This window comes from Oribacterium sp. Sow4_G1_1 (genome assembly GCF_052116105.1).
In the GTDB taxonomy this organism is placed as follows: domain Bacteria; phylum Bacillota; class Clostridia; order Lachnospirales; family Lachnospiraceae; genus Oribacterium.
On sequence record NZ_JBQKLS010000017.1, the window covers coordinates 1 to 50255 of the forward strand.

At 53.8% G+C, this 50255-nt stretch carries 45 protein-coding genes; 37 read left to right on the forward strand and 8 right to left on the reverse strand.

Features of this window, described 5'->3' with window-relative positions; genetic code table 11:
* The first annotated feature begins 153 nt into the window (after nucleotides 1-153).
* The 4 genes from ACTQ52_RS10070 to ACTQ52_RS10085 all read left to right on the forward strand — a co-directional run bounded on the left by ACTQ52_RS10070 (nucleotide 154) and on the right by ACTQ52_RS10085 (nucleotide 4151).
* Nucleotides 154-1104, forward strand: coding sequence for a hypothetical protein (locus tag ACTQ52_RS10070; RefSeq protein WP_441982538.1), 951 nt, complete (start codon nucleotides 154-156; stop codon nucleotides 1102-1104).
* Nucleotides 1105-1361: 257 nt separating this feature from the next.
* Nucleotides 1362-2855, forward strand: coding sequence for a transglutaminase-like domain-containing protein (locus ACTQ52_RS10075; protein WP_441982539.1), 1494 nt, complete (start codon nucleotides 1362-1364; stop codon nucleotides 2853-2855).
* Nucleotides 2856-2893: 38 nt separating this feature from the next.
* Nucleotides 2894-3643, forward strand: coding sequence for a TraX family protein (locus ACTQ52_RS10080; protein WP_441982540.1), 750 nt, complete (start codon nucleotides 2894-2896; stop codon nucleotides 3641-3643).
* A gap of 130 nt (nucleotides 3644-3773) precedes the next feature.
* Nucleotides 3774-4151, forward strand: a complete 378-nt coding sequence (locus ACTQ52_RS10085) for a type IV pilin protein (RefSeq protein ID WP_441982541.1) — start codon at nucleotides 3774-3776, stop codon at nucleotides 4149-4151.
* Nucleotides 4152-4792: 641 nt separating this feature from the next.
* On the opposite strand, the gene ACTQ52_RS10090 is transcribed toward ACTQ52_RS10085, so the two are convergent.
* Nucleotides 4793-5245, reverse strand: coding sequence for a DUF2798 domain-containing protein (locus ACTQ52_RS10090; RefSeq protein ID WP_441982542.1), 453 nt, complete (start codon nucleotides 5243-5245; stop codon nucleotides 4793-4795).
* Nucleotides 5246-5404: 159 nt separating this feature from the next.
* On the opposite strand from ACTQ52_RS10090, the gene ACTQ52_RS10095 reads away from it, so the two are divergent.
* From ACTQ52_RS10095 to ACTQ52_RS10105, 3 genes are all read left to right on the forward strand, one after another.
* Nucleotides 5405-6112 carry a GIY-YIG nuclease family protein gene (locus ACTQ52_RS10095; protein ID WP_441982543.1) on the forward strand — a complete coding sequence of 236 codons (708 nt, stop codon included), beginning with the start codon at nucleotides 5405-5407 and terminating at the stop codon, nucleotides 6110-6112.
* A gap of 495 nt (nucleotides 6113-6607) precedes the next feature.
* Entirely contained in the window at nucleotides 6608-7408 is an 801-nt protein-coding gene (locus ACTQ52_RS10100) for a hypothetical protein (RefSeq protein WP_441982544.1), read from the forward strand.
* A 1071-nt stretch (nucleotides 7409-8479) separates the two neighbouring features.
* On the forward strand, nucleotides 8480-9643 hold the full coding sequence (locus ACTQ52_RS10105) for an iron-containing alcohol dehydrogenase (protein ID WP_410043780.1): 1164 nt from the start codon (nucleotides 8480-8482) through the stop codon (nucleotides 9641-9643).
* Between the two features lie 233 nt (nucleotides 9644-9876).
* Here the strand turns inward: ACTQ52_RS10105 and ACTQ52_RS10110 are convergent, their stop codons facing one another.
* From ACTQ52_RS10110 to coaBC, 3 genes are all read right to left on the reverse strand, one after another.
* Nucleotides 9877-10644 (reverse strand): type III pantothenate kinase, encoded by a 768-nt coding sequence (locus ACTQ52_RS10110; protein ID WP_441982545.1) that lies wholly within the window; start codon nucleotides 10642-10644, stop codon nucleotides 9877-9879.
* Between the two features lie 287 nt (nucleotides 10645-10931).
* Entirely contained in the window at nucleotides 10932-11564 is a 633-nt protein-coding gene (locus tag ACTQ52_RS10115; protein ID WP_441982546.1) for an ECF transporter S component, read from the reverse strand.
* Between the two features lie 218 nt (nucleotides 11565-11782).
* Nucleotides 11783-12976 (reverse strand): bifunctional phosphopantothenoylcysteine decarboxylase/phosphopantothenate--cysteine ligase CoaBC, encoded by a 1194-nt coding sequence (gene coaBC / locus ACTQ52_RS10120; RefSeq protein ID WP_441982547.1) that lies wholly within the window; start codon nucleotides 12974-12976, stop codon nucleotides 11783-11785.
* A 457-nt stretch (nucleotides 12977-13433) separates the two neighbouring features.
* On the opposite strand from coaBC, the gene ACTQ52_RS10125 reads away from it, so the two are divergent.
* From ACTQ52_RS10125 to ACTQ52_RS10155, 7 genes are all read left to right on the forward strand, one after another.
* Nucleotides 13434-13682, forward strand: coding sequence for a DUF3793 family protein (locus tag ACTQ52_RS10125; protein ID WP_441982569.1), 249 nt, complete (start codon nucleotides 13434-13436; stop codon nucleotides 13680-13682).
* A 286-nt stretch (nucleotides 13683-13968) separates the two neighbouring features.
* A complete protein-coding gene (locus tag ACTQ52_RS10130; RefSeq protein ID WP_441982548.1) occupies nucleotides 13969-14388 on the forward strand; it encodes a flavodoxin in 420 nt (139 codons plus the stop codon).
* 672 nt (nucleotides 14389-15060) lie between these two features.
* Entirely contained in the window at nucleotides 15061-15768 is a 708-nt protein-coding gene (locus tag ACTQ52_RS10135; RefSeq protein ID WP_441227257.1) for a gamma-glutamyl-gamma-aminobutyrate hydrolase family protein, read from the forward strand.
* 84 nt (nucleotides 15769-15852) lie between these two features.
* A complete protein-coding gene (locus tag ACTQ52_RS10140) occupies nucleotides 15853-16707 on the forward strand; it encodes a transporter substrate-binding domain-containing protein (RefSeq protein WP_410043786.1) in 855 nt (284 codons plus the stop codon).
* 248 nt (nucleotides 16708-16955) lie between these two features.
* On the forward strand, nucleotides 16956-17636 hold the full coding sequence (locus ACTQ52_RS10145; RefSeq protein ID WP_410043787.1) for an amino acid ABC transporter permease: 681 nt from the start codon (nucleotides 16956-16958) through the stop codon (nucleotides 17634-17636).
* 132 nt (nucleotides 17637-17768) lie between these two features.
* The gene (locus tag ACTQ52_RS10150; RefSeq protein WP_410043820.1) at nucleotides 17769-18512 is read left to right on the forward strand and encodes an amino acid ABC transporter ATP-binding protein; all 744 of its coding nucleotides are present in this window, start codon (nucleotides 17769-17771) and stop codon (nucleotides 18510-18512) included.
* A gap of 148 nt (nucleotides 18513-18660) precedes the next feature.
* Nucleotides 18661-19260, forward strand: a complete 600-nt coding sequence (locus ACTQ52_RS10155; RefSeq protein ID WP_441227256.1) for an AAA family ATPase — start codon at nucleotides 18661-18663, stop codon at nucleotides 19258-19260.
* A 75-nt stretch (nucleotides 19261-19335) separates the two neighbouring features.
* On the opposite strand, the gene ACTQ52_RS10160 is transcribed toward ACTQ52_RS10155, so the two are convergent.
* On the reverse strand, nucleotides 19336-19464 hold the full coding sequence (locus ACTQ52_RS10160; protein WP_410043789.1) for a hypothetical protein: 129 nt from the start codon (nucleotides 19462-19464) through the stop codon (nucleotides 19336-19338).
* Nucleotides 19465-19564: 100 nt separating this feature from the next.
* Nucleotides 19565-20695 (reverse strand): sodium ion-translocating decarboxylase subunit beta, encoded by a 1131-nt coding sequence (locus tag ACTQ52_RS10165; RefSeq protein ID WP_410043790.1) that lies wholly within the window; start codon nucleotides 20693-20695, stop codon nucleotides 19565-19567.
* 421 nt (nucleotides 20696-21116) lie between these two features.
* Here ACTQ52_RS10165 and ACTQ52_RS10170 point away from each other — a divergent pair, with 421 nt between their 5' ends.
* The gene (locus tag ACTQ52_RS10170) at nucleotides 21117-22760 is read left to right on the forward strand and encodes an acetolactate synthase large subunit (protein WP_441227255.1); all 1644 of its coding nucleotides are present in this window, start codon (nucleotides 21117-21119) and stop codon (nucleotides 22758-22760) included.
* Between the two features lie 85 nt (nucleotides 22761-22845).
* On the opposite strand, the gene ACTQ52_RS10175 is transcribed toward ACTQ52_RS10170, so the two are convergent.
* Complete coding sequence (locus ACTQ52_RS10175; protein WP_441982549.1) at nucleotides 22846-23709, reverse strand: hypothetical protein; 864 nt, start codon at nucleotides 23707-23709, stop codon at nucleotides 22846-22848.
* Between the two features lie 266 nt (nucleotides 23710-23975).
* On the opposite strand from ACTQ52_RS10175, the gene ACTQ52_RS10180 reads away from it, so the two are divergent.
* From ACTQ52_RS10180 to ACTQ52_RS10230, 11 genes are all read left to right on the forward strand, one after another.
* Nucleotides 23976-25208, forward strand: a complete 1233-nt coding sequence (locus ACTQ52_RS10180; protein WP_441982550.1) for a ComEC/Rec2 family competence protein — start codon at nucleotides 23976-23978, stop codon at nucleotides 25206-25208.
* A gap of 103 nt (nucleotides 25209-25311) precedes the next feature.
* A complete protein-coding gene (locus tag ACTQ52_RS10185) occupies nucleotides 25312-26256 on the forward strand; it encodes a D-alanine--D-alanine ligase (protein ID WP_441982551.1) in 945 nt (314 codons plus the stop codon).
* Between the two features lie 201 nt (nucleotides 26257-26457).
* Nucleotides 26458-27489: an ABC transporter substrate-binding protein gene (locus ACTQ52_RS10190; RefSeq protein WP_441982570.1), complete on the forward strand. Its 1032-nt coding sequence runs from the start codon at nucleotides 26458-26460 to the stop codon at nucleotides 27487-27489.
* Between the two features lie 102 nt (nucleotides 27490-27591).
* Entirely contained in the window at nucleotides 27592-28008 is a 417-nt protein-coding gene (locus tag ACTQ52_RS10195; RefSeq protein WP_441982552.1) for a hypothetical protein, read from the forward strand.
* A gap of 1 nt (nucleotide 28009) precedes the next feature.
* On the forward strand, nucleotides 28010-29140 hold the full coding sequence (locus ACTQ52_RS10200) for a glycosyl hydrolase family 28 protein (RefSeq protein WP_441982553.1): 1131 nt from the start codon (nucleotides 28010-28012) through the stop codon (nucleotides 29138-29140).
* Between the two features lie 195 nt (nucleotides 29141-29335).
* Entirely contained in the window at nucleotides 29336-29860 is a 525-nt protein-coding gene (locus ACTQ52_RS10205; RefSeq protein WP_441982554.1) for a nitroreductase family protein, read from the forward strand.
* Between the two features lie 31 nt (nucleotides 29861-29891).
* Complete coding sequence (locus ACTQ52_RS10210) at nucleotides 29892-30296, forward strand: C-GCAxxG-C-C family protein (RefSeq protein ID WP_441982555.1); 405 nt, start codon at nucleotides 29892-29894, stop codon at nucleotides 30294-30296.
* Between the two features lie 92 nt (nucleotides 30297-30388).
* The gene (locus ACTQ52_RS10215; protein WP_441982556.1) at nucleotides 30389-31738 is read left to right on the forward strand and encodes an MATE family efflux transporter; all 1350 of its coding nucleotides are present in this window, start codon (nucleotides 30389-30391) and stop codon (nucleotides 31736-31738) included.
* A 108-nt stretch (nucleotides 31739-31846) separates the two neighbouring features.
* Nucleotides 31847-32461 (forward strand): HD domain-containing protein, encoded by a 615-nt coding sequence (locus ACTQ52_RS10220; protein WP_410043799.1) that lies wholly within the window; start codon nucleotides 31847-31849, stop codon nucleotides 32459-32461.
* A gap of 105 nt (nucleotides 32462-32566) precedes the next feature.
* Nucleotides 32567-33451, forward strand: a complete 885-nt coding sequence (locus ACTQ52_RS10225) for a GNAT family N-acetyltransferase (RefSeq protein WP_441982557.1) — start codon at nucleotides 32567-32569, stop codon at nucleotides 33449-33451.
* A 194-nt stretch (nucleotides 33452-33645) separates the two neighbouring features.
* The gene (locus ACTQ52_RS10230) at nucleotides 33646-34347 is read left to right on the forward strand and encodes a hypothetical protein (RefSeq protein ID WP_410043801.1); all 702 of its coding nucleotides are present in this window, start codon (nucleotides 33646-33648) and stop codon (nucleotides 34345-34347) included.
* Nucleotides 34348-34609: 262 nt separating this feature from the next.
* Here the strand turns inward: ACTQ52_RS10230 and ACTQ52_RS10235 are convergent, their stop codons facing one another.
* Nucleotides 34610-35926, reverse strand: a complete 1317-nt coding sequence (locus tag ACTQ52_RS10235) for an MATE family efflux transporter (protein WP_441982558.1) — start codon at nucleotides 35924-35926, stop codon at nucleotides 34610-34612.
* A 358-nt stretch (nucleotides 35927-36284) separates the two neighbouring features.
* Between ACTQ52_RS10235 and ACTQ52_RS10240 the strand changes: the two genes are divergently transcribed.
* From ACTQ52_RS10240 to ACTQ52_RS10290, 11 genes are all read left to right on the forward strand, one after another.
* Nucleotides 36285-37250, forward strand: coding sequence for a prepilin peptidase (locus tag ACTQ52_RS10240; RefSeq protein ID WP_441982559.1), 966 nt, complete (start codon nucleotides 36285-36287; stop codon nucleotides 37248-37250).
* A gap of 30 nt (nucleotides 37251-37280) precedes the next feature.
* Nucleotides 37281-38342: a pilus assembly protein PilM gene (gene pilM / locus ACTQ52_RS10245; RefSeq protein ID WP_441982560.1), complete on the forward strand. Its 1062-nt coding sequence runs from the start codon at nucleotides 37281-37283 to the stop codon at nucleotides 38340-38342.
* Entirely contained in the window at nucleotides 38339-39394 is a 1056-nt protein-coding gene (locus ACTQ52_RS10250) for a hypothetical protein (RefSeq protein ID WP_441982561.1), read from the forward strand. The genes pilM and ACTQ52_RS10250 overlap by 4 nt, the downstream gene beginning before the upstream one ends.
* Before the next feature lie 11 nt (nucleotides 39395-39405).
* Nucleotides 39406-40125: a hypothetical protein gene (locus tag ACTQ52_RS10255; protein ID WP_441982562.1), complete on the forward strand. Its 720-nt coding sequence runs from the start codon at nucleotides 39406-39408 to the stop codon at nucleotides 40123-40125.
* Nucleotides 40126-40254: 129 nt separating this feature from the next.
* Complete coding sequence (locus tag ACTQ52_RS10260; RefSeq protein WP_441982563.1) at nucleotides 40255-41310, forward strand: hypothetical protein; 1056 nt, start codon at nucleotides 40255-40257, stop codon at nucleotides 41308-41310.
* A complete protein-coding gene (locus ACTQ52_RS10265; RefSeq protein ID WP_441982564.1) occupies nucleotides 41300-41809 on the forward strand; it encodes a hypothetical protein in 510 nt (169 codons plus the stop codon). The genes ACTQ52_RS10260 and ACTQ52_RS10265 overlap by 11 nt, the downstream gene beginning before the upstream one ends.
* A gap of 23 nt (nucleotides 41810-41832) precedes the next feature.
* Nucleotides 41833-42429, forward strand: a complete 597-nt coding sequence (locus tag ACTQ52_RS10270) for a PulJ/GspJ family protein (RefSeq protein ID WP_441982565.1) — start codon at nucleotides 41833-41835, stop codon at nucleotides 42427-42429.
* Nucleotides 42430-42676: 247 nt separating this feature from the next.
* Entirely contained in the window at nucleotides 42677-47617 is a 4941-nt protein-coding gene (locus ACTQ52_RS10275; protein WP_441982566.1) for a type II secretion system protein, read from the forward strand.
* 9 nt (nucleotides 47618-47626) lie between these two features.
* Nucleotides 47627-48301: an HD domain-containing protein gene (locus ACTQ52_RS10280; protein WP_441982567.1), complete on the forward strand. Its 675-nt coding sequence runs from the start codon at nucleotides 47627-47629 to the stop codon at nucleotides 48299-48301.
* Nucleotides 48302-48635: 334 nt separating this feature from the next.
* Entirely contained in the window at nucleotides 48636-49109 is a 474-nt protein-coding gene (locus ACTQ52_RS10285; RefSeq protein WP_441982571.1) for a DUF6431 domain-containing protein, read from the forward strand.
* Nucleotides 49110-49184: 75 nt separating this feature from the next.
* The coding region (locus ACTQ52_RS10290) for a DDE-type integrase/transposase/recombinase (protein WP_441982568.1) at nucleotides 49185-50255 on the forward strand (1071 nt) is incomplete at its 3' end.

Here is a 50255-nt window from a genome sequence, read left to right on the forward strand (position 1 = left end):
GAAGACGACCTCCGGCGGCGATAACCCATACGACATTCATGACGCAAAGTTGAGCAGTTCAGCGACAGCTCATGAGAGCAGCTCCGTGACAGCTCATGAAATCAGCAACAGTATATCATGTAGTTCGTTGAATCAAGACAAAAGAGGCTTCTTATGGAATATTTCAACTACATCGAACACTACTTCGACATGGCGTCTGCCGTGCCGTTTTTCCTCGTTTCGCTCGCCGGACTCATCTTCGTGATGGGCGTGATTCTCGTCCTCGCGCGCATCCGGCAGGAGATCGATCGTCACGGCGCGTCTTCAGTCGCCACAGCGGACGAGGCCAATGCAGTCGACCTCGACGCAGGGACCCGCCCGCAGAGTCGTACCCGGCACCAGTACGCCGACCGGATCGACGACCGTCTGAACGGTCGGGAACATTGGCCGGATACGGATCCGGCGACAGAGACCCGCCCACACAGTCGTGCCCGCCGGCCGCTGCTCGATCCGGTGGATACGCGGCCGCACGAGTTCATCGAATCCTTCTACGAGATGGCGTTCGCGAGCACCTCGATTCTGCTCCTGCTGTCGCTCTACTACATCATCGGCGATCGCATCAATCTCCACACCGTAAGTAAAGTCTGGAACCAGTACAAGGACTGGGTGCTCATCGGCTTTCTGCTCGTGTCGATGCTCGTGGATCGCATCTTCGACCGCGTCCTCGTGCCGCTGCGCTACATCTCTGCGCAGAAGCGCGGCTCGGTGCGGCTGATGGCGTCGATCTACGTCATGCTGATCCTCATGTACATCCGCTTCATCTATGAGGACTACAATTACGAAAACCTGATTCTCTACTTCGTGATGCTCGTCATCGGTCGTCTCGTCTACTTCGACGTCACCTGGGATGGCTTCCGAAACGACTGTCTCGGCCTGTTCAGGAATCTCCCGGTGCTCCTCCTCATGAGCGCCTACTCTGCCACGGTCGTCTGGTACGGTTTCACATCCGGCTTCCTCATGAAGGCCAACGGTGTCATCGTCAGTACCCTGATCGCGCACCTCTTCATGGACATCTGTATCTTCCTCTTCGACCGCTCGCACTTCTTCGGCCTCTTCCTGCGCTGAGGCCTGCGCCGCCCGCAGCACGCGACCTTAAGAATTTCGTAAGGGGGTCTGACCCCATAAACTTTTGTTTAGATTCAGTTTAGAAAAATTTAATGGGGTCAGACCCCGCGGTGGCGCTTACTGCCGGCACGCGGTATAATGGGTGAAACTGCTGTGTTACAGCGCAGATCGTCGGGGAAACATCTGCTTAAATACGTCTGCTGCTCATCACCGGAAGGTGGTGAGTGTTGCATACGAAAAACGAAAGGATTTTATCTATGAACGAGAATCAGTATTTCAGCTATCTGGATGTCGGGCTGCCGGAGGCGGTAGAGAAGATGAAGCTCTGCGGAGAGCTCGAAGCTGCGGTTGACTGTATCGACCAGCGCCTCGCGTGCACGAATCTGCCGGAGAACCTCCGCTACTGCCTGCTGGCGGAGCGCGAGATGATCCGCCGTATGCCGGCTGACTTCCCGTACACCCGCGCGGAGGCGATGGACATCATCCGTGCGGAGATTCCGTCGTACACGGAGGAGGAGTTCGACGCGGCAGTCGCGTGCGGCCAGATCCGTTTCATCTATCTCCATGGCGAGATGCGGATTTTCAACCGTTTCTTCTCGAGCATGTGCAAATCCGTGCCGGAATTCCGTGATCGAACGAAGGTGGCACTGAACGGCGGCGAGAGCTCGGGCCGTGGCAGCAAGGGCGACCTGCGCCTGAACCGCTCGATGCGCATCATGAAGGAGCAGGGAGCGCTCGCGAACCGCATCACCATCCGCGCTACCGTGAAGGTAGAGGATGCGGCATTCAAGCCGGGCATGCTGGTGCGCGTGCACGTTCCGATCGCCGCTGCCTGCGAGCAGCAGAGCGACATCCGCATCGAGTCGATGTTCCCGGAAAACGGCCAGATCGCGCCGGAGGACGCCGAGCAGCGCACGGTTTACTGGGAAGAAAACATGCAGGAAAACCACGAGTTCAGCGTGACCTACTCCTATGTGCACACCGCGAAGTGGCATGACGTGGAGACGGTACTGCACGGGATGCCAATGTCTCAGGGCACGATGCAGGATGCGGGCAGCGCGTGCTGTGAAGCAGCACAGCAGCCGAGTGGTGTGCCGGAGCTGCCTTGCCTGAAGCCGGAAGCGCTTGCAGAGTACCTGAAGGATACTGCAGAGCTGGCACCGCACATCGAATTTACACCGTATATCCGGGCGCTCACCGAAGCCTGCGCACAGGGCTGCACGACCCCGCTTGAGAAGGCGAAGAGCTTCTACGACTTCATCACGAAGAACTTCAGATACACCTACATGCCGGCGTACTTCACGCTGGACAGCATCGCGGAGAACTGCGCGCGCAGCTTCACCGGCGACTGTGGTGTCTTCGCCCTGCTCTTCATCACGATGTGCCGCTGCGCCGGTATCCCGGCTGAGTGGCAGAGCGGCTTTGCAGCCGAGCCGGAATTCGTCGGCGGACACGACTGGGCACGCTTCTACGCCGAGCCATTCGGATGGCTCTTCGCAGACCCGTCCTTCGGCATTGGTGCCCGTCGGAATGAAAATGAAGAGCGCCGCCAGTTCTACTTCGGTAATCTCGACCCGTACCGCATGGTTGCAAACCGCGCCTTCCAGGCACCATTTACCGTGGACAAGCGTTATTTCCGTACCGACCCGTACGATAACCAGTACGGTGAGATCGAGACGGAAGATCGCGGCCTGCGATATGATGAGTATACGCGGAAGGCTGAGATCGTAAGTTTCGAAGAACTCGCATAAAACATATGGTACGAAGAAATCGGCCAGGGAGGGGACATTTGAATGAGACCAGACATTTCGACCTGAGTGCGGCGGCACTTCACATCATAGCCATGACTTTCATGCTTATGGATCACCTCTGGGCGACGCTTCTGCCGGCGCAGGAGTGGCTGACCTGTGTGGGACGCCTCGCCTTCCCGATCTTCGCCTTCATGACCGTCGAGGGCTACTTCCACACGCACGATTTACGGAAGTACCTGCGCCGCATGCTTGTGTTTGCACTGCTTTCCGAGATTCCGTTTGATCTCATGTACGGCGGTACCTGGTTCTACCCGGTCCACCAGAACGTCATCTGGACACTTCTGCTCGGTCTTCTCGGTATACATCTGATGGAGAAGGCGCGGAAGAAACAGAAGCTGGCGCTTTATGTGCTGACCGTGGTTCTGGTCGTGACGTTCGGTGCCGTGCTCGGCACCCTCGGCATGGTGGATTACTACGGTGCCGGCGTGCTCACGATGTTCGTTTTCTATCTCTTCCGTGGCCGTAAGTGGTGGTGCTTCCTTGGCCAGCTCCTCGCCCTGTACTGGGTCAATGTCGAGCTCCTCAGTGGTTTGATGTATTCCGTGCACATCTTCGGCACCGAAATCGAGCTGTGTCAGCAGGGCCTCGCCCTCCTTGCGCTGATCCCGATCGGACTCTACCGTGGCCGCCAGGGCTACCACAGCAGACCCTTCCAGTACGCCTGCTATGCCTTCTATCCGGTGCACATGCTCGGGCTCGTGATGGCGCTGAATTTCGTGAACCGATAAGATAAGTTATTACGGTTTCTTATCGTTTTGAACACTGATTTTGGCAATGAAATTATAAATAGTTCAATGTAGAATGAAATTCGGCTGTCTGATGTACAGCTGATGAAATTTCAGGTCAGGAGGAAAAACGATGAGAAATAAAAAAGGATTTACACTTTCGGAGCTCTTAATCGTCGTTGCAATCATCGGTGTACTCGTTGCGATATCGATTCCTATTTTCACCTCACAGCTTCATAAAGCAGAGGTGGCGACAGATTGGGCGAATCTGCGTGGTTTCTATGCGAAGCTTCAGGCGGATTACATGGAAACCGGAAAAGAGAGAACAGATATTACAAAGAAATATCCTGTTTCCAAGGACAAGCATACGTCCTTTACAGACTTACAAGGCAATACTACAAAGCTTAAAGCTGGTTTTTTTTCAGTGAGTTTTGATGAAAAAAATGGTTATAGTATTGCGTATTATTGTAATAACTTCCATCCAGAGTGTGTAATTACAATTGGAGCATAATTCAGGCTGCCGCGAGGCGGCCTTTTTCTATATATTCCTGCTGTTTTCACAAACCATGAGGATATCCGTCTCGCGCCATTATATTTTTTTGAAATTTTCGCAGAATCCTTGTTTTCGGATGTCGTGACATTAGGTCATTTTCGCAGAGTGCATGATTCGCTGGAGCATGCCATTATATTTTTCAAAATATATCACAGAAGTGTCGTTATCAGATGTTGTGCCATTAGGTCGGTTTCGCAGAGTGATGTATTTGAGCGGGGGTGACATTAACCTTTTTCGCAGAGCGTGCGCTATATCGAGTAGTGACATTATATATGAGCCTTCAGGGAGGCTGAAGTGGTGCTTCAGAGAGGGGGAGAGCGGAGTTGCCTTAAAGTCATAGCTCTGAAACAGGGCGGTTTTGCGTCAAAATCCGGAAAATCACTTGATACGCAAGCTCTCGGAATAGCCGGAGATAATGTCACAGGCGACGCAGTGACACATTTTGCGAAAATGGGTAATGGCCCAGTCTGCGCAGGGACATCTTTTACGCAATGGATAATGGCAGAAGCTTCCGGAGAGCGCGGATTGTGACAATGCGGACGTGCATCTTCCTGCGAAGAGATATAAGAAACGGCCGCCAGCATTGGCGACCGTGGAACTTACTTCTCAGTGAAGATGTGGCGGTAGATCCAGCGTACGAACGGACCGCAGTAGAACATCTGGTAGAAGATGGCCATCGGGAAGTTCATGCCCCAGGTCTGGACGAAGGTACCGAAGGTTTTGTCTTCCTTGAAGAGGATGGTGGCGATGAGGCTCATGATCGGGCACATCATGGTGCAGATGCAGAGGGAGATGGCGTAGGTGATGAAGGCCGGGCGGTCATCCGGGCGCATGACCTGGAAGGCCAGGATGTGGGCGATGCGACCGACCATGAAGAGCTCGAGGACGAAGGCGATCGGGACCATGATCGGCACCTCATGGAAAGCGGCGAGGAAACACATCGTGGACACACCGCCGGTATTGAGGGAGATGTTATAGACGATCATCCCATAAACCATGACGAAGGCCATGATGGCGGTGAATACGACATTCTGAAACTGGGTTTTCGGCATAAAAAATCCTCCTGTGATGAAACCAGTGTTGTTCGTTATCATCAGGGAGGAGTGTGCGTTTCCAATATAAACCTGTGAAATTGTCTGTCGCGTCACTTTAGCATATATCTGTGCCGCGTGTATTTCCTGTTTGGCACATCGGATACGACAGGAAAGAATGTGGTATATATCGGCCAGGCGGGTGCTAGAAAAAATGGAGAGGGGATACTGAATCGTCTCCAGGAACACAGGCTGAATCCGAATAAGGACTACTGGACGGAGGCGGTCGCATTTACCACGTCGAATAACACATTTGGGCCGACGGAGATCAGCTATCTGGAAAATCGTTTCTGTAATATGGCACTTCAGGCGCAACGTTATGAGGTAAAAAATGCAAATGAACCTACGATGGGCAATATTACGGAAGAAAAAGAATGCGAGATGGAGGAATTCATCGACAATGCGAAGCTGATCATGGGTGCGTTGGGGCATAAGGTGTTTGAAACGCTCGAGCAGCCAGTGCCAGCGGAGGACTGCGCGTCTTCGGAACAGGCAGAAAAGGGCGTTCTTCTTCATCTGGAACGAATGGTTAAGGATGTCGGAACGGTTACGGCGGATGGAAAGCAGACGGCAGATGGATTTGTGGTCTACAAGGGAAGCCATATTTCACCTACGGATGATCATACCGTCTCTGCTACGATTAAAGAGAAAAGAAAGACAGCCCGGGTCGACGAGAATGGCGTTCTTCTGGAAAACGTGTTTTTTACGAGTCCATCCTCTGCGGCCGTGTTTGTGATCGGAAAGAGCGCAAATGGGCTTACAAGCTGGAAAACGAAAGATGGAAAGACCTTGAAGTCGCTGGAAGAGGATGACGGAAAAGGAATATGATTATGAGTATGTGGGAGCAGGTGACCGGAATGGTGCCTGCTCTTTTGAGCCTTCGAAATCAGCTTCCAGCTAGATCGGGAAGGTGAATAAAGGCTGCTCGGAGGTGTTATTGACTACCTGGATTGTTGGCATCATAAAAATTATTTTAACGAGGCAAAAAGCTGCTTTCTCGGCTGGAACTCGTGCTTTTTTATAGTCTGTTTCGGGACTATGGTCTGTTTTCGGACATTTTCAAAATCGACAAGGCACGTTACACTCATAGATACTCGAGACAACACTGGGAGATTCTGAACAATTCAACTTGGAAAACAATCAATTCAGACTCTTTTCGGTGGATAAATGTCACATGAAATTGTAAATGGAACTCAACTTGGACGGTGTACGAGATTCATAGCTGTCTAAAAAATGGGGCAACAAAAATTTCTGGTGTCCTTGACAATGGGTACAATTCATTCAGAGTTCACGGAGATCATTTCAAAGAAAGGAACATGGACTATGGCTATAACAACGAGAGAACTTGCCAGGAGAGATTTTGAGTATCTGGATAAGGAAATTAAAAGGCTGGAGAATAAAATCAAACTGCTTCCAGAAGGAAAACTTGTAGTGTACAACGTGAATGGGCATCGTCGCTGCTATCAGGCATATAAGGATCCGATGACGAATAAGAAGGTTCGAAGATATATTTCAAGTCGGGACAGGACGAAGATTCAGCGGATGATTGAAAAAACGCTATGTGTAGAAGCGCTCATCGATAAAAAGGAAGAGTATAGAGGCCTGAAAATGTATCTGAATGTCTGTAAGAACGTGGAGTCGCGAAAAGACAGGAGAATTGCAGAAGTACCTGAAATTCGGGAGTACACAGACAGGCTTACAGCATTGCCGACGAAATATCAAGATTGGGAGAGGGCAGAGTTTCCGACCAATCCATTTCCAAATGAGGTGGGAATCAAGAGCGTGCTCGGCGTCGAGGTTCGGTCAAAATCAGAAGCATATATTGCATCGAGATTAAAAGCGCGAGGTCTGGCGGTGCGCTATGAGTGTGAACTGCAGCTCAATAATCGTAAGATATATCCGGATTTCACTATTATGGATCCCAGAACGGGGAAGATTTATTACTGGGAGCATCTAGGATTGATGGATGATGAGCGCTATGAAGAGCATGCGATAAAGAAGCTTCATGAGTATGCAGTCTCTGGGTACTATCCGATGATGGACCTGATCATCACGAGCGAGACGAAAGAGCGCCCACTGGATCTTGGACTCGTGGATCATATGATCGATTATTTCTTTGCGTAGATAAAATTTGCGAGTCCTGGATATAAAGAATCGTCTCACAGAATAATTCTTTGATGCATCGTGGAAAGGTCACTGCGCGCATTGCTGTGTTAACCAGGATTCGGATCGCTACGGGGCAGTGTGATGACAGCGTGGATTTTCGCAAATGTCGCAAAATCACGCTCGTGGGCATTAGGCGTTGTGGGAGTTGACGCAATAAGTGGGATGCATAGAAAAAGGCATTATCGAGATTTGCTATAGAGAGCTTTCGAAAAAATGAGCATTATCGAGATTTGCTATAGAGGGTTCTTGAAAAATAAGGCATTATGATATTTCGCAGTAGATGGGTATGAAAAAATAAGGCATTATCTTTTTCGGAAAAGTGACGCAATACAGCTTCCATAGATAAAAGGACATTATTTTCGGTAATGCCCTTTTTATTCGAAGCGGACTATTGTGTCATAAACGCAAAAATGAGGTGTCTTAGCCGGGCAAAAGCTGGAAAAAATAATGCCTTTTTGAATATGAGAGTGATATAGCAAAAAAGAGTAATGTCCTTTTAATCCCAAGCATGCTATAGCGTCACTGGAGTCGAATCATGGAAGTGTGAGTGGGGCAAGAGCGAGGAAAGGTAATGCCTTTTTAGTCCGAGACACGATGCTGTATCACAGGTTCGAGACATGGAGGTGCTGGCGGTGTGAAAGTGAGGAAGAGTAATGCTCTTTTATTCATAACTGGCTATGGTGCCATGCATCTGTGACCGGGGCGAGCAACCGGGGGTGATAATAAATCGCGAAAACAAGTCTGGACCTCCGCAGTAGGATTTTCTCTCCGAAAATGCTACTATATAGAAAGTAGACTTTGGCATGCCTGTGATATCTCCCGTCGGCGCACGGGGGACTATGTGCCGGGAAAGCCGGTGGTTTCGTCGCCGGCACACACCCTGTCCTTGCGAGTAAGGATAGAGGTAGACAGGCCATCCACTGGCAGTCATGTTGCACCGACTGTCTGATCAAGCTGAGCGAGGTCCAGCACGGTCATCCACAGGCAGTCCTGTTTTAAAAGAACGTACGAAGAGAAGAGGTAACAGATATGCGAAATTTTGATTATGTAACGCCGACGAGGCTGATTTTCGGTGAGGGTGTGATTTCGGAGCTTCCTGCGGTGATGAAGCCGTTCGGCAAGCGGGTGCTGCTCACCTATGGTGGCGGCAGTATCAAGCGGATGGGACTCTATGATAAGGTGAAGGAGCTGCTCGCGGATTTCGAGATCTATGAGCTTTCGGGCATTCAGCCGAATCCGAAGTATGATCCGAGCGTGCTGGAGGGTGTGAAGATCTGTAAGGAGCAGAAGATCGACGTGATCCTCGCGGTGGGCGGCGGCAGCGTCCTCGACTGCTCGAAGGCGATCGCTGCGGGTGCGAAGTACGAGGGTGAGCCGTGGGATCTGATCAGTGGTCAGGTACTCGCACAGGACGCGCTGCCGATGGTGGATATCCTGACCCTTGCAGCGACCGGCAGTGAGTATGATTGTGGGGGTGTTATCTCGAGAACCGAGACCAACGATAAGATCGGTTACATGGATCCGCATCTTTTCCCGCAGGCCTCCATCCTCGATCCGACCTATACCTTTACGGTGCCGAAGAAGCAGACCGCAGCTGGATGCGCAGACGCCATCAACCACATCATGGAGCAGTATTTCTGCGAGGAGTCCTCACAGCTCAATGACGGCATGATGGAGGCAGCGTTCAAGAGCCTCATGGTGAACGGTCGCAAGTGCATCGAAAATCCGGAGGATTATACCGCCCGCGCGGAGATGATGCTGGACTGCACCCTCGCCTGCAACGGTATTTTCTCCCTCGGCAACAGCCGCTCCCTGTGGCCGTGCCATGGCCTCGAGCATGCCCTGTCCGCGTACTATGACATCACGCACGGCGAGGGCCTCGCGATCATCACGCCGAGATGGATGAAGCACATCCTGAACGATCACACCGTCGACCGTCTCGCGAAGTACGGCGTCAATGTCTTCGGCCTCGACGCAGCACAGGACCGCTACGACATTGCAAACCAGGCGATCCAGGCGACCTATGATTTCTTCGCTTCCCTCGGCATCCCGATGCACCTCCGCGAGGTCGGCATCGACGACAGCCGCATCGACGAGATGGCGCACCACGTCGCCGAACTCGAGGGCCTCGACGAAGCCTGGGCTCCGCTCCAGGAAGCCGACATCGCCGCGATCTTCCGCGCATCACTGTGAGTTTAGAAAAATTTAATGGGGTCAGACCCCATTAAATTTTTATTAAGATCAAAAATCGACCCCTAAGAACCAGTAGGCCCTCCGCAAACGACTGAGTTTTCTTCATGAAAACTCAGTGTTGCGGAGGGTGCTAAGGAAAAATACTCCAACTGGTTCTAAGGAGTCGATTTTGATTTGTTTACGGCTTCTACGTATGGCTTCGGGCACTTGCCCTCTGCTCATCCCGCCGGAAATTATGCCTTATTCTTTTCGTAGATCACGAGGAGTCCCTTCAGGAGCAGGTCCTCGTCGAGGATGATGTCCTTTTTACAGTGGGAGACGATTTTCTTTGCGAGGCCGCCGGTGGCGATGACCGTGGTTTTCTCGCCGAGCTCTTCCTCGACGCGGTCGATGATGCCGTCGAGGGCAGCTGCGCTGCTGTAGAGGACACCGCTCTTCATGCACTCGACGGTGTTCTTACCGATGACGTGCTTCGGTGCGTCGATGCTGATGCCGCTGAGCTGGGAGGCACGGGCGGTGAGGGCATCGAGGGAAACACGGACACCCGGCAGGATCATGCCGCCGATGTACTGCTTCTTACTGTTAACGACAGAAACTGTAGTCGCGGTGCCCATGTCAATCACGATGAACGGCACCGGGTACTCATTGAGGCCGGCGACGGCGTCAGCGACGAGATCGGCACCGAGCTGACCAGGGTGATCCATGAGGATATTGAGCCCGGTCTTCACGCCTGGACCCAGCACCATGACTTCCTTCTTCAGAATCTTCTCCGCCGCGAGCTTCGCGGTGTTCGTGATCTGCGGCACAACCGAGGAGATGATACATCCCTCGATGTCGCTCCCCTTTATGTGGTAGATGTCGAGGACGGTCTTCAGGTCGACGGCGTACTCAAGCTCCGTTTTCGTCCGAACCGTCGAGAGGCGCTCGATGAAATAGGTCTTCTGATCATCGATGCAGCCGACCACAATATTTGTATTTCCGATATCAATCGCTAAAATCATAATATTCTCTCAATGTTATTTTAGATGTAAATGGAAGAGAAGTCCCGGAGGGCCGATAAATGAGGCCATACGGAGAGATCGAGTGAAATCAAGTCGGGTCCCCTTAGCGGCACTTGGTGTTATCTCTCCCTGGAACCCTCTGCAACGCTGAGTTTTCATAAAGAAAACTCAGTGATTGCAGAGGGCCTAGTGCCGCTTAGGGTCCCCGGCTTAGATTGAACCGATCTCGGAGTACTGTGCCTCATTTGACGACCCTCCGGGACTCTTATCGCAGCACAGCTGAAAACTTACGCAGCTTCTGTACGGATCTGTGCGGCGGTGATGAGGTGCGCTCTGGAGAGAGCCGCGCCGATCGCGCCGGTGATGATGGTGGAAGATACCATCTCGCAGACCGCGTTGATGCCGACCATGAGGCAGCAGCCGATGATGACGTTATGGCCGCCCATCAGGTTCTGAACATACTCTGTGTTTCCGAACAGTCCGACGAGTGCAGACATGAAGAAGAGGGTGTTCAGGAAGGCTGAGAAGAAGCCGGTGACAGCGCACGCCACATAGGTGTTGCTGACCTTCCGTACGCCACGGAAGATGTAGCCGAGGCAGATGCCGTCGAGAAGACGCGGGATGAAGCGCTGCACGAAGGCAAGGAACGGGTTAATGCTGAAGAGCATGACGCCCATCGCGCTGGTTCCGCCGACGCCGATGCACTGCAGGAAGCTGGTGAGACCGAATACACCACCGGCCACCGCGCCGCCGACGGGTCCGAGTACGATCGCACTGATCGCTACCGGGATCACGTTAAACGAAATCGCGAGTGGGCCAATGTTTAAGTACCCGAGCGGTGTGTAGGACATCACCAGCAGGATGGCGATCATCAGGCCGAGTAAGGTGAGCTGTGCAGTAGTGAACTTGTTGTTTTTCATTTTGTTTCCTCCTTGTTACCGTTCCGTTTCAGATGCGATGAAGATCGATCGTACACGGATACAATACGGTGATGGAAAGCGGAGCGTTTTCTGGTCCGCTTCACATGGTTGTGCCGGAAATCCGGCGATTTGCGTTGCCTTCAGTTACATGAAAGAGAGAGCTCTGATGAGGTACCGGCACGGTGATGATGTGTCCGGTCGTCAGCATTGCCCGCAGCTTAGTGTGTAAGCTGAAGAATTTTATCCAGGATCGCTATGGCTGCATCCTCCTTGCTCATAAGCGGGAGTGATACGTCCGAATCCTGTGTAATCAGAGTCAGGACATTGGTGTCACGCTGGAAGCCGGCGCCGCTTACCTTCAGGTTGTTGGCGGCGATCATGTCCAGGTGCTTCTTCTCAAGCTTGGCTCTGGAATTACTGATCATATTTTCTGTTTCCATCGAGAAGCCGCAGAGGAACTGCCCCGGGTGCTTATGCTCGCCGAGGTACTTCAGGATGTCGTCGGTTCGCTCGAGCGGTATGGAAAGCTGATCATCTTTTTTCTTTAATTTGTTGTCGGCGACGGTCGTCGGTCGGTAATCCGCGACGGCGGCAGCCTTGATGATGATGTCCTGCTGATCGCTCACGGAGGTCACGGCCTCAAACATGTCGCGTGCGGTCGTGATCGGAACGAAGTGCACGAAGTGTGGCGGCTCGATCGCGGTCGGTCCACTGACGAGTGTGACCTCCGCTCCTCGAAGCATGGCCATCTTCGCGATGGCATAGCCCATCTTGCCGGAGGAGTGATTCGTGAGATAACGCACCGGATCCAGGGCTTCCTGGGTCGGGCCGGCGGTGACGAGCACCTTCTTTCCGGCGAGGTCCTTCGTACAGGCGACTTCCCGAAGGATGTACTCGAGAAGCTCGGCTGGCTCCGGCATCTTACCGGCACCGGTGTCGCCACAGGCGAGGTAGCCGCAGGCCGGGGTGATCACTTCATAGCCGAAGGACTGCAACTTCCGGAGATTATCCTGCACGATCGGATTTTCGTACATGGCGGTGTTCATCGCCGGCGAGATGATCTTGTGGCAGCGACAGGCCATGATTGTGGTGGTGAGCATATCATCCGCGAGGCCATTTGCGATCTTTCCTATTACATTGGCACTCGCCGGGGCGATCATCACGACGTCTGCCTTCTTCGCGATGGAGACGTGCTCGACCTCAAACTGGAAATTCCGGTCGAAGGTGTCGATCAGGCACTTGTTTCCGGTCAGGGTCTCGAAGGTGATCGGGTTGATGAAGTTCGTGGCGTTCTTCGTCATCAGCACATGCACGTCGGCATGGAGCTTGTGAAGCGCGCTCGCGAGATATGCGATTTTATAGGCAGCGATACTTCCCGTTACGCCGAGAAGCACGGTCTTTCCCTGCAGCATGATGTTCCTCCTGTCCGGTCGTGATGGACTGTTTTGCGGTACAATTATAACATAGATTTTACAGAGTCACTGATTTTTTTCAGATACGTAGAAGTATACTCGAAAGCTGAAGGTCTGCATGATGATGGCTGAGCTGTTATTGACAGCTTCCAGGAATAAGAAATATTTTCAAAAGTTAGTTGACACTAACGAACACATATAGTAATATACAGTCATAGTTAGTAAAGCCTAACCAAGACAACGACAAGAATCTGTTTGAAGCGATGCCGGATGTTTTGATTCAAGCACCAGACATCCGGCGCCGCTCATCAGGCAGGAGACCTCGAGCATCTGATACTGATTTCAGCTGTGAGAGGACAGGCACCAGACGCAGTAGACCGAAGACAGGAGAGCGATATGCCGGAACAGCTTTTAATCGAGAACTGCTCGCCGACGCTGGCGGGGATGAAACCGTCGGATCCACGCCCGGAAATCGTCGGACGAGTTTCCGCATGAGATCGGCATCTTCCTCGGCTATCCGCTCGAGGATGTCGAGGGCTTCATCAACCATAAGGAAGAGGGCTGCAAGACGGTCGGCACCTGGAAGGTGTACGGCGATGTCGAGCAGGCGGAGGCGTCCTTCCGCAGATTCCGGCGCTGCACCACGATCTACCAGCGTGCATGGGCGCAGGGACGGACCCTCGAGGAGCTCACCGTCGCGAGCTGATGCTCTGTGACGCGGCCAATGCAGGCGGTCGGAGCGCACATACCTGCGCGGGCAGCACCACCTCACGGTGCCGATGTGAACGGCGGAGCGATGATCGCACGTCGGAAGCATTGAGCGAACATGACCAAATCGGTCGCTGACCATAAGCAGTGGCTGTTTGGATATATATGAAGGATGAATTTCGACCGGGCTTCGGATTTCTGCCGGAGCGACCGACTCGCCCTCGGGCGTCGAGGCATGAAATGAGCGTGTGTCTGAAATTTTTCTAAAGATGAGAGGAGGAATAATGAGCAAAGTTGCGGTTGTTTTCTGGTCCGGGACCGGTAATACCCAGCAGATGGCGAAGGCTGTTGCGGAAGGCGCACAGGAAGCCGGTGCGGAGGTGACGGTACTGGGACCATCCGAATTCTCTGCAGGAGACGTAGCGTCCTATGATGCGATCGCCTTCGGCTGCCCGGCGATGGGTGCAGAGGTTCTGGAGGAGCTAGAGTTCGAGCCGATGTTTACAGCGGTGGAGGGCTCACTGTCCGGAAAGAAGATCGGTCTCTTCGGCTCCTGGGGCTGGGGAGATGGTGCATGGATGGAGGAGTGGAAGAGCCGTTGCGACACAGACGGCGCGGATGTGATCTCCACCGTGATCTGTCAGGATGCCCCGGATGAGGAGGCACTGGCGGAGTGCAAGGCGCTGGGGACGGCACTTGCGTAAGAAACACTTTTGCGGGAATGCGACGCGCACGCGTGCGATCGAACAGCGCCTGCAATAAGAAGCACTTTTGGTATACGTACAAGATTCAAACTCTGATTTACATATGGTGACGGGGACTCCTGAACCGCGTGCACCATACTTCCTGAAAAGGAATTCTATTACCTAAGATAAAATTCATACTCCATGTAAAACCGTCGTATGTGATGATGCATACGGCGGTTTTCTGTTGTGCCCGTCTGCGTGGCACCGGCCTGCGGGCTGCACCCGCCGCAGGGGGGGAGAAGACAGGTGGGGACCGGGACGGCGATGACCCGGCGTTCAGTTATAGCACATATCCGGAAATAGAATAAAAGACATGATTGACATGTCTTTTACATCGTCGTATCATATAGCCCATGAGAGAAAAAGACGCAGACAATAAAGTCTTTTAGCTACGGCCTCAAATATGCGACACGAGGATATGTGATTTTTTGAGGGTCTTTCATAAAGTGAAGGAATAACAAGAAGAATCAAATGTCCGGCGATGTAAATGCTTGACTTTTACACGTTGCAGTGCTGACATACGAGCCAAGACAAAGAGGTCTGCGTCCGAAAGGATTCAGACCTCTTTGTCTTTTTACTTTACGGGAGGCACATGTCGGTAACGAAGACAGGGAGCGGAGGCGAGAAGATATGAAGAAAATAATCGGGTTGATCCCGCTGTATGATGACGAGAAGGAAAGCTACTGGATGCTTCCGGGCTACATGAAAGCCCTCGAGGCCTGCGGCGCACTTCCGATCATGCTTCCGCTGACAATCGATCGGGCAGAGATGGATGCCTGCTTTTCTCTCTGTGATGGCATCCTGATGACGGGCGGCCATGACGTGGACCCCGGCGTCTACCACGAGGAAGCGAAAGCGAGCTGTGGCGTCCGTTGCAGTCGCCGCGATCAGATGGAGAGCTACCTCTTCGATCGCTGCTACCGGGAGGACAAGCCGGTGCTCGGTATCTGTCGCGGTATCCAGCTGATGAATGCCCTCCTCGGCGGTACGCTCTATCAGGACCTGCCGACGGAGCATCCGTCCAGCGTGGAGCACCACATGAGCCCGCCGTATGATCGACCGATTCACACGGTCGACGTGAAGAAGGGCACCCTGCTCGCCGACATCGTCGGCCCGGGCCCCTATGCGGTGAACAGCTATCACCATCAGGCAGTGAAGCAGCTCGCCCCGAAGGCCGTCGCGATGGCGTACTCGGAGGACGGACTGGTGGAGGCCCTGGGCGTGCCGGATCGACGCTTCATCGTCGGCGTGCAGTGGCACCCGGAATTCGCCTACATGACGGATCCGAAATCGCGAAAGCTCGTACAGGCCTTCGTCGATGCGTGTCGGAAGCCTTAACAAACATGTTTCTAATCGGCGAACGCCGTTAGGATAAATCTCGTGAAGCGAGGCTTCACAGCAGAAAGATGAGAGGAGAAAATTATGAAAAAGAGTGCACTTGTAATGGCAGTAACGATGGCAGTCCTGGGTCTCACCGCGTGCGGAGGCTCCGATACCGCAGCGACGACCGCAGCCGCAACCACAGCAGCTGCTGACACCACGGCAGCCGCAGATACGACCGCAGCCGCAGCAGAGACCACGGCAGCCGCTTCAGACAGCGATAAGATATGGCAGATCGTAACCGATACCGCATTTAAGCCATTTGAGTACACCGATGACAGCGGAAAGCTTGTCGGTATCGATGTGGATATCGTCGCAGCCATCGCCGAGGATCAGGGCTTCAAGTATGAGATCAAGTCCATCGGCTGGGATGCTTCCATCGCCGCATGTCAGGCAGGTCAGGCAGATGGTATGATCGCCGGTGCGTCCATCACCGATGAGCGTAAGTCTTCTGGATGGATTTTCTCGGATGGATATTATGATGCAAACCAGAGCATGGCCGTTGCGGAGAACTCCGACATCACCGGCTTCGATGGCTTAAAGGGGAAGAGCGTCGCTGTCAAGACCGCATCCATGAGTGCAGATTACGCAGAGAGTCTCAAGGATCAGTATGGCTTCGAGATCACCTACTTCGAGGATTCACCGACCATGTACCAGGCTGTCGTCGGCGGTCAGGTTGCAGCCTGCTTCGATGATACGCCGATCATGGCGTCCAACATCAAGGATACCGGCCTCGGCATGAAGATCGTCGATGGTACCGGCAACGATCCTGCAGAGTATGGCTTCGCGATCTTCGATTCCAGCAAGCAGGAGCTCGTCGATATGTTTAACGCAGGTCTCAAGGACATCAAGGCAAATGGCAAGTACGATGAGATCATCGCGACATATCTCGGCTGATTCGGGCATGTCGTCTGATCGATGATGCGATGGGATCCGAGCAGGATCCCGCCGGATGATGCGATCACTTGACTTCATAGAGCAGAATACAGAATATCGTCGCAGTACATCAGCCTGACCCCTACAGACTGGTGCGCTGCGGCGTATTTCCATGAAGATGGAAATGGAACGGTTGGTGACATCCGAAGATCTACATCGGTTTGAACGGTGCGGATAAGCGGATGCAGATTATAGAAGGGTGAGACACTATGGCAAAAATTATTTCGGCCTACGGAAGACTGCTGGTGCTGGCGATGGGCCGCACGCTCCTGCTGGCATTTCTGGGACTGCTGTTCGCATGTATACTCGGTATGATCTTCGGACTTATGAGCGTCGTGAAGAATAAGGTATGCAATATCATCGCGCAGATCTTCGTCTTCATCATCCGAGGCGTACCGATGATCGTCCTCGCGTTTTTCGTGTACTTCGGTGTACCGTATCTGCTGAATAATATACTGAAGATCGGTCAGGGCTTCACGATGTCGGCACTGCAGGCTGGTACCATCTGTCTCGCACTGAACTGTGGTGCGTACATGGCGGAGATCATCCGTGCCGGTATCCAGTCGGTCGACGTCGGGCAGATGGAGGCTGGACGGTCCCTCGGTCTTCCATACTGGACCACGATGCGGAAGATCATCATGCCGCAGGCGATCCGTACGATGATCCCGAGCATCATCAACCAGTTCATCATCACCGTGAAGGATACCTCCATCCTGTCGGTCATCGGCTTTCCGGAGCTCGTCAATACCGCGAAGAACGTACAGGCGAAGACCTTCATGTCTTTCCAGACATGGGCCATCGTCGGCGTCATGTACCTCGTCGTCATCACGATCCTGTCCTATATCGCGAAGATCGTGGAGGGGAGAATGAATCGCGGCGTAAAGCGCTGAGACAGTGGAAGTGAAGACATGAACGAGTACGGGCTTTGCCGGCGGTAGATCGGCAGTGCGTCTCGTTGCGGAACAGCGTGTGCGGGCAGAGATGCCGCAGTGCGATGTTCGAAGAAGGGAGGAAAAACCGTGATTTCAAGCGATAAAAATGTTAAAATAAAGGTAGAAAACCTTCGGAAGTGCTTCGGTGATCTCGAGGTCTTACGGGACATCTCGACCGAGATCCACGAGGGCGAGGTCGTCGTCATCCTCGGCCCGTCCGGCTCCGGTAAGTCGACCTTTCTTCGCTGTCTGAACAGGCTCGAGGAGGTGACGGCCGGAAAGATCCATGTGGATGGGGTCGACATCACCGATAAAAAGGTGGATATGAATAAGGTCCGCGAGAACATCGGTATGGTGTTCCAGCATTTCAATCTCTTCAATAATATGGATGTCCTGCATAATCTGATGCTGGCGCCGGTGGAACTGAAGAAGTGCAGTAAGGCAGAGGCCAGGGAGCGCGCGATGGAGATGCTTCAGCGCGTGGATCTCGCCGAGAAGGCCGAGGCATATCCGTCCCAGCTCTCGGGTGGACAGAAGCAGCGTGTCGCGATCGCGCGTGCGCTCTGCATGAAGCCGGACATCATGCTCTTCGATGAGCCGACCTCGGCCCTCGACCCGGAAATGGTCGGCGAGGTACTGGCCGTCATGAAGCAGCTGGCGGCGGACGGCATGACGATGGTCATCGTCACCCATGAGATCGGCTTCGCCCGTGAGGTCGCAGACCGCGTCATCTTCATGGACGGTGGCTACGTCGTCGAGGAGGGCACACCGCAGGAGGTGATCGTACATCCGAAGGAGGCAAGAACGATCAGCTTCATCCAGAAGGTGCTGTAGACGGGAGTGAAAGGGGTCAGACCACCTTGTGAAATCCTTAAGGTGGTCGTCGGCGGTACGCGGGGGTCGGACCCCGGTGGCTCCTGGCAGCAGGATGCGGCGGGCGCAGGAGAGCTGCGTTACTAAAATTTAAGAGCGGAGGGACAGCATGGAAAAATATGTGATCACGATCTCGAGACAGTTTGGTTCATTCGGCAGCCTGGTGGCACGTGCGCTTTCGAAGCAGCTCGGCATCGAGTTCATGGACCGTGACATCGTGGAGGAAACCGCGAAGCGTATGAACACCTCCGTGAAGGAAATCAGCCGGAAGGAAGAGGACATCCGTTCGAAATTCTCCTATCATCTGTATCCGTTCGGTGTCGGCACGACCGAAATGGAGGATGAAATCTTCCTCGTGCAGGAGAACATCATCCAGGACTTCGCGAAGAAAGATTCGTGCATCATCGTGGGCCGCTGCGGTGCGTACTACCTTAGAAACGAGCCACGGCTGCTGCGTGTGTACGTGTATGCGCCGTATGAGGTCCGCGTGAAGAACTGCATCGACTACTTCGGCATGAACGAGAAGGAAGCGGTGAAGGCGGTACATGACGCGGATAAGGCGCGGGAGAGCTACCACCGGAAGTACATCCCGAATTTCCCTGGAAACACGGAGTACAGTGACCTCTGCATCAACAGCGCCTGCTACAGCATCGAGGAGGCCGCAGAGCTGATCCAGCACGCCGCGAAGCTGAAGTTCGGGGATATCTGAAGTGAAACATGAAAGCGAATAAGCAAAACAGCCGGGTGATTTCTTCACCCGGCTGTTCTGCTATTCGTATGTAATTTATTTACGGCTGGTCAGCTTGTTAAGAAGCATGACGACCAGTACGATGACACCCATGACGAGGATGATGCCGAGCATGCCGGAAGCCATCATCGGAAGGGTCTGTGTCCATGAAGAAAGATGTAACATATAAGGACTCCTTTCTGTATTTACGCAGCTCCGAAAACCTGAAAAGAAGGAATGGAGCTGCTCGTTGTTCGTGAGTCATCGTCACGAAACGAAATTCTCTTTACGCCATCAGGGTCAGAATCAGTCCACCCGCGAGGACGGATGCGATCTGGCCGGAAACATTGACACTGATCGAGTACATCAGAAGGAAGTTCTGATTGTCCTCCTCGAGGCCGAGCTTGTTCACGACACGGCCGCTCATCGGGAAGGCGCTGATGCCGGCGGCACCGATCATCGGGTTCAGCTTCTTGCCTTCCGGAAGGAAGAGATTCAGGAGCTTCGCGAAGAGCACGCCACCGGCGGTATCGAAGACGAAGGCCACGAGGCCGAGGGCGAGAATCAGCAGGGTGTCCGGACGAACGAACTGGTCGGCGGTCATCTGGCCTGCGACGGTGAGACCGAGCACGATGGTGATGAGGTTTGCGAGCACACTCTGCGCTGTTTCGCTGAGGGAATTCAGTACACCACACTCACGAAGCAGGTTACCGAACATGAGGAAGCCGACGAGGGCGACACTGGTCGGTGCGACGATGCCGGCGATGATGGTTACGACGATCGGGAAGAGGATCTTCGTCAGCTGGCTGACGCTGCCCTGCTGATATGGCATACGGATCTGACGTTCCTTCTTCGTGGTGAGTGCCTTGATGACCGGCGGCTGCACGATCGGTACGAGGGCCATGTAGCTGTAGGCCGCGACCATGATGGCACCGAGATACTTCGACTTCAGGACGTTTGCGACGTAGATCGCGGTCGGGCCATCCGCCGCACCGATGATGGCGATGGATGCTGCATCCTTCAGATCGAAGAAGAAGCCGGCAGCGAAAAGTGTGAAGAAAATACCGAACTGAGCTGCGGCACCGAAGAGCATGAGCCACGGCTTCTCAAGCAGTGGTCCGAAGTCGATCATCGCACCGATGCCGATGAAGAGGAGCAGCGGGAAGAGCTCGTTCGACATACCTGCGTCGAAGAGTGCCGTGATCGGGCCGACGGTGTCGCCCTGTGTGATCGCGCCGGACAGCGGCAGGTTTACGAGGATCGCACCGAAGCCCATCGGGAGCAGCAGGCTCGGCTCCATCTTCTTCACGATGGCGAGATAAATCAGCAGGCCGCCGATGGCCCACATGACCACCATCTGCCAGTGCAGGTTGCCTGCATTGGCAAACAGTGCAGCGAATGTGTTCAAAAAGTTCATGTTCTACCTCCTGAAAAACATCGTGGCAGAAAAAAAGAGACCCTGCCACAGACCTAAACTGTGACAAAAGTCTCAAGCGAACACATGACATCGGGCGTTTCCGCCGTGCTGACGCTGCCATGCAGCAGTCGCGCCCCAAACCGATCCGAGATGACTGCCCTTTACTCCCCTTTGCTGGAATCAAATATATCAGTGAGTTCAATTTCTGTAAAGCAGAAATTAGAAAAGCAACGCCCTGTTATGACTCCGATATCGAAATTGAATTGTGCACGCATGGAATTATCAGTATCTGCGTGCTATAATTCAGAAATGCTTGATGATGTATCAGGCATAAAATGAAGATGATAAAGTGATTTTAAGCAAGGGCGCTTCAGGTTTTTCCTGGAGCGCCTTTTTGTGATGCTGGATGGAGGAGAGCGTTATGCGTACAGCGGCGAAACTGATGGTGGAGTGTCTGGTGACGGAGGGTGTGAAGTACATCTTCGGTATCCCGGGGGAGGAAAATCTGGAGCTTGTGCAGGCGATCGCGGACGAGCCGCGGCTCCATTTCGTCGTGGTGCGGCATGAGCAGGGCGCAGCGTTCATGGCGGATGTGTACGGGCGACTCACTGGGAAGGCGGGCGTGTGCCTCGCGACGCTGGGACCGGGCGCGACGAATCTCGTGACGGGCGTGGCGGATGCGAATCTCGATGGTGCGCCGCTCGTGGCGATCACCGGTCAGGTCAGCTCGGATCAGATGCATCTCACGAGTCATCAGAATCTCGACCTTGCGAAGATCTTCGAGCCGATCACGAAGCGTACGAAGCTGGTCATGCGTCCGGATACGGTCAATGAAATCGTCCGTCTCGCCTTCAAGTACGCGGAGGGTGGTGCCGGTCGCATGGGGGCCGCCCACATTGACCTCCCGGTGGATATCGCGAAGATGCAGGTGAGTGGGCTCGAGATGCCGCTGATGAAGGATGCGGTCTGCCAGCAGGAGGCCGAGGAGTCGCAGATCCAGATGGCGGCGGAGTCGATCCGTACGGCGCGGAAGCCACTGATTTTCGTCGGCAACAATGCAGTTCACTATGCGTCGTCCCAGGTGATCACGAAGTTTGCGGAGAAGCTGCACATTCCGGTGGTGAACACGATGATGGCGAAGGGCATCGTCTCGGCGGACAACCGCTACTCCATGATGACCATCGGTATCCCGCAGCGGGACTATGTAAATCGGCTGTTCGAGGAGGCGGATCTCGTCATCTGTATCGGCTATGATCTGATGGAGCTGAAGCCGTCGAAGTGGAACGCGGAGCGGAATCATCGGATCGTGCATATCTCGAACTGGCAGGCGGATATCAGTAAGTACTACCAGTGCGAGGTCCAGGTGAATGGTGAGATCGATTCCTCGCTCGCGCGTCTCGGGAAGCTGCTGGAGGCGAAGGAGGAGCCGACCTGGGCCTTCGCTATCAAGGAGCGCTTCGAGGAGTCCATCGAGGAGGCGGTGCAGTCAGATGCCTTCCCGATGAAGCCGCAGCGCATCGTGGCGGATATCCGAAAGGCACTTTCCGATCCGGAGGACATCCTGATCTCGGATGTCGGTGCGCATAAGATGTGGATCGGTCGTCTGTATGGCTGCTACAAGCCGGAGACCTGTATCATCTCGAACGGCTTCGCAAGCATGGGCATCGGCGTGCCGGGTGCCGTCGCGGCGAAGCTGGTTTATCCGGAGCGTCGTGTGCTGGTGGCGACGGGCGATGGTGGCTTCATGATGAACTCGCAGGAGCTGGAGACCGCGGTACGGCTCGGTGTGAACTTCGTCGTCGTGATCTTCCATGACAGCGAGTACGGTCTCATCAAGTGGAAGGAAGAGGAGCAGTATGGTCGTGCGGCCTTCGTTGATTTCACGAATCCGGATTTCGTGGCGCTCGCGGAGGCGATGCACTGTAAGGGTGTGCGTGTGAACTCTGCAGCGGAGCTCAGCGAAGCGATTCGGAAGGGCTTCGAGGAGAAGGTACCGGTGATCATCGACACGCCGGTGGATTACTCCGCGAATGAAGAGCTCAGCGCAGAGCTGAAGAGCCTGTAAGTTACAGAAAAGACAGGAGTCTGGAGGGCAGGCACCGAATACACAGTGTATTCGATGGCTGCCCTCCGGGTCCCTACCTTTTACATCATAGCGTATAGTACTTCTGGTGCTTCGCTTCATCCTCGATGAGCACATAGAAGAGGCGTCCGTAGCTGCTGTGCTCGACGATGCGTCCATGGCCGAGGACCTCTACGAGCGAGCCGTTGTGGCGGACGAGAGAGAACCAGTGGGAGACCGGATCCACGAGCGCCTTCTCAGAGCGATAGAACTCGACGTAGGTCGGATCCCATGGGGAAGCGGACTTCAGCAGACGATATTGATACCCGAAAAAGTCGAGGGAGCGCATGGAATCGGAGAAGATATCCGGCACGCGGATGATGACGATGGCGAAGCCCCAGAAGATCCTGCGACCATGCTTCTCGAGGAAGATCGGGTTCCGCGCCACGATGCCCTGGCTGCCGTCCTTTAGATCATACGGTCCCTGAAGGCTCGTAACGTCGTTTTTCTTCGCATAGCGGGCATACTCGCCCTGGGCTTCCTCGTCCAGCTGATCGATCCGGGAGAGGTCGCTGCTCGCCTCCGGATAGATGTAGCTGACGAAGCCCGCGGGTGCGAGCTGTATGCTCTCGATGGAGGGATTCGTGAGATTTTTCGCGACCTGGTAGAATTTGTCGCAGCTTCCATCCTCACTGATGACGATCTGCTCGAGACTGTCGGTGATGGCCATGCCGGACTTGAGGTCCGCCATGATGCGATCCGTATAGGTCATGCAGCTGACGTCGGTGCAGTGACGCTGCTCCTCGAGGTCGCTCTGCTGGATATGTGATACCAGCATCCCGAGAAAGAAGGCACCGAGGATCAGCTCGAACAGCGGCAGCAGATAGAGGAACATGCCGCTGGCGTGAGGCCGTCTGTTTGATTGTGAAATGGAAGCGTCGTCTGTGTCCATGGTTCTGTTCCATGCGAAAAAGTTAAGATGAAAAAATTATAAACCGGTTCGGCTAATATTATAAATAAAATGTGAAAATTGTATCAGTATTTGTGCAGAATCGATGATGTGCAGGCGTGGCTCGGATTCCGGCTGCTGTCCGCCGATCCACGAGCGAACAGTAACACAAGAGGGTAAATGATGCAGTGGTGTGTCTGAAAACACGTGGACATGGAGGGGATGGTCGCGCTAGAATATGTGCAGCAGAAGAAAGAAGGCATCATGGTATGAAAAAACAGAGGGGTAGAAATCGGATGAAGCGGATGGGTGCAGTGCTCCTGTCCGTTTTTTGTGTGCTCGCAGCGGTGCTGGTCCTGCAGACGTCGGGACAGCCGGAGAGTGGAGAGCATGTGGCGCAGGCGGCGACATCGCCGGCTTCGGAGGAAGCCGCCACGCAGGCGGGCAATGCAGGCGGCGGGCAGGATAGTGGCCGTGCCGGGGCAGCGCAGGCGACCGGGAACACAGGGATCGCGCAGGCGGGGACGCTGACGGTGACCTGGCTTGATGTCGGGCAGGGCGACGCGGCGGTGATTCAGTGCGGCGGTCAGTCGATGCTGATCGATGGCGGCAAGCCGGAGAAATCTTCCTATATATATGCGTGGCTGCAGCAGCATGGCCTCAGCTACCTCGATGTGATCGTGGCGACGCATGTAGATGCTGACCACATCGGCGGGCTCTCGGGTGCGCTGAACTATGCGTCGGTCGGGACAGCTTACTGCCCGGAGACGACAGGCACGACGGAGACATTCCAGAGCTTCGTGAAGTATCTGGCGCAGCGGGGTAAGCAGATCACGGTGCCGACGGCGGACGAGACCTTCGCACTCGGCGGTGCGCAGATTCAGATCCTCGGGCCGCTACACCGTGCGGAGGACAGCAATGATAACTCGATCGTTCTGAAAGTGAGCTTCGGTGCGACCTCCTTCCTCTTTACGGGCGATGCGGAGCGCGCGGAGGAGCAGGATCTTCTGAATAGCGGTGTGAACCTTCAGAGTACCGTGCTGAAGGTCGGCCATCACGGCTCGGATACCTCGACCTCCTATCCGTTCCTGCGGGCAGTCGCTCCGCAGTATGCCGTGATTTCCGTCGGTGCCGGCAACAGCTACGGTCATCCTACGGAGGCGGTGCTGTCGCGGCTGCGGGATGCAGGTGTCACGACCTTCCGCACCGATATGCAGGGTGAAATCACTGCCGTCAGTGACGGCCAGACGATCAACTTCAGCACTGCGAAGAACGCCGTGGCCATCGCGTCGGCCAATGCAGGCGGCGGGAACGCAGATGGCGCAGCGGGTGCGGGCACGACGGCGGGGAGCTATGTGCTGAACACGAACAGCCACAAGTTCCACCTACCGAGCTGCTCGAGTGTGGAAACGATCAGCCCGAAAAATCGGAAAGATGTGAACGAGTCACGGGAGCAGATCATCAGCGAGGGCTATGCGCCGTGCAAACGGTGTAATCCGTGAGCACGCTTATGCGCCTGCCGCATCAATAATAGAGATATAAATCATTTTACGCATGAATGGGCGTGCGCTATAATCGGCTTAATATTCTGAAGGAGATGAAGCTATGAATAAGGATCTGAAGATCGTGGTGGTATATGGCGGGATTTCGACGGAGCGGGAGATCTCGCTTCGGAGTGGACAGGCGGTGTTTGAGGCGCTGAAGAAGTATGGCTTCACGGATGTGACGCTGTTTGATCTGCACCATGACAACATCGGCGAGCTCCTCGCGATGAAACCGGAGATCGCGTACCTCGCGCTGCATGGCAAGGGCGGCGAGGACGGCTGCATCCAGGGTGTGCTGGAGCTTGCGGGGATTCCGTATACCGGTCCGGGTGTCGGCGCGAGTGCGGTCGGCATGGATAAGATCTATACGAAGAATATGCTGAAGGCGGCGGGACTTCCGACGTCGGAGTATATCGCGGTGCATAAGAGCGAGATGACGGTGGACGAGATCGCGGCGCGGATCGTCGAGAAGATCGGACTGCCGGCGGTGCTGAAGGCACCATGCCAGGGCTCCAGCATCGGCGTCGAGATCGTGAAGGAGGCGTCGGCGCTGCCGCAGGCCATCGAGGACATCTTCTCGTATGAGGACCAGCTGCTCGCGGAGAAGTTCGTGGCGGGCACGGAGATCACGGTGCCGATCATCGGCAACGAGGAGCTTCAAGTGCTGCCGGAGATCGAGATAACTTCAGAACGTGAGTTCTACGACTATAAGGCGAAGTATACGCAGGGGCTCTGCCACCACATCATTCCGGCGCGGATCCGTGAGGCGGATCGCACGGCGGCCATCGAGATCGCGAAGAAGGTCTACCGTAAGCTGAACCTCTGCGGCGTATCCCGCATCGACTTCATCGTCGGCGCGAGCGGCCCGATCGTCCTCGAGGTCAACACCCTCCCGGGCATGACCGCGATGAGCCTCGTCCCGGACGCGGCCCGCGTCGCCGGCATCAGCTTTCCGGAGCTCGTCGCGAAGATCATCGACTTCGGCCTCCACGCGAAGCGCGGCTGAGGGATTTCGTAAGGGGGGTCTGACCCCATAACAAATAAAGAAGCAAAAGAGAAACGTCCCTGGCATATTTTGGTGCCGGGGACGTTTGAAGTTGTATCTTAAGAATTTCGTAAGGGGGTCTGACCCCATAAACTTCAGTTTATTTTTAGTTTAGAAAAATTTAATGGGGTCAGACCCCATTAAATAGAGGCTTATCCGGATATCAAGGTAGAGTGCGAGTACGGTGCATGGAACGGCTGGACTGAGAAGATTTCGACGAGCCTCGTGGCGGGTGCATCCGCAGATGTCATGCAGACGAACTGGAACTGGCTGTATCAGTTCTCTTCGGATGGAAGCAAGTATGCGGATTTAAATGATTACGCCGATATCTTTAATGATTTTGCAGATTATGATAAGGCTACGCTTGATACCTGCGTCGTCGCCGGAAAGCAGCAGGCGATTCCGATCTCGACCACAGGTAAGGTTTTCTACTGGAACAAGACGACCTTTGATAAGGCTGGTATCGCGATTCCGACGACCTTCGATGAGCTTATGGCTGCAAGAGAGACCTTTAAGGAGAAGCTGGGCGACGACTACTATCCGCTCGCACTGTTCGAGTATGAGCGCTACCTGCTGATGGTATACTATCTGGAGTCCAAGTATGAGAAGCCATGGGCGGTCGATAATCAGTGCAACTATACGGTTGAGGAGATTACAGAGGGTCTCGAGTGGATCAATTCTCTGGAAGAGCATCATGTGCTGCCGTCCATCGAGTACCTGAAGGGTCAGGGCGTCGATACCATCGAAAAGAATCCAGACTGGGCATGTGGTAAGTATGCAGGATTCTTCGAGTGGGATTCTGCACAGCAGAAGTTTGCAGATGGCCTTCAGGATGGTCAGGAATTCGTTCTGGGCGATTACATCACCGGATTCGGAAAGAAGGTTGCCGGTATGTATAAGATTTCGCAGGCATGGACGATTGCAGAATCCTCTCAGCATAAGAAGGAAGCAGCTCTTCTGATCAACTTCCTTGTGTCCGATCCGGAAGCGGTTAAGATTCTGGGCGTTGAGCGAGGCGTGGTCGTAAACAAGACGGCTGAAAAGATTCTCGAGGAAGATGGACAGTTAAAGGGTCTGACCTATGAGGGTAACAAGCTGGCGATGGCCAATGCCAACTATCCGTTGGATCCGAACTTTGAGAACTCTTCTCTGAAGGATACAACGGGTCCTACTACACGACCATGGAGTCTCTGAGCTACGGAGACGATCCGGCAGAGCTTGCACAGAATCTGCTTGATGATATCAACAGCGTATACGCAGAGAATGCGTACTAAGTTCATATGAGAAGGTGAGAAGATGAAAGGGACAGACTGGAAGGATAAAGAATTCACGATGAAGGAACTCTGCGCTGAAATGCCGGAGATTGCGGCATATGAGACGCAGGAGAATGCGAAAGAAGGTTATCAGGATATTCAGAAGATTTTCGCGCAGGCATATGAAAAATTGTGTGCACCCCATTCGGGAATTTCTCAGGAAGAGCTGTCCTTTTATCTTCTTGCCCTGGCCAGAACAGCAGCTGAGATCGATGAAGAGGTGTTCGATCATAAGATGAATCTGGTTATGCAGTACAGAAAGGTTCTGAAAAAGAACCTTTCTGTCTTTGAGAGCTGGGATCCGGATTCCGTGAAACGCGTAAAAGAGAGCATAAGAATCGCCTGCGAAAACAGGATGCTGCTTCGCGAAAAGTATGAAGACTATATCGGGGAGATGTGAGATGAAGTTTAAGATTATATGGAAATCTTCAAGAGCGGTATGTATCGAGCTCGTAGAGGAAGGCATCGTCTACACGGATAGCTATACGGTTTTCATCGATGGGGAGCCAATGCTGACATCTGATCGCGTGGTGCAGTCCATCTATGGGCTGAAGCCGGACACGGAGTATCGGCTGACACTGTCCAGAGGAGATCAGACATCGGAGGAGACGACATTTCAGACGGAACCGGAGTTTGTCACGTTAAACGTTCGCGATTTCGGTGCGAGGGGTGACGATGTACATAATGATACATTGGCCATACAGGCAGCGATCCTGAGCTGCCCTCCGCACAGCCGTGTGTATGTTCCGGAGGGCATCTATAAAGTCAGCAGCCTCTTCATGAAGAGCGGTATCATCTTCGAGCTTGGAAAAGGAGCCGTGCTGTCGGCTTATACGGATCGTTCTTACTTCCCGATTCTTCCGGGACTGATTCAGAGCTATGACGAAGCGTCGGAATACAACCTGGCGAGCTGGGAAGGAAATCCGCTCGATTCCTTCGCATCCATCATCACGGGTATCGGTGTTTCGGATGTGACGATCTGTGGAGAAGGCAGTATCGAAGGCAATGCGACCTATGAAAACTGGTGGGAAGGTGAAGGCCGTAAGAAAACAGGCGGAGCGTTCCGTCCGAGGTCGATTTTCCTGAACAGATGTAAGGACGTGACCATCCAGGGAATCAGCATAAAGAACAGTCCGGCGTGGACGGTTCATCCGTACTTCTCTGAAAATATTCGAATTCTGGATATCGCACTCAACAATCCGAAGGTATCTCCAAATACCGATGGTATCGATCCTGAATCTGTGAAAAATCTGGAAATTGTCGGCGTACACTTCTCACTGGGAGATGACTGTATCGCCATCAAGTCTGGAAAGCGCTACATGGGACATACCTATGTGACACCGTCGGAGAACATCGAGATCAGACAGTGCCATATGAAGTATGGACATGGACATATGGATTTCAAGGAAATATTTGAAACGCTGGATGAAATCTCCTATACAGGCGCAGTGGCGGTCGAAGCACTGTCAAAGCCGGATGCACGGACAGCCGGAAGTGAGAGCGTTCGCTTTCTGGAGAAATATGTGCATTGAAACAGGAGGGCAGAGAGCTGCGCAGCGCGTGAAATATGCGTAAACGGCAAGCAACTTGCGTACGATGGACAGTGAGGCGTCCCTTCCATTCTTAGATGAATGGAAGGGATGCCTCATTATTTTTTTATAAACAGGATTGGAAGTCCTCCATTTCTGCTATGATATAGGAAGCACAAACAAAAGGAGGCTATCATCATGGAATTATATAAGGCACTGAATATTCGAAAGTCCATCCGCTCTTATACGGGTGAAGGTATCACCGACGCGCAGCTCGAGCGCATTCTCACCGCGGCCTACGAGGCGCCGATCGGCATGAAACGCTACGACAGCATCCATCTCACCGTGATTACGAATCCGGAGCTTCTTCATGAGATCGATGCCAATGCAGCTGCCGCGAGTGGAGACCCGTCCCGCCACCCGCTCTATGGCGCACCGATGATGATCCTCGTGTCCTCGAGCCAGACCAGTAACGTGGCAAGCGCCAATGTAGGCATTGCCATCCAGAATATGTCCCTCGCTGCCGTCGAGGAGGGCGTCGGTCACTGCGACATCTATGGTGCCATCCGTGCGCTCGTGAAGAACGAGGAACTCGTGGCGAAGCTGCATATCCCGGAGGGCTTCGTGCCGACCGGCTCCATCATCCTCGGACAGACTGACGAGGTGTATGCAGAACGCGAGATTCCGGAGAGCCATAAGTACAGCATGAATGTGCTGAAATGATTTCGATGTTCTGTATGGAGGATGAAATAAGATGACTGAAATGATGAAGCGAAGCCACGCGCTTCGCGATGATACGACGACACACTACAATTGCGCGCAGGCGGTGTTCATCCCGTTTGCCGAGAAGAAGGGCATAAGTGCAGCGCAGGCCACCGCCATCACCGCCAACTTCGGAAGCGGCATGCGTGCAGGCCTCACCTGCGGTGCCATCACCGGCGGACTCATGGCCCTCGGCCTCTATGGCGCCGGCGACGCAGAAGCATCCGCAGAATTCATGCGCCGCATGAAGGCCCTCCACGGTGACCTTTCTAACTGTCGCGATCTTCTCCGCGAGGAGGTACACAGCCCGGCGGAGAAAAAGCCACACTGCGACGGCATGGTGTACGAAGCCGTGGAAATCGTCGAGGAAATGCTGATGGCGAGAGGACTGCTGTAAAACGCTTGGGGCGGCCCCATGCATTTGACTATTCCTATCCGTCCGGAAAAGTAGTATCATCAACGAAGTTTTAAAATTTCGGGGGTGTGCCGGTGGAAACAAATCCAAACAAGATCGATATGCTGCATGGCGGGCTTTTCTGGAAGCTCGTACTGTTCGCACTGCCGCTGGCAGCGAGCAGTATCCTGCAGCATTTTTTTAATTCGGCGGATGTGGCAGTGGTCGGCCGTTTCGCGGGTGGCGATGCCCTCGCGGCGGTCGGTGCCAATGTTGCAAACGTGGGTGTCTTCGTGAACTTCCTGGTCGGTGCGTCGATCGGTCCGAATGTCGTCGTGGCGACGCTGATCGGTAGCGGGCGCATGGACGAGGTGTCGGATGCCATCCACACGGTCATCGCGATGGCCATTACGGGCGGTCTCCTGCTGATGACCATCGGCCTCGTCATCGCACGCCCGCTCATCGAAGCCATCGGCACGCCGGTGGAGGTTCTCGACATGGCGGTGCTGTACTTCCGCATCTACATGCTCGGGCTCCCGTTCATCACACTCTACAATTTCGGCGCGGCGATCCTCCGCTCGATCGGAGATACGAAGCGCCCGCTGATGTACATGATCTTCGCCGGTATCCTGAACGTCATCCTGAATCTTCTGTTTGTCGTCGTCTTCAGGATGAGCGTGGCGGGTGTCGCGCTCGCGACCACCCTCGCGAACTTCACCTCGGCGGCGCTGGTGTTCCGCACGCTGCTCCATGAAGAAGGGCCACTTCGGCTCCGGATCGACTGCATTCGCCTGCACCCGAGGTACATGAAGCGCGTACTGCAGGTCGGCCTCCCGGCGGGCGTGCAGGAGTCGGTGTTCTCCGTCTCGAACATCTTCGTTCAGGCCGGCGTCAACAGCTTCGGCGCGCAGGCCATCGCAGGTGCGGCCGCGGGCCTCAATTTCGAGTACTTCACCTATGACATCTGCGCCGCGTTCGCGCAGGCCGCGGTAACCTTTTACAGTCAGAACCTCGGTGCGGGCGAGCATGGCCGCTGCCGTCGCGTTTTCCGCCTCACGATGCTCCAGTCCATCCTGTTCACGCAGCTGCTGGCGCTGCCGTTCACGATCTGGGCGCGCGAATTCGCGGGACTCTACACGACGGATCCGGTCGCCATCGACTACGCTGTGAGTCGCATGTACCACGTCATGGCGGTTGAGGGGCTCTGCACCCTCTTCGACACCCCGTCCGGCGTTCTCCGCAGCATGGGCTACGCGATCAGCCCGTCCGTCATCACGATCCTCGGCACCGTCGTCTTCCGCATCATCTGGCTTCTGACCGCCTTCCGCGTCGTGCCGACCTACGAGGTGCTGATGAGCGTTTACCCGGTTTCCTGGGTGCTCACCGGCGGCACGCTGATCGCCATGTACTACCGGGCGCTCCGAAAGCAGCGCCGCCTGGCGTAACGCAGCCGGGAGTTAATGGGGTCTGACCCCATTAAATTTTTCTAAACTAAATCTAAACTGAAGTTTATGGGGTCAGACCCCATAAAGAGACGCAGGAAAGGAATGTAAATGAATCAGGAACGTTTCGAGAAGCAGCGGGAGTTCATCCTGGAGATCGATAAGGAGAAGGAAATCTACCGGCAGACGCATCTGACAAATCACGGGCGTCGCGAGGGGGATGCGGAGCATGCGTGGCACATGGCCATCATGGCGTACCTGCTTCGCGAGTACAGCAACACCGAGGTCGACATCGCGCATGTCATGATGATGTGCCTGATCCATGATATCGTGGAGATCGACGCGGGCGACACCTACGCATACGACGAGGAGGGGCTGAAGACGCAGAGGGAGCGTGAGGAGAAGGCGGCGGACCGTATCTTCGCACTGCTGCCGGCGGATCAGCGCGATGAGCTCCGGGCACTCTTCGAGGAGTTCGAGGCCTACGAGACGCCGGAGGCGAAGTACGCGCATGCGATGGACAACCTCCAGCCGCTCCTGCTCAATGCCTCGAACGAGGGCGACGACTGGAAGACGCACGGTGTGTCGTTCAACACTGTGTGGGGCCGGCAGCAGAAGACCGCCCGCGGCTCCGAGGCACTCGCAGCGTTTTCAAGAGCTGTCATGGAGGATTTCGCTGACCGCGGGATCCTGAAGGATGATCGCGACGAAAAGCACGAGCGCTAAACAGCTTCTGAGTTTATGGGGTCTGACCCCATTATATTTTTCTAAACAGATTCTAAACTCAAGTTTATGGGGTCAGACCCCGGGGAAGCGAGGAGAGGAGACAGCATGGGAGAACGGACATTTCGTGTGGCGCGTCCGGAGGATGCGGAGGCGCTGCTGGCGATTTATGCGCCGTATGTCGAGGAGACGGCGATCACCTTCGAGTACGAGGTGCCGAGCGTCGAGGCGTTCCGTGCGCGGATCGCGCACACGCTGGCGACCTATCCGTACATCGTCGCGGTAGAGGAGCAGGAGGCCAATGCAGGCACCGGGCATGTCGATGGCGCTTCGGTTTCGTGTATAGACCGCGCAGAGGCCAATGCAGACACTGCGCACGTCGATGGCGCTTCGGTTTCGTCTGCGCCGGCTTCCGGTGCTGGTGCCGGTGATGTTACCGGGACACACAGGACTTCCGAGCGCATCATTGGCTATGCCTATGTCGGACGTCTGCATGAGCGCGCGGCCTACGACTGGAGCGTGGAGACCTCGATCTACGTCGACCGGCGTGCACGGAAGCACGGGCTCGGGCGGCAGCTGTACGAGCGGCTGGAGGCGATTCTCCGCGCGATGAACATCATCAGCGTGAATGCCTGCATCGCGTACCCGGGGACGATGAACACAGTAGCAGCTGCCGATCGGTTGCAGGATGCACATATAGGCATCGGCGACCCGAACACGGCTGACCGGACACGAAAAGACCTCCGGGAGGGCTCTGCAGACAGCGGCGTCGACATTGGCGAAGATCCGTACCTGAACACGAACAGTCCGGACTTCCATGCGCACCTCGGCTATCAGCTCGTCGGGCACTTCCATGCCTGCGCCTATAAGTTCGACCGCTGGTACGACATGATCTGGATGGAAAAGTGGATCGCGCCGCACCCGGCGAAACCGGAGGCGATGATTTCCTTCCCGGAGCTGCCGGAGGAAGTGGTGGAACGCTGTTTGCGGTAAACGAAGCGCTTAACTCTGCTGGAATTTCGTTTCGAGCGAAATGAATTGCGATACATTTCGCTAAGAACAGTAACATTTCGTTTCAAACGAAATCAGTCTAGAGACATTTCGGTTCAACCGAAATATTCCGTTGTTGTATGTCTCTTCGGACGGTATACTTAGAAAGTAAAAAGGTAAAAAGGAAAGAGGCTTAGATGATTCAGACAGAATTCCGCGCGCGGCTTCGTGACCGCCGGGGCCTGGCGGCGGTGCACTATATCCTGATGGTGCTGATCGCGCTGGTGCTTCTGATGTTTGTGGTGGAGGGCTATATGCGGCATCTGCAGGATATCGCGATGACCTACGACTGCGAGGAAGTCGATGAGGCAGTGGCCTGCGCGAAGACGCAGTACTTGATGGACGGGGCACCGGGGGCCGTAGTGTACTACTATGATGCCGAGACGAAGCAGGTGTATACACGGGATCACTTCCCGGCGAAGGATCGTGTAGACCTGAAGGGCTATGGGCGTTCACTGGCGTTTCAGAACCGGCAGGCGCAGACGGGGGCCAGCGGCGTGCCGAACCGGGGCGACGAGCGCTACCGGAAGGCGATCGGCCGCCTCGATGACGGTACGACGACCACGAGCAACGATGTCACGCACAACCGTAGCTTCTTCGACAACATCCGTCAGAACGTGACGGGCCTCGGTGATCCGGATGGCGCGCAGTTCCTCGCCATCAGCTTCTCGCAGGACGGGCAGCTCGCGATGGTACGCTGGCGCGGCCCGGTGCTCTACTACTATGACTATACGATGATGTCCGCGGAAGAGAAGGCGGCCCTCACCGGCGAGGAGCGCGAGCACATCGCCGAGGACGCCCCGGAAGGTGAAACGCTCTTCTGGAACTCGCAGTACTGAGCGGGATGTGAAACAACCAGGGTCCCGGAGGGCCGGTTACAGAAGCCATACGAAGAGGTCGTGAAGAATCAAAATTCTGCCCCTTAGAAGTACTTAGTGTTATCTCTCCATGGAACCCTCTGCAATCGCTGAGTTTTCATAAAGAAAACTCAGCGATTGCAGAGGGCTTAGTACTTCTTAGGGGCAGAATTTTAGAGTCTTCCGAGCACGTAGTACTGTGCCTCTGTAACCGGCCCTCCGGGACCCCGGTTGTTTCTGCCCCTTATGCAAGGTAGGCGCGGCCGTGCGCCCGGTAGCAGTATGCGGAGATGAAGATGGTGACGGCTTCGGCGCATGGCATGGTAAGCCAGATGCCGTTCACGCCGATGAGCTTCGGGAGGAGCAGGATGAAGAGCACCACGAGGATCAGCGAGCGGAGGGTCGAGATGAGGGCGGAGAGGAAGCCGTTTCCGAGGGCGGTGAAGTAGCCGGAGAGGAAGACGTTCCATCCGATGAAGAGGAAGACCGGGCTGAAAAGCCGGAGCCCCTCCCAGGTGAGGTCAAACACGTGACCGGGTCCGGCGAAGAGGTGGATGAGCGGCTGCCCGAGGCCGAGCGAGATCGCCATGACGGCCACGGAGGTGAGGGCGATGGTCCGGAAGCTGTAGCGCAGCGTCTCCCGGATCTTCGCGGGATTTCCGGCGCCGACATTAAAGCTCACGATCGGTGCGGCCGCCACGGCGATGCCCATGTAAAACGCGATGAAGAAGTAGTACAGATACATGATGATCGTGACCGCCGCGACCCCGTCCTCACCATAATGCCGGAGGATGATGATATTAAACAGAAAGGTCGTGATGCCGGTCGACATCTCGGTGAGCATCTCACTGCTGCCGTTCGTGCAGGATTTCACAAGCACGTCGGCGTGCATCCGGGTGCGGCAGAAGCGGATATGGCTGAAGCGGAGGAAGTAGATGAGGCCGATCAGCGCGCTGACGGTGATCGACAGGGTGGTGCCCCAGGCCGCGCCGTACGTACCCAGACGGAACACGCCGACGAGGATGTAATCGAAGATGACGTTCAGCACGAGGCCGGTCATCGACATCCAGAGCCCGACCTTCGGACTGCCGTCGGTCCGCACGAGGTACTCGAAAAACAGCTTGAAGGACATCGGGATGCTGCCGAGGAAGATGACCTTCGCGTACGGCAGGACATGCGCGAGCAGACGCTCACTGCTGCCGAGGAAGCGGCAGACCGGCTTCAGGAAGACGAGACCGAAAATCGTAAAGAAAGTCGCGAGGACGAGCAGGACCAGGGTGATGAAGGTGAAAATCTGATTCGCCTCGTGGTCCTTTTTCTGTCCCATTTTTTCGCCAATGATGGCGCCCGCACCGGTGGCGAGCATCACAGAGGTTCCGAAGATGACGCAGGTCACCGGAATCACGATATTGATGCCCGCGAGTGCGTCGGAGCCTGCGTATTTCGAGACGAAGTAGCCGTCGATCGTTGTGTAGAAGGACAGAAAGATCATGGTCAGCACCGACGGGATCAGATACTTCAGGAATTGCGGGTAGGTCATCTTATTTTCAAAACAGTTCATCATTCTTCTGCTTATCGTGTTCTTCGTGGGCTCTCCGCGGCGTCTGTCTGGACCGCATCGAATCTGGTCCAGTGGTACAGTGCCGTGCCCTCGATAAGCACTCCTTATCTTTTTTATGCTGACTCTAGTTTAAACCATATAGCTACTATACAGTCAAGGGCGCGATGGTATCGGAAAACAGAGTGACGCTATTCAGAACATAGCTACTATACAGTCAAGGGCGCGATGCGGTATCAAAACAGCGAAAAATCAGAAATCCATGTCGCGATCCATCAAAAAAACTGTTATATATCCGCCGGTGCATGCTATAATCACTTCGGTTTTAATGTATACAGAATGTTTTCAGAAACGGGGCCTCATGTACCAGACTACGCCGCTTATTATGCTTTACATCCTCATCCTCGCGTTCCTGTTCGGGGCGGTATTCGGGAGCTATATCGACTGTGTGGCGTGGCGGCTCGTGCATCATGAACGGGTCGCGCGTGGCCGCTCGCACTGTGATGTCTGCGGGCATGCGCTCGGGGCCGGCGATCTGATCCCGATCATCTCGTATCTTCGTTCGGGCGGCCGCTGCCGTTACTGCGGGGCGAAGTTCAGCGCGGAGTCGACCTGGGTGGAGCTCGTGCTCGGGCTTGGTTTCACAGCGATCGTCTATAAATTCGATCTCTCCTTCGTGGCACTTCGCTATCTCGGGCTTCTCGTGATCCTGATGGGGCTCAGTCTCGTGGACCAGAAGACCCTCCTCATCCCGGATCGCTTCCACGTCGCGGGCATCCTCTGGTGGCTCCTCACCCTGCCGCCCATCGCGTGCACGCAGGGCCGGGGTCTCACCGAGGCGCTCAGTATCACAGGCGCACGTTTACCGCTGGCCAATGCTCCCGGCCTCCAGGATGGGCTCGGCCGGATCATGCTGGCTGCGGCAGAGCTTTCGCCCGGCAGCGCTTCACTCGCCGCCGGTGCCGGCTCTGTCTTCACCACCCACATCCCGATCACCCAGTGGATCCTTACGGATCTCAAGTGGGGGCTCGTCAGCGCCTTCGGTGTCGACTTCCTGATGCTGCTGATCTCGCTCGTTTTCGATAAGCTCACGGGAAAAGAGAGCCTCGGCGGCGGAGACATTAAACTGCTGTTCATGACTGGGCTCTATATGCGACCGGGTGTGACACTTTTTAACCTGATGCTGAGCTGCTTCGTGGGGCTGTTTATCGCGCTCGGACTCAAAAAGGATAAGATTCCATTCGGCCCGTCCATTTCCATCGCCGTTTTCCTCTCTATTCTATTTGGAAGTGAATTCGTGGCGTGGTATACTGGACTCATATTGTGAAAAAATTTGCCTATAACAGATGAGGAATATATGAAAATCACGAAAGTCGTCGGTATCGACATCGGAAACTACCGAATCAAGATTTCATACATCGTAAAGGGAGAGCTGAAGGACGTCTTCGTCGAGACGCTCCCGGATAATATCGTGAAGGACGGCATGGTCCAGTACTGGGATGCGATGGCGGATTTTCTGAAGGAAACGTTTCGGAGCCACGGCATCCACTGTCGGAATGTCATCTTCACCCTGCCGTCGAGCGGCGTCTACATGCGTGTCGTCGATCTGCCGCGCATGACCGTGAAGCAGCTCCAGCTGAACCTTCCGTTCGAGTTCCATGATTACATCAGTGAGCCGACCGAGAAGTATTTCTACGACTATGCCGTGATCGAGGAGGGTGGGAAGACGATGAAGCTCCTCGCGGTGGCATGCAGCCGTGAACTGATCGACCGCTACCGGACGCTCGCGAAGCATGCGAAGCTGAACGCCGTCGGCCTCGTGCCGGATGTGCTTGGCTTCCAGCGTGTACTCCGCCGCTATAACGCCCTGTTCCGTGTGCCGGATACGAAGGACTATGCGATTCTCGACATGGGCGATCGCAGCTTCAAGCTCCACTTCTTCCGAAACAGTGTCTACGAGGTCACTCGACCGCTCGAGCCGGGCGCACGACGCATCGCGGAGATCGCTGCAGAGATCCGCGGTACCGATGTCCACATCGGCCAGCTCGCCGCCGAGTCGAATCAGGACGACGTTCTCGCGCACGAGAACATGGAGGCTCTCTACGAGAGCAGTGCCGTACAGATCATGCGTGCGATGAACTTCTACAGCTACAGTAACACGAACAACACGATCGACACCCTGTACTACTGCGGTGGTGCCGCGAACTATCCTGCGCTTCTCACGACCATCGAGGAGACGATGAACCTCCCGATGCGCCCACTCACCGACCTGATGCCGTATACCGAGCCGGGCCTCGAGGCCGCGCTTCTCCTGAGCCCGCAGAGCTACGGCGTCGCGCTCGATCCGGAGGCGAAGGTGCGCGCGCTCAGTGACGATGAAATCAAGGAGACATTGGCGAGACAGGAGGTACCGGTTTGACGAACTTAAAAGAACTAGGCAAAGTGCAGATCGGCCGGAGCGGAAAGTACCCGTCGAAGAAAACCATCAACCTCATGTACCGCGAGCACGACACGCAGGACCGCGTCTTCACGCTCGTTCTCTTCGCACTGTTCATGATCTTCCTGTACTTCTTCTCCCGCTACGGCGTGGCAGCGCAGCTCGCGCGTGCCGATGCCGCGGAGGCGAACTACAGCCGGATGGAGCAGAACCTCGAGAAGATGAAGGAGGCGAACAGCCAGTACGCGAGTGTGCGTGCCGACTACTCCCACTACGGCAACGGCTATCTCAACGACGAGGAGCTTTCCCGTCAGGACCGCGTCACTATGCTGAACGTCATCGACGAGCGTGTGCATGCGGCGGGTGGCATCCAGACCATCCAGATCCAGGACAACATCGCCGTGATCACCGTCGGTGTGACCGACGCGCAGCGTCTCCCGGATATCATCCTCTCGCTCGAGGGCTCCGAGTACGTGAGCTACGTGACGGCCCAGACCGCTGCGACCGACGAGGACAAGGATAAGCTGTCGCTCTCTGCGGATGGCACCCCGGATCAGCCGCTCTTCGTGACCGGTCAGCTGACGATCTACTTCCGTACCCCGGAGGAGGTCCGTGCAGCCCTCGACTCCGGTGAGGTATCCGCGACCGGCGATCAGGCCCTCGATGCCGGCGAGAACGGCTCCGCAACCGGCCAGAACGCTTATATCCCGAGCATTCAGAACGCACGCCCGGACCAGATCGGTGAGACCGAGGCGGCGTTGAGCACGACCACGTCTTCGGCCAATGCAGGCACCGGGAGCACGAGTGCCGAGGCCGCTCAGGCGAAGGCAGAGCGTGCAGCAGCGCAGCGCGCCGCAGAGGAAGCGGCGAAGCGCCAGGCGACACAGGCAGCGCAGGCCGCCGCACCGCAGCCGACCGCAGCCGTGCCGCAGACCGTCGCCGTACAGCAGCAGTCCGCCAACATTGACACACCGACGGATAACCCGTTTACCGGCGGCAGCATCACGATCCAGGGCGGAAGCCCGTTAGGCTGAGGGAGGACAGAATGTTAAACAGAGCTTTTACGAAACGTGAGAAAGTCCTTCTTCTCGTACTGGTGATGATCCTGCTGGGGCTCGTGTACTACCGCTTCGTGCGGCTTCCGGTGCAGGAACGCATCGCGGCGGCGGACACGAGGATGCTCGAGCAGCAGATGGAGATGGAGCAGCAGAAATCCGCCATCATCAAGCAGATGCAGGAGGATATCGAAAACGGACAGAAGGAAGTGAACGGCATCGTCGCTTCCTATGATAATCTGAAGGCGGAGTCGGCCGCACTCAATACGATCTTCGCGCAGGCGACGAGCTTCAATTTCAGCTTCGAGCAGCCGGTGGCGACGGATGACGCTGTGCGTCGGACGATCAATATCAGCTTCACTGCGACGAACTATCAGATCGCGCGCCGGATCATCCAGCAGGTGCATGACTGTGCCTACCGCTGCCTCATCACGGACATCAGCGTCAGTGCGGATTCTGATAAGATGCAGCAGTATGCGAACCTCGAGAACTCGACGATCAGCGGCAGCATGAGCGTCACCTTCTACGAGACCCTGAACGGTGCGACCACCACGAACGGCCTCACCACGAGTGACGGCAGCGCGGTGCAGAGCAGCTCTGTCGGCCTCGGTAATTCCTCGCTCGACCTCGCACAGAGCAGCCTCGAGACCATGGCCGAGTCCCTCGCCGGGGATGCGGCGGATAAGATCGCCGCAGGCGCAGGATTCTAAGTGCTTTTCAGCGCTCTGCCCGGGTGTGCGATGACTATCGGTGGACAGAAGACGCCGGGCGGGAGAAGAGAAGGTATGCGTGCGCATCGAAGAAGTGAACAGAAGAACTTTACAGAAAGGAGAGCAGCGATGAATGCAGTGCAGCGGAAATTACAGGATCGAAGTGGCGCAACCCTCACCGTTGCGCTCCTTTTCTTTATCATGTGCGCAGCCGCCGGCTCCGTCATCCTCGCCGCGGCCACGACCAGCACCGGACGTTTAAGTGAGCTACAGGCCAGCGACCAGAACTACTACGCAGTGGTGTCCGCAGCGAAGCTGCTCAGGGATGAAATCGATGGACAGACGATCGGGGTGGAGCAGACGGAGAAGAAGACCGTTACGACAACCCGAACCGAAAAAAAGGAGACGGATGCGAGTGGTGCAGAGGTTACGGTCGTGGAGGAAACGACGAAGACCGAGTACAGCTATTCGGCACCGGAGTTTGAGCATTTGGAGGATACGACAGCCGGGGCGGGGATTACGTCGGCAGCGACGGCTGGAACGGCGATCACTTCGGAAACGAAATTTGAGAGTTTTCCGAATACAACAGGGGTGAATGGCTTCTATTTACTGGATGCCTTGAAGAATACAAAAACGAATGATACGAAGGGGCAGAAACGAACGGGCGCGCTGACGACGGTGGATTACATGAAGGATGCGTCCGCTCCCCAAAATAAAAAGGATTTAAATACAAAGGGGATCATCAGCGAAGCGGACTACAGCGCCGCTAATGATGTATTCACCAGCGCACTGATGAACGGTACAGACAATATTTATACCGATACCTTTACCATGACGGCAGACTTGAAAAACTTTACCGTCTCTGGCAATGCCGCGAGTTCCCTCCCGGTCGATGTCCGTATCGTCATGAACGGGCAGGGAAATATTAAGGCTTATTTCAAGAACCACGTGGATGCAAGTGCGAAGAAGCAGGGCAATGAATATCGCCTGATGCTGACACTGGATGCGAAGGAAGGCTTTGTACAGTCTGACAGCTCGAACGGAACAGCCGAGGATGGAAGTGAAAGCACGAGCACAAAAACAGAAGGAGACACAACCACCGAAACCACTTCTGTAACACGGCACAGCTATGTCACCTGGGGAAACCCGCAGATCACGAAGGATACGAGTAAAGATGTCTGGTAAGTTGAAGAACAAACTGAAAAGTAAAAAGGGTGAAACCATCACCGAGACCCTGGTATCTGTTCTGATCGCCGCGGCTGCGATGATCCTCTTCGCCAGCATGATCACCTCGTCTCAGCGCATACTGCAGAAGAGTGAGTGCATCATGGATGCGTACTATGATGGCGAAACGAAGATGGAAGAGGCGATGGCTGACGGTGGTACTGCAGGCAGCAGTAAAACCGGGACGGCTGCGGACACAGGAGGGGCAGGCGAAGCTAAAACTGGCGGTGCAGCAGAAGCTGGCGGAGCCAAAAACAGTGGCACAACAGATGGTGGAATCAAGATCGGAACCGGCACGGTGACGATCCAACAGGCAAATGATACCCTACCTCGTTATAATATCAGGTACAGACATACGAACGGAGAGATCGACGTGACCTATGCCACAAACCAGCCGAACGGTACCAGCACGAGTGGCATCGAGCGTTTCGCGGTCGCAGAGTATAAATCAAAGAACTGATGGAGGCGGATGGAGCAGAACAGATGAAGCAGAAACTCCTTCATAAACTGAATAAGCGGCAGGGCTTTTCGCTCACGGAGATGCTCGCCACGGTGCTCATCATGGGCTTCGTCGGTATCATCATCACGACCGGTGCCGCGACTGTACAGCGGGTGTATCGTAAAGTCGTCGCACATGCCAACGCGCAGACAGCATTGACCACCACCATCACCCTGATGAAGGATCAGCTCGCATTCGCGGATCCGGAGAGCGTAGGAAATGGTTCTGAGACAGGAACAGGTTTCGGAAACAGCCAGACGATCGTTTTTAAGAATCTGAACAGCGGCGAGCAGACGATTACGCTGAATCCGGGCACTGCGTCGGGCACAGCGAACCGGGGCTTTATATTGACCTATACCACAGGTGATGGGACCGGGACCAGCAGTACGACCCTGCCTCTCCTCAGCGACAGCGCCATCACCAGCGACCTCTGCGTATGCTTCGATGGCACAGACAGCGGATTTTCATGGGATCCGGCAACGCAGGTTATCACCGTAACAAATCTCGTCGCGAAGGACACACGCACCGATACCGTGCAGGCACGCGCCAGCTTCAAGGTGCTGCTCGTGAACGACAAATGATTATAAACAATCGATACAGGATGTCTGAATGAAATCAGGCATCCTTTTCTAATGGCGACAAACGACCGATGCAGGATGGAGGAAAGAAATCGGGCATCCTTTTTCTATGGAAGTAAAGCATCAGTGAAATTCTGGTAAAATCTTGCATTTCGGCTTCTTTTGATTGTAATTAGAAGAAAATAACTTAAAATAAAGTGGAAAACGTATGCGACCGCATCACTGCGATGCGTTCAATATAGAACACGGAATGGAACAGACTTCAATGACAAATGCAATAAAGAAAAGACTCGACAGAAAAGGTTTCACGTTGGCGGAGGTGCTGGTCACCGTCGCGATCATCCTCATCCTCGCAGGTGTCACCTTCGTTTCGGTGGTGCAGTACCAGAAGAACCTCCGCCTGATGGAGATGGACGGCACCGCGAAGGAAATCTTCATCGCCGCACAGAATCACCTGAGCGTCGCACAGGCCTCCGGTGACCTCGACCGCCTCGCGGAAGAAGCGAAGAAGCCGGGGAGCGCGTCGACGTCGGCCATCGGCACGAAGCTGTCACCGGCTCCGTCCTATGCGGGCAAGGACGACGGTGAATACTATTATGTGATTCATGATGTAAACAGCGGCATCGAGAGCTGCACGCCCGTGGGCAGTGATGCGATCCTCCAGATGATGCTGCCCTTCGGCGCGCTCGATGAAACCGTCTCTGCCAGCGGAAACTATGCCATCGTTTATGAGCTGGACTCCGCCTCTGTCGTCGCTGTCCTCTATTCTGGCGCGGGCAATGCCTCCTTCGGCAATGCCGCGGTGATTACGCTCGATGACGAAGATGTAAAGAATATTGAAGCGAAAAATCTTTACCAGGATAAATCAGCACGAAAGAGCTATGAAAAGAATGGTGTTACTGCCATCGTCGGCTGTTACACCGGCACAGCAGGCAGCGCAGCCATCCCGACCGAAACACTCGAAGCACCGAAGCTGGAAGTGAAGAATGAGAATAAGTTGCATGTTATCGTGAGTGATACAGATAAAACGGCAGGTACAGATAATGTTACTTTAATCATTCGTGGTGTGCAGAGTGGTACAGTCGCACAGCGCATACTCGAACGTAGCACCAGTGATGGATATACCGGTACTGGCACCTTTGATGTCACCCTTGACGATATCACAGGGGATGATGGCTCATATCGCTTTGCAAATATCATTTCGTCTGGGCGCTTTACGGCAACTACGGGAATCGCATTTATCCCGGGTGAAAACATCGAAATCAGTGCACGTGTCAGCTCCACAACGGGCCTCGCGACACCGAAGGAATCCGCGAAATACACCGTCAGCAGTCTGTTCGGCGATGTGAACGAAACGAAGGATGCTGGAAATACGACGGTCTATATCAAAAATCTGCGTCATCTCGAGAACCTCGGTGCCAATGTCTCGGGCTTTACAGCTGCGCTCGGAAACGGAACGACGAGTGGCAGCTCCAAGGTAGTGAACATCACCGCGGAACAGAAAAACGATATCACGATGTTCTCGATGAGTACGAGCGGCTCCACGAGCGGAAATCAATTCGAAAATCTTCATGGTTCAACAATCTATGGAATGGAACAGGATGCTACCTTCGCAGCCATCGATGTCAACTACCCGCTCGTTTATCACGGCAATCAGCATGAGATCCATGATGTAAACATTGGCGCTCAGATAGATCATACAGCTGCCGGTATCTTCGGGCGGGTTGCAGATCCGACGAGCGGTGCGGCGAATGCATCACTGTCCGTCAGTGATCTGATTCTGCGGAATAATCGTGTATCGGGGACGAATGTCAAGAACGCGGGCATGCTGGTCGGCGAGACGGCGAAGAACCTGACCGTGGGTGGCGTCCTCGCGTACTATCACGAGGATACCTATGATGAGACCAAAGATTCGAGCGTAGAAGTAACGGCAAGCGAGAACGCTGGTGGACTCATCGGTCTGGTGAGTGGTGGTAAGCTCGATGTCAAGAACTCAGCCGCCGCCGTTTATGTAAAAGGCGGAAGTGCCGCCGGCGGATTCATCGGAAGTGTGACCGGCGCAGCAGCTGACTCCACCATCGTGCAGAGCTATGCCGGTGGACATACCAGGGATGGCGCGTACAGCACGACGGATGCAACAACAAATAAGCCGGTTCTTGAAGGCCCAGGAAGATATAATGTTCAGGCGAGCGGCTATGCCGGTGGCTTTATTGGCGTAACCACAAATAAGGTCCTTATGAACGCGGTATATTCCACGGCATCGGCGTACTCCGTGGATGCTACAAAGTCCGGTTCGTTCTCAGGCAATACGGAAACAAATTTCGGAACCGCAAAGAATTATTATGCAATCGGACCACACAATGGTACCGATGCATCCGCAGATGATACCGCAAAGTCAGAAATCCCGACGGGACAGATGCGCCGTCAGGCAACGGCGTATGACCGTACACTGATGGGCGCGACTGATTCAGCGGCACACCCGGCGATGGATAAAACATCTTATCCGCTGAACACGATTCGCCATTTCTGCGCGACAAGTGTGGATGATAAGGAACTTCCATGGTTTATCAAAGAACATGTCGGTGACTGGGTAGTATCGAAGAAAACGGAAGAGCCAAATTTTGAAATTGATAATGGTAATCGTTTAATAGTTCGCATTGATACTGGTCTAGAAGGCATTGCTGAAGATATTTACTATGAGCTGAAAGTTCATGGACATAGTTCCCAAAAGGATGCCTACTTTTTGATTCATGTGGATGACACGCCAAACGTAACCGTGGGAAGAGGTGTATATAATGGAGAAATAACGGAAGACTGGAAGATTGATAAATGGATGAACAGTATTTGTGAATTGTTAGATATTAGTCATGGCACTTACAATACAAAAGGACTTGAAATTTGTCTCGATGATATAACTACTAACGAGGGGCGCTTTCTAGATGTATGCTCTGATGTATTATGGCCTGGAGAAGATATAACTGTATATGTTTCTCCGGTAGAAGTAAAAGTAATTAACGAAAAGAATTATTACAGCGCGACTTTTGAAGAAGATAAAGGGATAGATACGAATAGTATATTTGGCTATTTGGAATCTGCGCAGAAGACTTCGGATCTGCATAATGAACAAAAAGTACAGGCTGTAGAAAAACATAATCCTGAAGCTCGTACCACGACAAAAGGCATGGGATTAATCAGCATGGGAAATGGAACTTATTATGCGCAGATTGATAACTCAAGACATTTACAGAATTTATCATCGGATATTTCTTATCAAATCAAACCTTTTCAGATAAATATTACTGGGGCTATTCAGACGGATAATATATATTGGTCGGGTGAAAATCATCCAAATTCATATACTCAAAGTATCACAAAAGAATTGGGGACGGATTTTGAAATCTGGGGACAAAACAAGAAGTATACAATCAACTCGAATTTTAGACCAATAGTAGATAATAATCCAATTTATTTTTATGATGGATCAGGATATAAAATTAGTGGTATAAAAGTCGACATTAACGAGGCGGCAGGTTTGTTTGGCGAATTAAGCCAGATGATAACGGTTGAGAATTTGACGATGGAAAGCACTAGTGTGATTTCAAATACTTCTGAAGCCGGTGGATTGATTGGCTATGCTAAGGGAAATACTACGATTGAGAATGTTATTTTTGCTGGCAAACTTCAGGTTCAAGGAAAGAAGTGCACAGGTGGTTTTATCGGACAAACAGATAATAATGTTGATGTTAGTGAATCTGGAATTGAATGTGACGCAACAATAATATCTAAAAACGATGATGCTGGTGGTTTAATAGGTTATATAAATGGACATGACACTACGGCGGGTAATGTAAAAGTTGTAGGGAAGAATACAGAGATTATTGCGACGGAAAATGCCGGTGGATTGATTGGCCACATAGTAACTTGCCCTAAGTTAAATATTAGTAATGTAGGTGTTTCAGCTTTTATTACATCTTATAATAATGAGGATCAAGCCGGATCAGGAGGTTTGATTGGCCGTATAGGTCAGCTCGGTTCTGATTCAAAGATAGAAAAATCTTATTATGGCGGTCGTACATCGAAAGGCAATTACGATAGTTGTACTGTCAATGAGGGGACTGAGAATGAACGTAGTTATGGTGCGAATATAAATGGTAAAAAATCAACAGGTGGCTTTATTGGATACATTGGCACGGCTAATGGCCTATTAATAGATAGCTGCTTCAGTACAGGATCTGTGAATGCAGAATCTAAGGCTGCTGGCGGATTTATTGGATCACCACTTGACTGGGGAGGATCTATAACCATAAAAAACTGTTATTCATTCGGAAAAGTTTCGGGAACAAATGCTCTGAAGAAAGGCGGATTTATTGGCATATTAAATGGAAATATATCTTTTGAAAACGTGTTTTACTATAGTGCGTTTAATGCTTTTAAAGATGTAGTCGGGAATCAACCTGGATTTCAGGGGATTACAGTCATAGATGATCCGAATGATATTCTTGCGGATGAGAACTTAGAAACAGTGAATACGTATGTATATGACACGCCTACTCTTGAAGTGGAAACATATCCATATAAGAACTGGACAACAGATCATGATGATACAGCACTGACTATGGTGCCTACGTATTATGGTGACTGGCCGAAAGATCCGATTGTACAAAGCTATTTAGCTTACTATGAATGCTATGAGAATGGGATAGGTATTTATGTACCAGATAAGGTTAATACGCTAAGTGTAAAGGCACCAACGGGTTATTTGAATGGTCAACAAAAGACTGGTTATGGAATACTAGTGAATACCAAAAATAAAAATGAAGTGAAGAAACTTTATAGTATTGTAGGAGGTGGAACGTTAAGTAAGATTTCTTCTAAAGTTAATGATACGGAATTCAATACTATTCAAGTAGATAATACAGCGTTCTATCTTTGGAGATTCACTGATAATAGTATGAATGAATTGCAATGGGATAAGAAAGTTGATAGGGCTTGCGTAAGCATTAAAAATAATGACGGAATTATCTATGATGTAAATGGTAATTATGGTGCAGCTATTGCGCCGCAAGGTAAACTTGGAACAGACGATTATCCGTTCAGAATTAGAAACACAAATTATCACTATAATAGATATAGTAATGACCGATCTAATGCATCATACCGTGGCTTAAAGTTCGTAGATGAAAGAGGTTAGATTAGAATTATGGACACAACAAATTTTCCCTTATTTTCCCAGGTGAAGTCGGATCACGATGTGACGACCTACATCGGGGAGCAGAACAAGTCGATGAAGGCGTTGCATTTCACGGAGCACAGCTTCGCGCATGTGGGCGTTGTGTGTGAGCGGACGGCGTATATTCTGGAGAAGCTGGGCTTCGATGAGCACACAGTGGATCTGGCACTGACCGCGGCGTGGATGCATGACCTCGGTAACATTGTCAACCGGGTGGATCACTCGCAGTCTGGTGCGCTGATGGCGTTTAGCATCCTGAACCGCATGAACGTACCGGCCGAAGACATTGCCCCGATCATCTGTGCGATCGGCAACCACGATGAGGGTAACGGACAGCCCGTGAGCGCGATCGCGGCGGCGCTGATCCTGGCGGATAAGTCGGATGTGCGGCGGAGCCGTGTGCAGGAGCCGGACGAGCATAAGTTCGATATCCATGACAGGGTGAACTACTCGGTGACGGACTCGAAGCTGAAGATCAACAAGGAGCAGAGTGCGATCAAGCTGAAGCTGAGCATCGACACGCACTATGGCGAGATCGGCGAGTACTTCGAGATTTTCATGGAGCGGATGCTGCTGTGCAAGAAGGCGGCGAATTTCCTCGGGATGGATTTCCATCTCATCATTAACGAGCAGACGCTGCTGTGAGATATGGCCTGCGCCGGGAGACCGGTGGCAGGCCATGAATTTTTCCGGGGATATTTCTTTCTCTTTATTTTTCAGAAAAAATATGAGGCAATAAAAGAAAACAGAGGTTCTGATGGTGTTGTTGACTGCCTAGATTGACTTCGGGCTGATCTGCTTGCGTGTCACGAGATTGATCTGTATACTGTCATGAGATTAAAAAGAAAGAAGGTCCGGGGTACCCTCTTTGTACGTCGTGTCCCCCGAACCTCTAGTATCAAAACCATGTTCAGTGTATCAAACTTTGAGCTCAGACACAATGAGGTAAACGGTTTTTTATGTTGAGAGCAATGATGCCATCCCTCCGTGCCCGTCCTGTCGTGGCAAGCTGGTCTACCGTGATCGCAAGCGCCGTATCATGAAGGGCGAAGGCGGTACCCGCAAGTGGCTGATGATCCGCCGGTTCCGGTGCAGCAAATGCATGAAGCTTCACAATGAACTGCCTGGTGTGGTGCTGCCGTATAAGCACTACGACAGTGAGGTGATCAGCGGCGTTCTCGAAAAGGTCGTCACACCGGATGACCTGGATTCCGAAGACTACCCATGTGGTGAGACTATGCTGCTCTGGCTCCAGTGGCTGCAGAAGAATCTGGAGCGCATCGAGGGATATCTCCGCGCTGTGGCGTATGAGCTGTCCGACTACAACAGCCGCATTCTTCATGTCGGTGCATCATTGCTCGCCTCTCTCCAAAAATCAAACAGACGGTGGCTGGAACAGGTCATCCGGACGATCTACAACAGTGGTGGGTTTCTGGTCCCGTTCCGGCGATGAATCTATGCACCTACTTTTGTTTTCCGGTCACAGATCATGACGGTATAGTGAGCTTCATGAAGGAGGTTTACTACCATGATGACGAAAAACAAAGACTGGCAGGACGAGGTCGCGCTCCAGCGCTACACTATGATTACACCACTCCTTTCGGAGGACCTCGATAATGCAAAGCGCATAGCGATGCGGGAAAAGATCGCACAGGACAACTTAACGACCGCAAGATCGCTCTACCGATACGAAAAGGCATACCGTGAAAACGGGTTTCAGGGGCTTCGACCGACGGATCGCCAGAAGCGGCGCTCTCAGGCGCTGCCGGAAAACTTCGATGAACTTCTCAACGAAGCCATCCAGCTCCGACGGGAAGTTCCCGAGCGCTCGGTGGAACAGCTGATACTGATCCTCGAGCTGGAAGGGCGGGTCGCTCCGGGTGTGCTGAAACGCTCGACATTGGAGAGGCATCTCTACAATGCCGGCTTCGGTTCAGAGCATCTGCGGACCTACAAGGATGCACGGGAGAGCTCCTCGAAGCGCTTCTGCAAGCCACACCGTATGATGCTGATCCAGGGAGACATCAAGTATGGGCCACTGCTTCCAATCGGAAAACGCGGAGCCAAGGTCAAGACCTACCTGTCGTCGGCGATAGACGATCATTCGAGGTTTGTCATTGCCTCGAAGTTTTACGCCTCTCAGGAGGAAGAGGTTGTAGAAGATACCTTCCGGTCCGTGCTGCTTCGTGCAGGAGCATTTGACCGATGCTACTTTGATAACGGTTCTCAGTACGTCGCAAAGCAACTGAAGCTGTCGCTGGCAAAGCTTGGTATCTCGATCTCGCATGCGCCGGTAAGGAGCGGGAAGTCGAAAGGCAAAATCGAGAAATTCCATCAGGTGGTGGATACATTCGTCCGGGAAAGCAAGCTGAAAAACGTCCGAACACTGGATGAGCTTAACCGTCTGTGGAGTATCTACCTCGAGGACCATTACCATAACGATCCTCATGCGGGCATCGCCGAGTACTATCAGTGCCTCAATGCTGATGTTCCACCGGAAGGGATCACACCACGGCAGGAATGGAACCGGGATACACGTCCGCTGAACTTTATCGATGTCAATACCATCGCAGAAGCCTTTCTGCATCACGAAAATCGG

Bases quoted from the DNA above. Each gene is read 5' to 3' on its own strand.
- ACTQ52_RS10225 (WP_441982557.1), top strand. From the start codon at position 32,567: ATGGGAGAACGGACATTTCGTGTGGCGCGTCCGGAGGATGCGGAGGCG.
- ACTQ52_RS10280 (WP_441982567.1), top strand. From the start codon at position 47,627: ATGGACACAACAAATTTTCCCTTATTTTCCCAGGTGAAGTCGGATCAC.
- ACTQ52_RS10260 (WP_441982563.1), top strand. From the start codon at position 40,255: ATGAATGCAGTGCAGCGGAAATTACAGGATCGAAGTGGCGCAACCCTC.
- ACTQ52_RS10085 (WP_441982541.1), top strand. From the start codon at position 3,774: ATGAGAAATAAAAAAGGATTTACACTTTCGGAGCTCTTAATCGTCGTT.
- ACTQ52_RS10160 (WP_410043789.1), bottom strand. From the start codon at position 19,464: ATGTTACATCTTTCTTCATGGACACAGACCCTTCCGATGATGGCTTCC.
- ACTQ52_RS10100 (WP_441982544.1), top strand. From the start codon at position 6,608: ATGGCTATAACAACGAGAGAACTTGCCAGGAGAGATTTTGAGTATCTG.
- ACTQ52_RS10115 (WP_441982546.1), bottom strand. From the start codon at position 11,564: ATGAAAAACAACAAGTTCACTACTGCACAGCTCACCTTACTCGGCCTG.
- ACTQ52_RS10070 (WP_441982538.1), top strand. From the start codon at position 154: ATGGAATATTTCAACTACATCGAACACTACTTCGACATGGCGTCTGCC.
- ACTQ52_RS10270 (WP_441982565.1), top strand. From the start codon at position 41,833: ATGAAGCAGAAACTCCTTCATAAACTGAATAAGCGGCAGGGCTTTTCG.
- ACTQ52_RS10275 (WP_441982566.1), top strand. From the start codon at position 42,677: ATGGAACAGACTTCAATGACAAATGCAATAAAGAAAAGACTCGACAGA.
- ACTQ52_RS10230 (WP_410043801.1), top strand. From the start codon at position 33,646: ATGATTCAGACAGAATTCCGCGCGCGGCTTCGTGACCGCCGGGGCCTG.
- ACTQ52_RS10255 (WP_441982562.1), top strand. From the start codon at position 39,406: ATGTTAAACAGAGCTTTTACGAAACGTGAGAAAGTCCTTCTTCTCGTA.
- pilM (WP_441982560.1), top strand. From the start codon at position 37,281: ATGAAAATCACGAAAGTCGTCGGTATCGACATCGGAAACTACCGAATC.
- ACTQ52_RS10155 (WP_441227256.1), top strand. From the start codon at position 18,661: ATGGAAAAATATGTGATCACGATCTCGAGACAGTTTGGTTCATTCGGC.
- ACTQ52_RS10240 (WP_441982559.1), top strand. From the start codon at position 36,285: ATGTACCAGACTACGCCGCTTATTATGCTTTACATCCTCATCCTCGCG.
- ACTQ52_RS10235 (WP_441982558.1), bottom strand. From the start codon at position 35,926: ATGAACTGTTTTGAAAATAAGATGACCTACCCGCAATTCCTGAAGTAT.
- ACTQ52_RS10185 (WP_441982551.1), top strand. From the start codon at position 25,312: ATGAATAAGGATCTGAAGATCGTGGTGGTATATGGCGGGATTTCGACG.
- ACTQ52_RS10130 (WP_441982548.1), top strand. From the start codon at position 13,969: ATGAGCAAAGTTGCGGTTGTTTTCTGGTCCGGGACCGGTAATACCCAG.
- ACTQ52_RS10110 (WP_441982545.1), bottom strand. From the start codon at position 10,644: ATGATTTTAGCGATTGATATCGGAAATACAAATATTGTGGTCGGCTGC.
- ACTQ52_RS10265 (WP_441982564.1), top strand. From the start codon at position 41,300: ATGTCTGGTAAGTTGAAGAACAAACTGAAAAGTAAAAAGGGTGAAACC.
- ACTQ52_RS10180 (WP_441982550.1), top strand. From the start codon at position 23,976: ATGAAAAAACAGAGGGGTAGAAATCGGATGAAGCGGATGGGTGCAGTG.
- ACTQ52_RS10140 (WP_410043786.1), top strand. From the start codon at position 15,853: ATGAAAAAGAGTGCACTTGTAATGGCAGTAACGATGGCAGTCCTGGGT.
- ACTQ52_RS10135 (WP_441227257.1), top strand. From the start codon at position 15,061: ATGAAGAAAATAATCGGGTTGATCCCGCTGTATGATGACGAGAAGGAA.
- ACTQ52_RS10220 (WP_410043799.1), top strand. From the start codon at position 31,847: ATGAATCAGGAACGTTTCGAGAAGCAGCGGGAGTTCATCCTGGAGATC.
- coaBC (WP_441982547.1), bottom strand. From the start codon at position 12,976: ATGCTGCAGGGAAAGACCGTGCTTCTCGGCGTAACGGGAAGTATCGCT.
- ACTQ52_RS10075 (WP_441982539.1), top strand. From the start codon at position 1,362: ATGAACGAGAATCAGTATTTCAGCTATCTGGATGTCGGGCTGCCGGAG.
- ACTQ52_RS10170 (WP_441227255.1), top strand. From the start codon at position 21,117: ATGCGTACAGCGGCGAAACTGATGGTGGAGTGTCTGGTGACGGAGGGT.
- ACTQ52_RS10195 (WP_441982552.1), top strand. From the start codon at position 27,592: ATGAAAGGGACAGACTGGAAGGATAAAGAATTCACGATGAAGGAACTC.
- ACTQ52_RS10210 (WP_441982555.1), top strand. From the start codon at position 29,892: ATGACTGAAATGATGAAGCGAAGCCACGCGCTTCGCGATGATACGACG.
- ACTQ52_RS10090 (WP_441982542.1), bottom strand. From the start codon at position 5,245: ATGCCGAAAACCCAGTTTCAGAATGTCGTATTCACCGCCATCATGGCC.
- ACTQ52_RS10175 (WP_441982549.1), bottom strand. From the start codon at position 23,709: ATGGACACAGACGACGCTTCCATTTCACAATCAAACAGACGGCCTCAC.
- ACTQ52_RS10205 (WP_441982554.1), top strand. From the start codon at position 29,336: ATGGAATTATATAAGGCACTGAATATTCGAAAGTCCATCCGCTCTTAT.
- ACTQ52_RS10165 (WP_410043790.1), bottom strand. From the start codon at position 20,695: ATGAACTTTTTGAACACATTCGCTGCACTGTTTGCCAATGCAGGCAAC.
- ACTQ52_RS10200 (WP_441982553.1), top strand. From the start codon at position 28,010: ATGAAGTTTAAGATTATATGGAAATCTTCAAGAGCGGTATGTATCGAG.
- ACTQ52_RS10105 (WP_410043780.1), top strand. From the start codon at position 8,480: ATGCGAAATTTTGATTATGTAACGCCGACGAGGCTGATTTTCGGTGAG.
- ACTQ52_RS10145 (WP_410043787.1), top strand. From the start codon at position 16,956: ATGGCAAAAATTATTTCGGCCTACGGAAGACTGCTGGTGCTGGCGATG.